Origin of the sequence: Sulfurimonas hongkongensis, assembly GCF_000445475.1 — a bacterium.
Classification (GTDB): domain Bacteria; phylum Campylobacterota; class Campylobacteria; order Campylobacterales; family Sulfurimonadaceae; genus Sulfurimonas; species Sulfurimonas hongkongensis.
The window spans coordinates 173,015-230,685 of sequence record NZ_AUPZ01000013.1 but is presented as its reverse complement, the minus strand read 5'-3'; the positions used below and the strand labels follow the sequence as shown (position 1 = coordinate 230,685).

Sequence of the window (57,671 nt, the reverse complement as noted above, 5' to 3'; positions counted from 1 at the left end):
AAGAAAAAGAATGATGGCAGAAGTTCCAAACGCTGATGTGGTCATTACAAACCCAACTCACTATGCAGTGGCATTAAAATATGAAGAGTCAAAAAGAGCACCTTTTGTAGTAGCAAAAGGCATGGACAATATCGCCCAACAAATCAAAAAAATAGCGAGAGAAAATGGTGTGCATGTATATCAAAATCCTCCATTAGCTAGGGCTTTGTATAAAGATGTAGAGATAGACAAACAGATACCAGATGAACTTTTTGCAGCAGTAGCTGAAGTTTTAGCCTTTGTTTATAAAATGAATAAGAAATAGTGTACAATCTCAAATGTACAATATAGTAAGTATTTTAGAAAAAATTGAAGAAGCTAAAAGTGTTATGATAGTTACTGATGCTAAACACTTAGCATTATCGAGTGCTTTATACACACTTGTACTCATAAAGCACAAAAAAATCACTCTTGTTTGTGAAGATGAAAACTTAGATCAAAGGTTCTCATTTTTGCCGTGGTTTGATAAGATTAAAACAAAAAAAATCTTAAGTGCAGATTTAGTAATAGAGATAGACTTTAGCTCTTTGGATTTTTTTACACAGTTGAAAAAAAAGTCTCTTAAAATCAATAAAAAAATGGCTACAGCACTCTATGGAGGACTTCTTCAAGAGAGTGATGGCTTCTTAAATCCTGATGCAAATGGCATGATTTTTGCTGCGGCAAAGGAGCTAATAGATCTCAAAGCTGAGTATGAACTTTGCACTAAAGGCTTACTTCAAACTAAGAGTCTTGCACTTCTTAGACTAAAGTCTTTGATGTTTAAGTCTATGATATTGCAAAACAATGCAAAAGAGGCAATCTTTAGAATATGTGAAGATGATTTGAAATCAAGTGGTGCTAGTATTAGGGATTGTGATGAGATTTTAAAAGAAGCACTGCATCTGCCTTATGTAGAGATAGTAGCTCTAAAAAATAGTAAAGATGAAATTATAAAAGTTAAGGAAAAATAGTTGTCAAAAAGAAATTCTTCACTGGGTATTAAGCTGATATTGGCTTTGATGGTAGTAGCGGGCATTTATGTCTATACATCTTCTATGTTTGAGAGAGAGTCTCCAATCATAACAATGCAAACTAACGGTTACTGGAACTTAAAAAAACCACTGAGTATAGAGATAGATGATACTAGTGGTGTAAAGTCATACAGCGTGATTTTAAAAACAAAAGATGAACAAAACACTCTTTATCATGAAAAACTAATAGTTCCCAAAAAACAGGTTCAACTAGAGGTTGAACCCCCAAGAAGTGCTTATGGCATGAAAGACAGGAGTATCAAAGTAATAGTTGAAGCAAATGATGCTAGTAAGTGGAGTTTTTTTAAAGGAAATAAAGCTATAAAAGAGTTTGAGTTAAAAGTTGATAAAAAAAGACCAGAACTCTCCATAATAAGTAACTCATACAAGATAAATAAGGGAGGTTCTGCTCTTGTGATATTTAAAGTTAATGATGAGAACTTGAAAGATTTTTACATAGAGACAAGCTTTAACAAAAAGTTTATACCACAACCTTTTTATAAAGAGGGCTATTATATCTCACTACTTGCATGGCCTGTAACAGAACAAAGTTTTAAAGCAACTATAGTAGCACGAGATTTCGCTTCTAATGAGAGTAAATCTTACATACCACTATATATAAAAGACAAAAAATATAGAGTCTCAAATATAAATCTAAGTGATAATTTTTTAAAAGGAAAAATTGCAGAGCTAGCTGAGGAGTATGTAGAAACTCAGGGTGTTAGCGATCCAATAGCTCAGTTTAAACTTATCAATGAAGATGTAAGGTTCAAAAATGAGAAGTTAATAAAAGAGATAACTTCTAAAGTCTCAAAAGAGATGATAAGTGATTTTAAGATAAATGAGATGTATCCATTAAAAAATGCACAAGTTGTTGCTTCGTTTGGAGATCATAGAAAATACTCATATAAAAATGAATATATAAGTGAGTCATACCATCTAGGCTTAGACATGGCGAGTAACGCTCATGCAGAGATAAAACCGCAAAATGGTGGAGATGTGGTTTTTGCTGATTATAATGGCATCTATGGACATATGCCAATCATTTCTCATGGTTTAGGACTATACACACTTTATGGGCACTGTTCTAGTGTAAAAGTAGGTGTTGGAGATATAACTAAAGTAAAACAAAACATAGCAAATACAGGCAAAAGTGGTTACGCTATGGGAGATCACCTTCATTTTGGTGTTTTAGTTCAGGGCATAGAAGTTCGCCCCGCTGAGTGGATGGACAAAGAGTGGATGAAGTTAAATATACAAGATGTAATAAAGACAGCAAAAAGTGTTATAGATAGAAGTTAAAATTTAATATAGGACAGACAATGAAATTATTCTTGCCGCTAGGAGTAACTTTTTTAAAAAAAGATAAGTCTTTAGTGAGAGGAATTGAATCTGGACTTGTTCGGATTCAAGGAGACAGAAAAAAAAGAAGACTCTCGCCGATAGGCGTAGCTTTAGTGAGAGGAATTGAATCTGGACTTGTTCGGATTCAAGGAGACAGAAAAAAAAGAAGACTCTCGCCGATAGGCGTAGCTTTAGTGAGAGGAATTGAATCTGGACTTGTTCGGATTCAAGGAGACAAATAATATGTACCAAACTACTATAAAAAAACCCGTTGAATTAGTTGGAATTGGTTTGCATAAAGGAACGCCTGTTCGCTTAAGACTAGAACCACTGGAATCAAACAGCGGAATCATATTTTATAGAAGTGATGTTGATGTAGCTATCGCGCTGATCCCAGAGAATGTAGTAGACACTAAAATGGCTACAGTTATTGGTAAAGATGGAGTTGTTATCTCCACCATAGAGCATATGCTCTCAGCAGTTTACGCTTATGGGCTTGATAACTTAAAAATCATAGTTGATGCAGATGAGATTCCAGTTATGGATGGAAGTAGCGCTAGTTTTTGTATGCTTTTAGATGAAGCGGGTATACAGGAGTTGGACAAGCCAAAAAAAGTGATGCGAATCAAAAAAGAAGTTATAGTTCAAGAGGGCGAAAAGTATGTAAAACTATCCCCCTCAACTGATCTTAAATATGATTTTACTATTAAGTTTCCTCATCCTGTTATCAACAAACAAGAGTATGTTTTAGAATTTACTAAAGAGAGTTATAAAAAAGAGATAGCACGAGCTAGAACTTTTGGTTTTTTGCAGGAAGTCCAATATTTGCGCTCAAAAGGTTTAGCTCTTGGTGGAACACTTGAAAATGCAATAGTTTTAGATGATAAAAAGATATTAAATCCTGAGGGTTTGAGGTTCTCTGATGAGTTTGTAAGACATAAGATTCTTGATGCTATTGGAGATATGTCTTTGATTGGGATGAATTTCGTAGGAAACTATGAAGCGATGGCTGGCAGTCATGACTTAAACCATAAGTTGACCATAGAGCTACTCAGCAGTCCTGAAAATTATGAAGTTATAGAGTTAGTTGGAGAAAAAACAGCTGAGCTTGAGAAGGCATACGCTTGAGAGAAGTAGATGTTGTCTTAGTCGCTCTATCTTCGCCCATAAAAATTGGCATCTATGAAGATGCAAAGCTTATAGAGACTATAGAGAGTAAACAGATGAGTTCAGAAGTTTTACCAAAAATATATCAAGATATTTTTAAAAGATTTCAAATAAATAAACTCTTTTATGCAAATGGACCTGGTAGTTTTATGGCTATAAAAGTAGCATATATTTTTCTAAAATCGCTTAGTATCTTAAAAAACATTCCACTTTTTGCTACAGATGCTTTTTATTTTAATAAAAATGCACCTATAAAAGCGATTGGAAAGCTATTTTTTGTTAGAGTTTCATCACAAATTACTACTCGTAAATTAGAAACAGCACCAGCGATGGAGTTTTGGCTCCCAGATGTGCTTGATTATAAAGAGTTTAGCACAACAGCAACACCGCTTTATGGCATCGGTGCTGTTGGATAGGAAAATAATTGATAATAAGCGTACCAGGAACAAGTGCCAACTTAGGACCAGGATTTGACTCTTTAGGTTTAGCAGTTGAGTTGAGGAATAAAGTGGAGTTTCATCCATCAAAGTTTTTCAGCGTTAGCATAAAAGGTGAGGGAGAAAACAACCCTAGATTAAAGGGAAACAATCTCTTTGTTGGAATCTTTAACGACCACTACAGCAGACTAACTCAAAAAAAGCAAAATTTTAAGTTTACTTTTTATAACCAGATTCCAATGTCTAGAGGTTTAGGAAGCTCCTCTGCTGTAATAGTTAGTGCTATTGCTAGTGCACATGAGGCAGCTGGGATTAGAGTCTCAAAAAGAAGGATTTTAAATCATGCTCTTGTTTATGAGTCTCATCCTGATAATATTACTCCTGCTGTTATGGGTGGGTTTAATGTTGCAGCAGTTGAGAAAAACAAGGTGTTTTCACAAAAAAAACATCTTCCATCATATATAAAAGCTATAGTTACTATTCCAAATAAACCCATAAATACATCAAAAGCTAGAACACTTTTGCCAAAATCTTACTCAAAAGAGAATGCAATATTTAATCTATCTCATACAGCATTGACTGTTGGAGCTTTTTTTAATGAAGATTGGGAGATGTTAAAACTTGCCACCCAAGATAGATTTCATCAAAAAGCTAGAATGAAAATTTTACCAGAACTCTTTTCGGTTCAAAAAACAGCTTATGAGAGTGGAGCTTTGATGAGTACGCTCTCAGGGAGTGGTTCAACATTTTTTTCTATGGCTTATGATGAAGATGCAGCTATGATAGCGAACAAACTAAGCCAAAAATTTCCAGATTTTATTGTAAAAATTTTGGATTTTGACAATGATGGATTGATAATAGAGAGATAATCTCTGTTAATTCAAGTAAGATTTAGATATAATGGCGAAAAAATTTCATCAACCCCTTCGAATGTGTGTCTCTTGTAGAGCTAGAGATGCACAAAGTAAGATGCTGAGACTTCAATGCACTGATGGTTCATTAGAGAGATTTAAAGGTTATGGAAGAAGTTTTTATTTATGCAATGAATGTATCTTATCTGAAAAAAAAGTCACCAAAGCACTTATGCGCGAATGCAAAAGTCCAGATAGAGATAGATTGATAAACAAACTAAAGGAGATCATCACTGATGATAGAAAAAGTTAGAGTACACGAAATTGCCAAAGAGCTTGGTATTGCTTCTAAAGATGTTTTAGAAAAAGCAAAAAAAATGGGTCTTGAAGTAAAATCGGCACAAAGCGTTGTTACTATGGAGCAAGCTGAGGGATTGGCAAATTTTATAATGAATGGCGAACCGATTCAAGAGATCCAAAAAGAAAAAGAATCTCCAAAAGCAAAAAATGATACTCCAAAAAAAGAAGAAGCTCCTCAGGTAGAAAAAAAACTACAGGAGACAGAACCTTCAACAAAAGAGACTAAAGAAATACTCAAAGAAGAACCCTCTAAAAGTGAGGTCTCTCAAACAGATTTGAAAAAAGATGAAACTACAAAAGAAGAGAGTGTAAAAGATAAGGCTCAAATCAAATCAGAGAAAAATACTAGCTCTATTAAGGTAGTTGAGCCAGTAGCTGCTCGTCAGATTAAAAAAACTGGGTTAAAGATCGTTAAAAAGAAAAAACCAAAGCAAGAAGAGGTCTATGAAGCTCCTAAGAAACAAGCACCTGTATCATCTTATGGTAAGGTCAGTGCTGAGGTTTTAGAAGAGTTAGCGCAAAAGAAAAAATCAAAACAAAGTAGTGCACCCACTAGAAAAAAAGAGACTGGAACTAAGATAGATATATTTGGTGGATCTATGAGCGAAGTATCTATGGATATGGATGATCAGGTAACTCTGCTTGATTTAAATTCAACAGAGAGAGCACCTCTTCCTGCAGAAGAACCTAGAAAACCACGTACTCCAAAACCAATAGGGCGAAATGCTAACAAAAGACAAGCACCTCGTGGCAGAAGAGTCTCTCGTGATAAGAGAAAAAAATATATAAAACCAAATCAAGAAGAAGAGATAGTAACTCATGTAGAGATTCCTGAGGATATTCGTGTTTATGAGTTTGCAGAGGCTATAAAGAGACCTATGTCAGAGGTTATAAAGGTTCTTTTTGATTTAGGTCTTATGATGACTAAAAATGACTTTTTAGGAAATGATGAGATTGAGATTTTAAGCGAAGAATTTGATGTTGAAGTCACGATAGTTGATCCAAAAGATGCATTTAACTATGAAGAAGATTTAGCACAAGATATAGAGAAAGATCCAGATGCTACTAAAAGACCTCCTGTTATTACTATTATGGGACATGTTGACCACGGTAAAACTTCACTTCTTGATGCTATTCGTAAAGCAAAAGTATCTGAGGGTGAAGCTGGTGGCATCACGCAGCACATTGGAGCTTATACAGTACAACAAAACGGCGAAGCTATAACATTTTTAGATACCCCAGGTCACGCTGCGTTTTCACATATGCGTCAACGCGGTACAGATGTAACTGATATTATTGTAATCGTTGTAGCTGCTGATGATGGTGTTAAGCCTCAAACTTTAGAAGTTATAAAGATAGCAAAAGAGTCGGGTGCGCCTGTTATCGTAGCACTAAACAAGATGGATAAAGAGACAGCTCAACCAGATATGGTTAAGGGTCAAATGGCAGAACATGGCATAAGCCCAGTTGATTGGGGCGGAGATGTAGAATTTATCCCAGTATCTGCAAAAAGTGGAATGGGAATAGATGACCTTCTTGAAAACATCCTTATAACTGCTGAAGTGCTAGAGCTTCGCGCAAATGAAAATGCTATGGCTAAGGCTACAGTTGTTGAGTCTTCACTAGAGAAAGGTCGTGGTCCAGTTGCTACTGTAATCGTTCAAAATGGTACTTTAAAGGTCGGAGACTATGTGGTTTGTGGAAGTTCTTATGGTCGCATTAAAGCTCTAATAGATGAGAATAATAAGCAGATAAAATCCCTACTTCCAAGTTATACTGCAGTTGTTGTAGGTCTTAATGAAGTCCCTGCATCAGGCGAAGTTATGATGGCAATGGAGAGTGATAAAGAAGCTAAAGAGTACGCTCAAAAGCGTCATGAGTATGATAGACATATAGAACTTTCACACTCTACAAAATCAACTCTTGAAGATATGACTTCTATGATAGCTGAGGGTAAATTAAAATCACTTAAAGTTGTTTTAAAGACTGATGTTCATGGAACTCTTGAAGCACTTAAAGAGTCACTAAGTGAGCTAAGAAATGATGAAGTAAAAATCAATATTATCTCAAGTGGTGTTGGTGGGATAACTGAAAATGATGTTGAACTCGTTTCAAATTCTGAAAATTGTGTACTTTTAGGTTTTAATGTTCGCCCAACTGGTAGTGTAAAAGCACTTGCTAAGCAGAAAAATGTAGATATTAGAACTTACTCTATTATCTATAAACTACTTGATGATATTACTATGATGTTAACAGGCATGATGGCTCCGAAATTCACTGAAGAAAACACAGGTCAAGCAGAAGTTAGAGATACATTTAAGATACCTAAGGGAATGGTTGCTGGATGTGTTGTCGTAGATGGCAAGCTTGTTCGTGGTGGAATGGTTCGTGTAATCCGTGATGGTGTGGTCATTTATGAAGGCGAGTTGACTTCACTAAAACGCTTTAAAGATGATGTTGAAGAAGTTGGTAATGGTTATGAGTGTGGTGTAGTTATTAGTGGATACGATGATGTAATTGTAGGTGATACGATAGAGACATTTAAAAAGATAGAACAAAAAATCTCACTATAGAATTTTTGAAAAAAAAGGATAAGTTTAGTTTATGAATGAAGCTGAGATAAAACTTAAAAGAATGGAGTCAATCTTAGTAGAGCTGATTCCAGAAGCTTTGGGACATTTAAATGATAAAAGACTTCATGATTTAGAAATCTTAGAAGTAAAATGCTCTCGTGGAAGGAGTGATGCTAAGGTTTATATAAATCCTAGTAACTTTAAAGAGAGCGAAAAAATTGCATACTTAAAACAACTAAACAAAGCCAGACCTATAGTAGAAGACTTTTGTCTTAAAGACCAAGGTTGGTACAGATGCCCAAAGTTAACATTTGAGTTTGATACGCAGTTTGAAAAATCTCAAAACCTAGAAGAGCTGTTTAAAAAGATAGAAAAGGAAGAGTCATGAGCTTACATAGTGATATAGAGTCTTTAGTCTCTTCGCTTGATCTTGAACTCTACGACAGTGCAGTTGTGAGTGAAAATGATGAGGCAATTTACCGTGTTAGCGTAATCTCTAAAAAAATAGTTGACGGCAAGAGAGCTGGCGTTAGTCTTGATGATTGTGTAGAACTTACTCATCTCATTTCTCCTCTTCTTGATGTCTCACCTCCTGTTTCAGGCGAGTATAGACTTGAAGTTGGGAGTCCTGGGATTGAGAGAAAACTCACTACTATAGATCACTTTAAAAAGTCAGTTGGCGAAAATATCTCTTTTGGGCTACAAAAAGATAAAATCAAAGGGCTTTTACAAAAAGTAGAGGGCTCAAAACTCTTTGTTATCGTTGATAATGAGCCAGTAGAATTTGAATTTAGTGACATAAAAAAAGCTAGAACCTACTTTGAGTGGTAGAGAAAATCATTAAGATACTATTATGCTAATAGATGATGATTTTTTTATGTCTCTTGCCATAGATGAAGCCTGGAAATATCAAGGATTAACATATCCAAATCCAGCTGTAGGATGTACTATAGTTGGGGAAAATAAAGAGCTCTTAGCGATAGAGGCTCATAAATGTGCTGGTATGCCTCATGCAGAAGTTTTAGCACTTCAAAGTGCTTACTTCAAACTTACAAATGATGCTAAAATTTTAGACCTTGTAGACTCAAGTGAAATTCACAACTATTTACTCCTCCATCATAACAACTGCTTTAAAAATATCTCACTATATAGCACCCTTGAACCATGTTCACATATTGGTAAAACCCCTTCTTGCGCATCTCTTATCTGCTCTCTTGGCATTAAAGAGGTTTTTGTTGGAGTAAGAGATGCAAATATAGTTGCATCTGATGGAGCTTCTATGATGCTTGAAAATAAGGTTGATGTAAAATATACAACTCTGCAAAAAAGAGCTAAAGACTTAATTTTGCCATTTGAGAGATTTAACAAAGATCAGTTTGTCTTTTTTAAATGGGCACAAAGACTAAATGCAACTACAGATACAGGAGTTATTAGCTCGCAAAGTTCAAGGCAAAAAGTCCACGCTATGAGAGATGTTTGTGACTTGCTTATTATCGGTGGCAACACAGTAAGAGAAGATAGACCAACTCTTGATGCAAGACTTGTAGATGGAAAAGCCCCAGATGTTTTGATACTCTCAAGGGGTGTTGAGTTTGATAGAGAGATACCACTATTTAGTGTACCATCGCGAGAGGTCTATATAGAAGATAGCCTTAAACGGATAAAAAACTATAAAAACATTATGATAGAGGGCAGTTTTAATATGTTTGAACTTACTAAAGATATAGTAGATATATATCTATGTTTTTTAGCACCTACTATGGGTGGCGTAAGTGGATTTGAAGATGCAAAGGCCGGCTTTGAGATTTTATATACAAACCAAGAAGACAAAGATATAATGCTGTGGATGAAAAGGGAAATATAATATGCAAGATGTACAAAAAGAAGAAAAACAGACAAAAATAGTATCGATGTTTGATAATATCGCGCCAACCTATGACACTGCAAATCGTGTTATGAGTATGGGCGTAGATAAGAGCTGGAGACGCAAGGCTTGTGACTTGGCCTATGAATTTTACGCAAAAGATTCTATAGACAGGATAGTTGATGTAGCTTGTGGAACTGGCGATATGATGGACTTTTGGAAGTCTCGTTCAGAGGTCGCTGGCATTGCAGTTGGCGAGATTGTCGGAGTTGATCCATCAGTTGGAATGGTAGATGTTGCAAGAGAGAAGTTTCCAAAATTTAACTATCACATCTCAAAAGCGACAGAGATTCCACTACAAGAAAAGAGTGCGGATTTTCTAAGCATTACTTATGGCATTAGAAATGTTGTCCAAAGAGGAGAGGCTCTAGTTGAGTTTAACAGAGTTTTAAAAGATGATGGGCTTGTGATTATCTTAGAGTTTATGAAAAATGAAAACCCATCACTACTAGGGCGTATAAGAGACTTTTATATGAATAAAATTCTACCAAAAGTAGGTGGGTTTATCTCTAAAAACTTAGAAGCCTATGAGTACTTACCAAACTCTATAGGAGATTTCTCAACTGTAGAGAACATGCAAAATGAACTAAAAGATGCTAAATTTGAGGTACTCTACACTAAGAGTTTTTCTATGGATATCTCAACACTTATAATAGCGAGAAAGATTAAAGTTTAAAGTGATGAATATACTATCAGTCTCAAATCTAAATGAACAAATCAAGACTCTTTTAGAGACTAGTTTTAGTCATGTTATAGTTGAGGGAGAACTCTCTCGCATCACACATCATAACTCCGGACATATCTACTTTAGCATCAAAGATAAAGACTCTACTATCAGTGCTGTGATGTTTAGAGGAAATGCTTCAAAGCTAAAGTTTCGACTTGAAGAGGGCATGAAAGTCATTATAAATGCAGCTTTAACTCTTTATAAACCTCGTGGAGCTTACCAGTTAAACTGTTTTAGCGTTGAGCCATCAGGTCAAGGAGCACTAGCCCTTGCTTATGAGCAGTTAAAGCAAAAGCTCTCATCTAAGGGTTATTTTGAGCCAAGTATAAAAAAAACTCTTCCAAAGTTTCCTAAAAAAATAGCCTTTATAACATCAGCAACGGGTGCTGCCTTGCAAGATATGTTAAGGGTTGCAAATAAAAGATATAAAGCTTTGTCTATAGATGTTTATGATGTTTTAGTTCAGGGTGAGAGTGCAGCAGCATCTATTGTAAATGCCATAACTTTAGCTGACATAAAAGAGTATGACTTTATCATTGTTGGTCGTGGTGGTGGAAGTATTGAAGACTTGTGGGCTTTTAATGAAGAGATAGTAGCAGATGCTATCTTTTTGGCAAAGACTCCTATAGTCTCAGCGGTGGGTCATGAGATAGACTGGGTTATTAGTGATTTTGTGAGTGACTTAAGAGCTCCTACTCCTAGTGCTGCTATGGAGATGACGCTGCCAGATATAAATGAGCTTTATCAAACGCTTGACTCCCTATCCTTACAACACACTCAACTTATCATGCAAAAGATACAAAACTTAAAACAAGAGTTGTCACACCTTAGCAAGCTCTATAATGCAAACTCTGTAGATAAAAAGTTGCTTCAAAAGATAGAAGAAGTTAAGCTACTAAGAGATTCTTTTATAAGCAGAATAAAACACAAAGTGAGTGTTGCTCAAAGTCAAGTTCAAAATCTTCAAAAGATGCTAGAATCAAACCATCCAAAATACAAAAATAAAAAAGGCTTTGCACAGATATCTTTTAAATCCAAGCCTATAGATATAAACGAGCTTGAAATTGGGGATGAGTTTTTAGCACAGACTCACGAGATAAGTATAAGTGCCAAAGTTATAAAAAAGGAAAAAATTATATGAGTTATCCAGATTTTTTTAATAGTGTAGAGACTATAAAAGTTAAAGATCCACTCTCGGGGATTCTAGGCGCATTTGACAAGGGCGAGTATGAGTTTTGTTATCTTGATGTTGTAAAGTCAGCAGGGCATAGTTGTCCTACAGTTGCAGGGGCTTACCTTATAACAAAAGAGGCATTAAAAGCTCTATACACAGATGAGTTAGCAGTTCGTGGAGAGGTAAAAGTAGAGTTTAAAGAGGCTCTTGAAGAGGGTGTTGCTGGTGTTATAAGCAGTGTTATCTCTCAAATTACAGGTGCAACAGACGTGAGTGGTTTTAAAGGGCTTGCAGGAAAGTTTGCAAGACACTCTTTGATGGATTTTAACTCCAAGATAGACTCATCAGCTCGTTTTACAAGAGTAGATAGTGGTAAATGTGTAGATGTTTACTATAACCCATCTTCCATTGCACCAGATGCTAAGATGCAAGAACTTATGCAAAAGATGATGAGTGGGCAAGCCGAGCCACAAGAGATAAAAGAGTTTGGTGAACTTTGGCAAGATAGAGTTAGAAGAATCTTTGAAAATAGTAGTAGTGTTATAGAGGTTGTGGAGGTTTAGAATAAACAGCATCAACTATATATGTGTCACACCTCAGGTGAGGTGTGACGAGAGTTAGACTCTTTTTGTCACTTTGGATTTTAGCTTTTTTGATCGAGTGGAGTCGTTAAGAAAATGCAACTGTTTGAGCGAAGTGAGTTTTGCATTTTTAGACGAAACGACCGAAAAAAAGCGTTAAGAAATCCAACTCGTGACATGGTTTTTGCTTACTTTTTTAAAAAAGTAAGATGTAGAATTTCATTGAAAACTAAAGAAAGCGAGGTTTTGAGAAACGCTAACCAATGGCGTTCTCCACGATGAGTCCCGCAAAATAGGCGAGGCTAAAGCCTCACTTCCAAAAGCCCTGTCAGCTTTAAAATCTCACTTTTATTTCAAAACTATAGATGGAAAGTAAGTGTGAAGAACGACTGCTGTAGATGCAGTTAGTTTTTTCATAAACTTATCAAACTTATCCTCTTTGTTCCAGATAGGGTTTTTTACACCGCTAAGTTCTATGACTCTCATCTTTGCATCATAACTAACTCCTAACGAGTCTATCAAACCTACTTCTTTTGCTTGAGATGCTGTAAAGATGTGCGCGTTTGCAAACGAGTCTCTTTTTTTGATGTCTAAGCCTCTCGCATCTGCTACATCCCCAGTAAACATATCGTAAGTTCCTTGTATAACCTTGTTTAACTCATTTACCTCGTAAGTTTCCCACTCTCTGTTTGGAGTCCCAATTTGTTTATATTTTCCAGCTTGAACACTTTGAGTTTTTATGCCAACTTTATCCATAAGTTCACTAAGGTTTGCCCCTTGCATAATAACACCAATGCTACCAACCATAGAGCCTGGGTTTGCGATGATTTCATCTGCCCAGATGCTAGCGTAGTAGCTACCACTAGCTAGTGTGCCACTCGCATAGACTATTACTGGTTTTTTCTTTTTTAGCCTCTTTAGAGCATAAGCTATCTCTATAGATGGAGAGACTGCGCCACCTGGGGAGTCAACTACAAGTAAAACCCCTTTTATATTATTATTTGATTCTGCTTTTTCAATCTGCGCTAAAACCTCTGATACTTCCATAATAGGTCCACTTAGGTTTATCTGCTCTAAATTGTTTGGAATTAGATTCTCCTGACTTGCTGGTGCGAAAATCAAAAAGAGAATAAGAACAAAAATCATAGCCTTGAAATGTTCTTGAATGAACTTGAGAGTGGCACCTATGGGAGAAAATATCTTTTTTAAAAACTGCATTATCTAACCTTTTATCGCTTTACCGTTTATATAAATTTTAGAGATATTATATCTATGTAAGATTAAATGAATTGCTAACTCTTCATTTGGCTTTTTTTCTAAGTCAAGCACAAGCATATCTGCATTTTTACCTTCTTTTATCTCGCCAGTATTAAGTCCTAAAGCAGTTGCTGCATTTTTTGTAACACTTAAGATAAGTTTTTTTGCAAGTTCTAAAAGTGGTATCTTATGGTGCATAAAAAGCGCTACTTTCATCTCTTCAAACAAGTCAAGTTTATAGTTAGAGCTAAGTCCATCAGTTGCACAAACCCAGTTTATATTTTTTGCTTCTAATGCTTCTAGGTCAAGGGCACCATTTCCTAAAAGTCTATTTGAAATGGGGCAGTGGATAATTGTATGAGCATTAGTTGCAATACTATTTAACTCATCTTCATTTGCCTTTACAGCGTGAGTTAAGAGCGTGCTATGAGCGGTAAAGTGCTCTAAAAATTCACTAGCGTCACTGACATTTGCATTTTGCTTTAAAAGTTTGCTAAAAAAATTTTTAAAATCTCCGCTACTATCATCAAGCCAATCTCTCTCTGCATCGCTCTCCATAAAGTGAGCAGTGAGTTTTAACTTTTCACTCTTTACAATTTCAAGAGCTTTTTTTATAAGAACTGGATGAACAGAGTAGGGCGAATGAATAGCTACAGCTGGGTAAAACCCCTCTCTTTTAATCGCTTTTGATGCATCTAGTCTTGAGATAAAGTCACCAAAAAGTGCATCTGCCATAGTAGCTTGAGAGCCGATTAACTCATTAAAATATACAACATTTTGAGCAGATGTGGCACAAGCATCCAAATCCATCCCATGCGAACTAATAGCTCCAAATGTTGTGATGCCACCATCAAGCATAGACTCAAGCGCCTTGCTCATACAAGCACTATCGCATTCACCAACAAGCTCTTCTCGGTTCTCTATAACGCTATAGAGCCAGTTCATAAAGTCCCCATAGCTTAGAGTGGTTTTGTTTGCACTAAACTCTATATGAACATGGGAGTTTATGAGTCCTGGCATGATAAGTGAATTTTCTTGAAGCTGGGTTACTTTTGCATCTGGATATAGCTCTTTTAGCTGATGGAGTGGTGCTATTTTGTGTATGGTTTTATCATACGCAATGGCTTGATTTTTTAGTAGTTTATCTGGTGTTAAAATATAATTTGGAGAGATTATTTGCATTTTTTATCTTAGTTTTAAAGTTAGGCTGATTATATTTAATAAGCTTTAAAAAGCTTATTAAAGTGATTCTAGTTTTTCGTAGAGTTCTTTTGCCATTATTTGGTAGTTTCGTTTGTGATGGAGTAGTTTTTCTTGTCCAGCGTGTCCCATCTTTGCTATATCTGCTTGGCTCATCTCTATAATGGAGTTTAGCTTTTTAGCAATTTCATCACTTTTAAACTCACAAAAAAGTGCATCTTCATCACAAAAAAGCGTGCGGTTTTTTAGGTTATCAGTTAGAAGTGTAGGGATTGCACACGTGTAGTAATCCATAGTCTTAGCAGGGATGGCAGTTGAGTAGATTGGGATGTTTGGAAGTAGAGCAATACCCACATCACAAGCATCTATATGCTCTCTTAATTCATCTAGCGTGTCAGCTTTTAAAAGGCTTATTTTATCACTGATAGTAGGATATTTTGCTATAACAGCTCTTGCAAATTCTGAATCACGTGTAGAGATATTTAGATGCCACATTTTTGACTTTAGGTTACTAAAGGCGACCAAGACTTTTTCAAAATCTCTAAGAGAATCAAGAGTTCCTACATAGATAAAGTGTCTCTCATCTCCACTTGATTCTTTATGTGGTTTTATCTTAGCTGGGTCTAGTCCTGCAGGAAGTGGAAAGCTCAGAACTCCACTATTTGCATAAAAAGTATCTTCCATATCTTTAGAAGTTGGCATAAAGATATCACACTGTGCTAAGAGATTTTTCTTGCTTTGTGCAGTAAAGTAATTTTTTACACTATCAATAAAAGTGACACTATTTTTTGCTTTTTTTGTCTCATAATACTCCTCTTTTTTAGGAAAGGAGAGTCTATACCCAACTTTGTAACCATATTTTTGCCTGTTTGCTAAGATATTTTTTAGAATATCAGGTTTGTTACGAACAAAAACATAATCATATAAAGATAAATCAACTCCCTTAGAGTCAAGATAACAACTTATCTCTTTTTTATACTGAATGGGAACTACAAAATCATTACCCTTTTCTTGAAAACTATTTTTAAACTTTGTAAAATAGACAATATTTACGTCTAAATACTCTTTTAAGTAGCCATTAAAGAGTGGTCCGATTGTGCCATGTTCAGAATACTCTTGTTGGTCAGTAATATATAAAAGCTTCTTTTTACTCTTCATGTCCATCTCCTTGTTTGTCATCTTCTACTAACTCATCATAGAAGAGTTTTTTGTTAAACTCATAACCCAAATACTCACAAATATGCTCTACATCACGAAGTGCATTACCTAAACAAGAAGTAGCTCCCGGCGATGGTGTCATGTTAAAGATGATTCCTTCGCCTGTATTTATAGAGGCCTCTCCAAGCATAAGTTTTTGGTTTTTTTTATCAAGAATCTGGGGTCTTATCCCACCAAAACCTTTAGCATAAGAGATGTCATTCTCACTTAGAGATGGGACTATCTTCTTTGCATCTTGGAGGAAGAGTTTTTTGTTAATATATGGAACTTCAAACATAAAGTTTTTAAGCACATAGTTTCTTATATCTGAGTCTTTTAGTAGGTCATAAAAGATTTTAACAACATTAGTATCAAGTCTTAGTGTTTTAAAAAAGTCAAGATAAGTTCCAGACTTAAACCTCTCTAGTTTTGGTAGCATCAAAGCAGTTGGACCAAATCTTGTAAAACCACTTACTAAGATATCAGGATCACCGTGTAGGGCAGCAAATGGGAGTTTTGGATTTTGCACCATATAAACTTTTCCATTTAGAATTTTACGGTTTGCCATGTAAAAACTCCCAGCCATCGGAAGACAACCAAAATCAAGTCCATGACCCATTTTGTGAGCAAGAAAGAGTGAATGAGCACCTGCATCAACAACAACGAAGTCAGCGGTAAACTGACTCATTGTCGTTTGTATATGATAGACGCTACCTATCTTTTGAATCTCCTTTACTTCGTTGTTAAAAAATATATCAGTTACCTTGTCTTTTATCTTTAGAGTATTGTCTATAAAAGAATCACTCAAAGCTTTGAAGTCAACTGTTGTATATTCGCCTCTTGCACCCATGGCAACTATATCCTCAGGTCTCTCATTGTGATCTTCATCAAAAATAACGGCAGGCTCAATCAGGGCTAAATCCTCTTTTGTGTAGAGCTCTAAGTAGGGGTAGAGAGACTTAAACTCTTTGTAGCGGTTTTTGATGTAAGTGACCTCTTCATAACCAACGCCTAGCGCCATCTTTTGGTGCGAAAATATTACTTTGCCTTCATAACCATGGTTTAGACAATATTTCTCAACCATCTTGGCAGTTCTCTTAACTTTTTTGGCTTTTTCTAAGGTGTAGTTCGTCTCGATATCTCCACAGTGGATAGTTTGTGAGTTTGCGGAGCCGTTAGAGTTTAGTGATGAGAGTGAGCCATATTTTTCAAGCAGACAGATACTCTTTATATCTGTGTAGCGGCCAAGCTCGTAAAATAGGGCAGATCCAGATACACCACCTCCTACTACTATTACGTTGTAATGGTTTTGTGTCATAATCTCTCTTTATATGATTGAATTATTAGTTGTTGTTATTAAGATACTACGATAAAAATCGTTTAAAAAAACTTAAAGCTTGAGATACAAAGTATAGAATGTGATATAATCTAAGAAATATTTGAAAATTATGTAAAAGGAGATTTTTATGAGAGAGTTTGTAAAGTTTGAAAACTTAGAAGAAGTGTTTAGTGATTTATCTGATGTGTTAAAAAATAGCTTACAAAGAGATATTTTATCTATAAAAAAACTTGTGAAGGATTCTAAAAAATTCAAAAGCTTATCTTCAGAGTTTCCTAAGCTTAAAGATGCTGAGTATGTTATATTTTCAGAGCATATGAAAGGAGAGTTTCATGAGTCAGAATCATATATTTTTGTAGATGCTAAAGGCAGAGATGTTTGCAATATCTCTGGAAGAGAGATGGATCTATACGAGATGATTACTGATTGCAAAAATCTAATAGAAAAAAAACATCACAACTCAAGAGTGTAACTCTTTTTAATAATAGTTTTGTTAAAATGGGCTCTTGAAATTTAAGATTTACAAAAAGGTAGAAAATGAAAATAGTAGTCATCCAAGGTCCAAACTTAAATATGCTTGGCATTAGAGAACAACAAATATATGGTCCTATGAAATTAGAACAAATTCATGCACAAATGAAGGAGTTTGCTAGCCAAAATAGCATGGAGGTTGAGTTTTTTCAAAGTAACTTAGAAGGCGAGATAGTAGATAAGATTCAAGAGTGTTATGGAGATGCAGATGGTATCATCATAAATGCGGCAGCATATACTCATACGTCTATTGCTATAAGAGACGCTATTTCTGCTGTTAATCTTCCAACTATTGAAGTTCATATCAGCAATATCCATCGTCGTGAAGAGTTTAGAAAAGATAGCATGATAGCTCCAGTTTGTACTTCATCTGTTGTAGGTTTTGGCCCTTTTGGATACCACTTAGCGATGGTTGGAATGTTACAAATCATGAATGAGATAAAAGCAGCTCAAGAGATGCAAAAGCAACAACAAGCCGGGCAATCAGCTAAGTAAAAATGTATATAAAGCGTAAGCTAAATGAGAGTCTAATCACTTTTAAGGGCTTGCGTTTTGGCGTGAAGCTAAGAGAGAAATCTTCTCATAGATATAGAGTGACTGTAGGTATTGGTGGAAATGTTGGGGATGTAAAGCGCCGCTTTGAGCATCTCTATATGTTTTTAAAAAGAGATAAAAGAGTAGAACTCTTAGAAACTTCATTGATTTTGAAAAATCCTCCCTTTGGTTTTGTGGCTCAAGATGATTTTTTAAACTCAATAATTGTACTTAAAGTAAGTATGCAGCCTTTGGCTTTTTTAGAGTACTTACATAGAGTAGAGAAAAAATTTGCACGCAAACGAAGTTTTGCAAACGCTCCAAGGACATTAGATTTGGATATTATCTTTTTTGAAAATAGGGTCATAAAAACTCCAAGGCTCACTATTCCACATGAGAGTTGGTCCAAGCGAGAGAGTGTAACTATTCCACTTATGGACATAAAAAGATGAAAATACTTACATTTACAGGTCGCTCTCCATCAGAGGCTCTAAAAAAAGCAAAGTTAGAGATTGGCAATGATGGAATGCTAATAGAGACGCGTGAAATACAGAAAAAGGCACTAGGTAGAGAGCCTCTTTATGAGATAGTAATAGGTATTGAGGAAGATGATATACATCCCACTTATCCTAAAAAACCGACTAAACCTCTAAATCAGCAAAGACCTATAAAAGAAGAGAGTCAAGATGTTCTTTATGATATCTCAAGTGCAGCAGCTCAGATATCTGAAATTGCAAATGTGCGAGATCCTCTGTATGAGTATTCGCCTCAAAAAATATCGCCAAACTCTTATGAGCCAAAAGAGTTAAAAGAGATAAAGAGCGAGATAAATAAACTAGGCGATAAAGTAAAGCTTATTCAAAATATGTTTTGGGATGAAAAAGCACCAACTCTGCAAAGCCAAATCCCTCCAGAGTTTGCCGAGATATATAGACTCGCATCTCAAAGTGGAATGGATAGAGACCATCTAGATGCCATCATGCAGATGACGCTAGAACATATGCCATCAAAGATGAAAGAGAACTCCTCGACGGTAAAGAGATACTTCCAAACTTTACTAAGAAAAATGATACCAATTAGGCGTGAATCTCTTCCAACTGTAGGTACAAAAAAAGTCATTATGCTAGTAGGTCCAACAGGAGCTGGAAAAACAACTTCTATAGCAAAACTAGCGGCTCGTTACTCTTACTTGATGCAAAAAAAATATAAAGTGGGGTTAGTTGTTTTAGATACTTACCGTATCGGTGCGGTTGAGCAGTTGATGCAGTATGCAAGAATGATGAAGCTAGGCATTGAGACTGTAGTTGATCCTCCAGAGTTTTCAACTGCCTTAAACTCCCTAAGGTATTGTGACTATATTCTTATAGATACGATGGGCTCTAGTCCTTATGATAAAGGCAAAATCTCTAAGATTTATGAGTGTCTTGAAGCCAACGATACAGAATATAGCATAGATGTGGTTCTTGTGATGCCAAGTTCCATCAAGTATGATGACCTTAAAGTTACTTATGAAAATTTCTCTAGCTTAAATATAGATACAGTGATGTTTACAAAACTTGATGAGACTAGAGGATTTGGTAATATTTTCTCACTTGCTTATGAGACAAAGAGCCCTATTAGCTATTTCTCAGTTGGACAAGAAGTTCCAGAAGATTTAGTTTGTGCTAGTAGTGACTTTTTAGTCGAGTGTCTCTTAAACGGTTTTAACAGGAGTAAAGCATGATGGGCAATCAAGCTCAAAAGCTACAAGAACTAGTAGCAACTAACTCAGCTAAAAAGTCTAAAAAGACGAGATTTATCGCTATTACGAGTGGAAAAGGTGGAGTTGGGAAGAGTACGATAAGCTCTAACTTAGCCTATGTTTTGTCCCAAAGTGGACTCAATGTTGGAATATTTGATGCAGATATTGGCTTAGCTAACCTTGATGTTATGTTTAATGTAAAGATCAAAAAAAACATCTTGCATGTGTTAAAAGGTGAAGCAAGTGTAAGTGATATCCTCATACCCATAACAAGAAACTTGATACTAATCCCTGGAGAGAGTGGAGATGAGATACTAAAATACTCAGATGCAGCACTTTTTGAGAGGTTTATGCAAGAGGCTCAGGTTCTTGATAAACTTGATGTCATGATAATAGACACTGGTGCAGGAATTGGTGATCATATTCAGATGTTTTTAAATGCTGCGGATGATGTAATAGTTGTAACTGTTCCAGATCCAGCAGCTATAACCGATGCTTATGCAACTATAAAAACAGTAGCACTTTTAAGAAACGATATAGGCTTGATAATGAATCAAGTAAAAGGCGAAAAAGAAGCAGAGGGTGTGTTTGAGAAAATCAAAAAAGTTGCAAAAGCAAATATAGGTGGAGAACTGGATTTGCAGTACTTAGGAAAGATAAATAGCGATATAAAAGTAAGTTCATCTATCAAAAAAAGAGAGCTATTTAGTGCAGTCCATCCAAACTCTCAGCCGCATACTGATATAACAGCAATTGCAAGTAAGATAGCTGCTAGATTGGAACGAAATATGCTGGTAAGTCCTAATGAAAGTGGGTTGAGTGGCTTATTAAAACGCTTAATACAACATTTTTAGTCTATTTTTTGGGGTATATAGATGCTAGGTGAAAATTTTGTATATTTTTTTACAGTTCAAGGCTTTTTTGTAGGAATAATCTTTGGAATATTAAAATCTTTTGATGCAGAGGGGCTTCTTTTATATACATTTTTCATCACAATATTTTTCTATCTTTTTTCTCATGTTATAATAGCTCTGTACTTTAAAACACTCACTGCAAAATCTTACTTTTTTCCTAAAGAGACACATGAGAAAGAGTTAGATTTTTTTGTGGCTGAGATAAACAAGAGAGAAAAACTTATAGACTCTGTATATAAAATAACAGATGCAGCTATGAAGATAAACTCACAAGATTTGCCAGGACAAAAGACATGATCTCCGCCTATACACAAGATATCAAGCATAAAGAAGATGAGCTAGCCATACAGTACTTACCTGCTGTAAAAGCTATGGCTTTTAGACTCAAAGAGAGACTACCAAGCTCTATTGACTATATGGATCTCTTTGCTATAGCAACTGAAGAGTTGATAAAACTAGCAAGAAGATATGATGAGAGTTTAAATGACTCTTTTTGGGGATATGCAAAAAAGAGAGTTTATGGTTCTATGCTTGATTACTTAAGAAGCTTAGATGTTTTGTCCCGCGCTAGCAGAAAACTTGTAAAAGCGATAGACTATGCCATAGAAGAGCATAGACTAACAAATGAAGAAGAGCCAACAGATGAAGAGCTCTCAGAGATGCTAGGAGAGACGGTGGAGAAAATTCATGAGGCGAGAATAGCATCTACTATATACACAGTTATGCCTCTGCATGACCAACTAAATGTTGGAGATGAGGGAGCAGCTCTGGCTCTCATAGAAAAAGAAGAACTTATAGAGATGATAAAGAGTGTTTTGTCTGGTTATAATGAGCGAGAACAGATGATAATACAGCTTTACTATTTTGAGGAGCTTACCCTAAAAGAGATAAGTGAGATTTTAAATATTACTGAGTCTAGAATATCTCAGATTCATAAGTCTGTTATCCATAAAATCAAAGAGAGTGTAGGGGCGTAAAATGGCAGATATACTTTCACAAGAAGAGATAGATGCACTACTAGATGTCGTTGATGATGAAGGTGATGATGTCTTAGAAGACTCAGAAAGTAGCTCTTTTGTACAAAACCAACAAGTAACACTCTATGATTTTAAGAGACCAAATAGAGTCTCAAAAGAGCAGCTTCGTGCATTTCGTGGTGTACATGATAAAATGGCTCGCTCACTAGCATCTCAAATCTCTTCCATCATGCGTTCTATAGTTGAGATTCAACTTCACTCAGTTGATCAGATGACTTATGGCGAGTTTTTGATGTCCTTGCCAAGTCCGACTAGTTTTAATGTGTTTTCAATAAAACCACTAGAGGGAAGCGGTATTATAGAGATAAATCCATCTATCGCTTTTCCAATGCTTGACCGACTTCTTGGTGGAAAAGGTGAACCTTTTGATGCAAATCGAGAGTTCTCAGATATAGAACTAAGCCTTTTTGAGACGATTTTACGTGTTATGATGAGCACATTAAAAGAGGCATGGGGACCTGTTATGGAGGTTTTTCCTGCCATTGAGTCTAAAGAGTCAAGTCCAAATGTTGTCCAGATTGTTGCTCAAAATGAGATAGTTGTGATGGTGGTTATGGAGATAATCATTGGGCATTCCTCTGGAATGATGAATATCTGTTATCCAGTTATTGCACTAGAACCAGTCTTGCCAAAACTCGCAAGCCGTGACTTGATGCTAAATGAGACAAGCTCTAAAAAGAGTAGAAATACAGAGCTTCAAGTTCTCTTAGGTGGTGCTAAAGTAAATGTAGAAGCAAATCTAGGGGATGCAGAACTTACTATGAGGGATGTTTTAGATCTTCAAGTTGGAGATGTTGTAAGGCTCTCAAGTCCAGCTGATGATGTTGTAACTGTGAGCATCGATGGAAAAGATAGATTTAGAGGCGAGATAGGACTTAGAAGATTTAGAAAATCGATTCAAATTACACAGATGATAGATACAGAAAAAGATGCAGTAAAACGTGCACTAGAGAATTTTGAAAATTTAAGACATGAGAAGATTTCTGGAGTTAGAGATATAGTAGATGATGAAGAAAAAACAAAAGAGGAAAGAATAGATGAATGATTTTATGAAACTATTTGAGGACGAGACTGTTGGAACAGTAGAAGCTCTAATTGGTCAAGCACCAACTTTAGAGATAAAAGAGCAACAGGATTTAAGCATAATCTCAAGTATAATTCCTCCTATAGTTCTTGTAAAGTTAAGTGTTAGCGGAGATATAGATGCTAAAGCAATGGTAGCACTTACTCCAAACTTAGCAGCATCACTCTCTGATATGATGATGGGTGAAGATGCAAGTGATAGAGAAGATGTAGGCGATGATGAACTAGATGCTTCAAAAGAGATAGTCTCAAATATTTTTGGTGCCATTGCAAATACTCTCTCAGCACAAAAAGATATACCAGTACTCTCATTTAAGATAGATGATATTGAATTTGTCTCAGACAATAGTGAGATAACTCTGGAAGATTACAGCAAAATGTATGTTTATAAGTTCAATATAGGTGATTTAAATTCTTTGTTTATGTTTATAATAGATGAGAAACTTCGTAATTCTCTTGATGGGAAAAAAGATGAACCAGAAGTAGATTCAAGTCAGTCTGAAGACACTTCTATGCAAAACTGTAACCCTTCTGGAGTAAAACTTACTTCTGAAGAGATGAGCAATATTTCTTTGATAATGGATGTTAAACTTCCTGTACGTGTAAGGATTGGAAAGAAAAAGATGCTACTCAAAGATGTCTTAAATATGGACATAGGCTCAGTTATAGAGCTTAATCAATTAGCAAATGATCCACTAGATATTTTAGTTGATAACCATGTAATAGCTCAAGGCGAAGTTGTAATCATAGATGGAAACTTTGGAGTTCAGATTAAAACTATAGGTTCAAAAAGAGACAGATTGAACAAGTTGAAGGCGTAAATTGAAATCAGAAAAAAAAATATTAACAAAAAAATATGTAAAAGATATAAAATCAGCCAATACTTGGAGTGCTTTTAGAATATTGGCTGACTTTGTAAAAGGCTATAATGAGCTTGGTGAGTTAGGTGAGCTAGGACCAACTGTTACAATCTTTGGTAGTGCTAGAACAAAAAAGAATGATAAATATTACAAACAAACACAAAAGCTAGCATCTATGCTAGCCTCAAGAGGCTTTAACATTATAACAGGTGGCGGACCTGGGATTATGGAAGCAGCAAATAGAGGCGCTTATAAGCATAAAGAGATAGAATCTATAGGTTTAAATATCGATTTGCCTTTTGAACAAGTTGCAAATCCATATACTACGACAGAACTAAGTTTTGACTACTTTTTCTCAAGAAAAGTGATGCTTGTAAAGTACTCTATGGCTTATGTTATTTTTCCTGGAGGATACGGGACTCTTGATGAGCTTTTTGAGGCACTCACACTTATACAAACTGGAAAAGTAACAGGTGTTAGAATCTTTGTCGTTGGGGTTGATTTTTTCCAGCCGCTGATGGAGTTTATAGAAGAGAAACTTGTCGGTAGTGGAATGATTGATAGAGAAGATTTTGAGATTATAACATTTACAGACGACCTAAAGGTTGTTAAAAATGAGATAGAGCAATCACTCTTAAAGCAGATGGAAATGCTTAAAGAAGTTGGGCTTGAAGACTCTTCATACTACAAAGCTCTGCGTGATTTCTGTTCTCTTAAAAAAATAAAATTAAATAAGAAAAAGAAATGAAAAAAAAAGTATTAGTTGGTATGAGTGGGGGAGTTGACTCTACGGTCTCAGCTCTCTTACTAAAGCGAGATGGTTATGAAGTTGAGGGACTTTATATGAAGCTTCACTCAAAGCCAAACTATCATGAAATCCACCTTGAGCGTGCAAAAAAAGCTGCCAAATTTGTTGGTATGAAACTTCATGTCCTAGACCTGCAAGATACTTTTAATGAGAAGGTTTTTCAGCCCTTTATAGATACTTACGCAAAAGGTGAAACTCCAAATCCGTGTGCATTGTGCAACAGAGGGCTAAAGTTTGGAGAGATGGTAAAGTTTGCAGATAGAGTAGGGGCTCGCTATGTTGCTACTGGGCACTACATCAAGACTGATGGAGAATACTTTTACCAAGCTGATGATGATACAAAAGATCAGAGCTACTTTCTGTTTTATGTAAAAAAAGAGATTTTACCAAGGTTGATATTTCCTCTAGGAGAGCGTAAAAAGAGTGATATAAAAGAGTTTGCAGCTTCCATAAAAGGACTAGAATCTTTTGCATCTCAAGGTGAATCAAGTGAGATTTGTTTTGTTGAGACTACTTATACTGACTTGCTAAAAGATTACGTACAAGTAGACAATGTTGGAGAAGTCTTGGATAGAGATGGAAATGTAGTTGGCGAGCATAAGGGCTATATGCACTACACCATAGGAAAAAGAAAAGGCTTTACAGTTTTAGGCGCACATGAACCTCACTATGTCTTAAGCATAGATGCCACTAAAAACCAAATCACAGTTGGAAAAAAAGAAGAACTAGCATGCAATAGTTTAACCATAAACAATCTAAATATGTTTAATGACAAGCAAGAGTTTGATACAAGCGTGAAGCTAAGATACAGAACAAAAGCAGTCGCGTGTCATGTAAAGATAGAGCAAGATAGAGCATCTATAACTTTAAAAGAGAGCGTTTTTGGAGTAGCTATAGGTCAAGCCGCCGTTTTTTATGATGATGATAAGCTTATTGGTGGTGGATGGATTTGTGGGGTTTAGAAGTAAATTTTTAAATGGAATGCTTTGAATAATTATTAAGCTAGATCCTGAATCAAGTTCAGGATGACGGTTTGCTTGTTTAGAATGACGAGTGTCCTGTAGAGTTCATGATGACGCGTGTCCCGTCATTCCGTGCTTGACACGGAATCTAGTCTATAGATTAGCCAGAGGGTTCAATTATATATTATACATATGCTTAAAGTAGAAATGTTGCTTATATTTTAGGAGTTAAAATTGGAAAACTTAACAGACTTAAAAGCTATCTTACACTCAAAAAGAGCAAATATATACTATCTTGAGTATTGCCGTGTAATGCAAAAAGATGGAAGAGTTCTTTATCTTAGTGAAGTTAAAAAAGAGTATCAGTACTGGAATATTCCTATTGCTAACACTACTTGTTTACTTCTAGGAACTGGAACTTCGATAACGCAAGCTGCTATGAGAATGTTAGCACAAGCTGGAGTTCTTGTAGGTTTTTGTGGAGGTGGGGCAACACCTTTGTTTATGGCAAATGAGATAGAGTGGTTTACTCCACAGAGTGAGTATAGACCAACAGAGTACATACAAGGCTGGATGCAGTTTTGGTTTGATGATGCCAAGCGACTTGAAACTGCTAAAAGGTTTCAAATAGCAAGAATCGAGTTTATACAAAAAGTTTGGACTAAAGATCGTGAGCTAAAGTTAGAAGGTTTTGATGCAAAAGATCCTGAGTTAGAGCGTATGTTTTCTAGCATTTCAACAAGTATTGCCAATGCGTATAATGTTGGAAAGCTTCTTCAACTTGAAGCAGATTTTACTAAAAGACTCTACAAATATGCAGCTCAAAAGACAAACTTATCAGGTTTTACTAGAGAACACAAGAGTGCTGACTTAGCCAATGATTTTTTAAACCACGGAAATTATTTAGCATATGGTTTAGCTGCGACTACTCTTTGGGTTTTAGGAATTCCTCACGGTTTTGCAGTGATGCATGGTAAAACTAGAAGAGGTGCCTTAGTCTTTGATGTGGCTGATCTTATAAAAGATGCTCTTGTTTTACCATGGGCATTTATCTGTGCTAAAGAGAAGATGAGTGAAAAAGAGTTTCGCTCACAATGTTTACAAAATTTTGTAGAGCATAAAGCATTAGACTTTATGTTTACGCAAGTCAAAGAAGCCTCAGCTTACTACTTACCCAAAGATAAAAAATCATGATGGTTATTTTTGTCTCACAATGTGAGAAAAATGCCCTTAAAAAATCAAGAAGAATTTTAGATAGTTTCGCCAATCGCATCGGAGACAATACTTGGCAGACTATCATTACTGGGGAGGGGTTAGGAGCTGTTTTTAAACTACTTAGAAAAACCGCTTCAAAAAGTACTGCTGTAAGTTGCCACTGGATACGCAGTCGCAGTCGTAGCGACTTTTTATGGGTTGTAGGGAATAAGGATAGATTTAATGAAGCTGGAGTTGTTCCTGTTCACTGGACAGCTAAAACTATTTTAGATAACTATAAAGAGAGTGAGTGGAAATATATGCCTCTCATTAAAGCTCTAACAGCACTCTCTGCTCTTTTTCATGACTGGGGAAAATCAACAAAACTCTTTCAAGATAAGCTAAAACCAAATAGTAAAATCAAAGCTGACCCCATTCGTCATGAGTGGATAAGTTGTCTTTTGCTTAACGCTTTTATCTCTCAAAACAAAGAGAACTGGTTGCATCGTTTGAGTAATGGCGAGATTGATGAGACTTTACTTATGGCTAATGCTAAAGATGTAAATGAAAAAGCATTACAAAATCTTCCATCCTCAGCACAACTTGTAATGTGGTTGATAGTTTCTCATCATAAGTTACCAAGTACAGCTACTTCTAAATCAATTATTGCTAATAAATACAATGGCGTAGCTTCTTTTTCTATAGAGGACACACTCCAATACATTCAACAATCGTGGGGATATGAAAATAAAATGGATGAAAAAGAGTATCAAAAACACTTAGAACAATGTTTTATATTTCCTCATGGGCTTTTGAGTAACTCTTCTAAATGGCTAACTCTTGTCAAACGCTGGGCAAATAAACTACTTGCACAGCAATCCCTTTTAGATGAAGCCATTAGTGATGGCAGTTATAGAGCTGTTTTGCATCATAGTAGGCTTTGTTTGATGCTAGGTGATCATAACTACTCTTCACAAGAAAAAGACCCTAACTGGAGAGACACAACAGGGCTTTACGCAAATACTCATTCTAAAACCAAAGAGTTAAAACAAAAACTTGATGAACATTTATGTGGTGTTTATGAAAGTGCTACAGCTGTCGTTCATTATCTGCCTATGTTTGAACACAAATCTCCTTTTGTACAAAATAACAAAGTCTTAAAAAAAGCAAGTCCAAAAGAGTTTTCTTGGCAAGATAAAGCGGTTACAAAAATAAGAGAAGTGATGCAAGAAGAATCTAAAAAAAGAGGATTTTTTGCTGTTAATATGGCAAGTACAGGATGTGGAAAAACTTTTGCAAACGCTAAAGTGATGCAAGCCATCTCTAGTGATGGTAATTCTATGCGGTATGTTTTAGCTTTGGGGCTAAGAACTTTGACCTTACAAACAGGGGATGAATATAGAGAGAGGATGAAGTTAGACAAAGAGGAACTAGCTGTTTTGATAGGCTCAAAAGCAATTATGGAACTTCATGAAAATCAAAAAAAAGAAAATGAGAATGAACAAAAGAGTGATTTTGGTTCTGAGTCTTTAGAGAGTTTGCTTGATGAAGAAGTTATCTATGAGTTTGATATTCCAGATGATGCACTCAAAACAGTTTTAAAATATGAGCGAGACAAAAAGTTTTTGTATGCTCCAGTTTTAGTTTGTACAATAGACCATCTTATGGGAGCGGTAATTACAAAAAAAGGTGGGCGTTATATATTGCCAAGTTTGAGGATGCTCTCCTCTGACTTAGTTATAGATGAGATAGATGATTTTAGTGGCTCTGACCTTATCGCCATCGGTAGATTGGTTCATTTAGCAGGAATGTTAGGGCGTGGTGTGATGATTTCATCGGCTACAATTCCTCCTGATTTGGCAAAAGGGTATTTCAACGCCTATAAAAAAGGCTGGCGACTCTATGTAAAAAGCCATGAAGCAAAAAATAAAATAGTGTGTGCATGGATAGATGAGTTTAAAACAGATGTAAAAGAGATAGATAGCTTTGAGAGTAAAAAAGCATTGGATACGTATGAAGAAAATCACAATCATTTTATAGATAAACGAATAGAAAATCTACAAAAAGAGCCTGTAAAAAGAAAAGTAGAGATAGTAGAGTGTCATGAAGAGTTAGAAGATAATGAGTTTGAAGAGGATGAGACAAAAACAGATGTTTATTTCTCTAAAATAAAAGATGCAATTATACAAAAACACAAAGAGCATCATACTATTGATAAAAAAAGTAATAAACGCATCTCTTTTGGAGTAGTAAGAGTTGCTAACACACCTCCTTGTGTAGCTTTGAGTAGATATTTGGCGATGGCTGATTATGATGATGTAGAGCTAAAGGTTATGGCTTATCACTCAAATCAAGTGTTGCTTTTGCGTCATGAACAAGAAAAGCATCTTGATGCTGTATTGAAGAGAAAAGAGAAAGAAGATGAAGAGCCAGAAGCGTTTAAAGACGAAATAATTCGCTCTCATATAGATGCAAGTCAAACGCAGGATGTTATATTTGTTTTGGTTGCTACGCCCGTAGAAGAGGTTGGGCGAGACCATGATTTTGACTGGGCTATTATAGAGCCATCTTCTTTTCGTTCTATCATTCAGCTAGCAGGGCGAGTGCGAAGACATAGAGTAGGCGAAGTAGTTGCGCCAAATATTGGCTTGATGCAATACAATTATAAGGCTTTTAAGGCTAGTGATGCAGAGGGGAAATATTTTAACCGACCTGGATATGAGGAAAATAAGCAACTTAATACTCATAATATTTCAAAACTAATAGATGCAAATGAAATATCTAAAAGACTAGATGCACGAGCGAGGATTAAAAAACCTCAAAAGCTAGATGAAAAAAATTCTTTGATAGATTTAGAGCATTACATGACACAAAAAGATTTAACCTCTTTTGATAAAATAGGGGCTAATACTTTTGAGGGCTACCTAAATGAGAGTTGGTTTTTAACAGCACATCCTCTTTATTTTCACCCTTTTAGAGAGAGTTTAAAAAATACAAACATTTTTTTAGTTTATAGCAAAAAAAATGACAACTACTATTTTGCAGAGTTAGATGAGTATAAAAATCTGATAAATAGAGAAGAGATATTACAAATTAGTAGAGTGGAGGATAATATAGATGCAACTAGATTGTGGTTACATCGAGATTATGATGCACTAGTAAAAGAGTATGCGACAAAAAACAATCAAACAAAAGAGGAGGTGTCTCTCAGATATGGAGAATTGAACTTTATAGTATATGAAGAGAGTTCTGAGTTTGAATATAGTGACCAGTTTGGGTTGGTAAGATTATAAGGAGTAAATATTGTGATAGAAGAAGTATTATCTAAATTTTTTGACGAAAGAAAAGAGATTTGGATGAAAAAGAATCAGAAAAGTTCTATGTCTGATGAAGAGGTAATAAAACTTCAAGCCGATTGTGAGGAAGCACTATCACTAGAAAAATGGCTTCCTGATGCTGCAAAAAGAGCAGGGCAGATTTCTATATCTACACACCCTTGTACTTTTTCTCATCCAAGTTCAAGAAAAAATAAAAATGGCTATGTAACACCAATCATTGCAGATGCAAAGAGACAAAATGATGGACTACTTAGAAGTGGAAATGTAGAAGTTGAGAGTGATGCCTTAGGAAATGCAGCTGCCTTAGATGTTCATAAGTTTTTAAACCTTGTTATGAGTGATGGAAAAAAACTAATATCTCATATAGAGCTAGAGAGCCAGTTAGCAAAATCAATTTTGACTATTAAAAATCATACCTATGAGAGCTTAAGAGATGGTTTTTTAAAGATGATAAATTCATCAAATGATTTAGTTACAAGTGAGAAAATTAAGCAAGTCTATTTTCCTGTTAATCAAGACTACCACCAGCTCTCTATATTAAGTAATTCTGGGATTATGTATCATTTAAAAGAGCGTATTAATATTATGCGTTTTGGCGATGAGGTCAAAGAGAAGCGAGACAAAAGAAAAAAAGCAGAGTATTGTGAGAGCGGATATAGTGAAATTTATGGTTTAACCACTATAGGTTTTGGAGGAACAAAACCCCAAAATATTTCTGTTTTAAACTCTAAAAATGGAGGCAAGGCTTATTTACTACTCTCAATACCACCAGTACTAAAAAAGAGAAATATCTACTTTCCAAAAAGTAATTTCTTTCAAGATTCTATAAGAGCTTGGGAAGTTTCAGAAATTTTTGATGCATTGCATCGATTAGCTAGTACAGATTATAACAATGTTGATATTCGTAATGGTCGTATTCGTAGATATGGACAGTTAATGGATAAAATTATTGAGAAGATGTGGACTATTCGCTTTGTTTCTATAGAACAATATTATGAAAAAAACTCTAAATTAAAATCTCATCAAAAAATCTGGCTTTCGCATCTCTATGAAGAAGAACGAGACAGTGAAGATGCATGGCTAGATAAACTAGAAAAAGAGATAACTCGCTGGATATTTCAAAGCTATGAAAAAAGAACCAATAAAAAGTTTGGAATTGAAGAGAAAAAAGATATAGCAAACTTAGTACATGAACATAGGGAGGCACTACGATGATACGACAATTATTATTATTGCCTCATATAAAGGTACACAACGCAAATGCACTCTCAAGCCCATTTACTATAGGTTTTCCAGCTATGACTGCATGGTTAGGTGCTACTCACGCCTTACAAAGAAAGTTAAATGTTGATGGCTTTAAGGAGCTGAAGTTTAAAGCAACTGGAGTGCTAAGTCATAAAGCAGATTTACAAACTTTCAAAGGTGTTGGAGATTATGTTCATTCTATTGTGGGAACAGGTAATCCTTTGGACAAAGATGGTAACCGCCCCTCATTTATAGAAGAAGCTCGAATACATCTTGATGTAAGTTTGGTTATTGAGCTTGATGGCTTAGAAAAAATGGAAGAAGAGCGATTTTTAGAGAGAGTACATCATCATTTACTAGGTCGTATGAAAATGGCAGGTGGAGATGTTTTATCATGTAAAAAACCTACATTGTCAAGGTTAGATGATGAAGAGGAAGATGAACTAGTCCGCTTTAGAAAAAAACTTATGCCGAGCTATGCTATTGTAGAGCGAAAAGATTTGATGATAGAAGCTATGGAGAGTGGAGTAGATGCAGTTGATGCTATATTAGATTATCTTTCATTACACCATAATTGCGAAGAAGAAAATGAAAAAATAGTTTGGAGTAGTAAGCGAAAAGTCTCAGGTTGGTTAGTTCCAATCGCTGTAGGTTTTCAAGGAATCTCGCCTATTGGAAAAGCTAAAAACCAAAGAGATGCAAATACTCCTCACCGTTTTGCAGAGAGTGTTGTAACTCTTGGAGAGTTTAAAATGCCATATAAAATGACATCAATAGATGAGATACTATGGCGTTATAGTTATGATGAAGAGAACTCTCTTTATCTTTGTGAACAAAAAAAGTAATAAAAATAATTAAAACATAAAAGGAAAAACAAATGGCAAAAGTAAAAAATGCAATCGCATCTGTTTTATCGTTTGAGAAAAAGTTAGTACCATCTGATGGTTATATGTATGGAACAACTTGGGAGAACAGAGATAAAGAAACCCCTTTAAAATTGGTTGAAAAATCAGTAAGAGGAACAATAAGTAACCGCTTAAAAGATGCAGTGAAAAATGACCCTTTAAAGCTTAATGCTGAGGTAGAAAAAGCAAACCTGCAAACGGTAGATAGTTGTGCACTAGGAGAGGAACAAGATACGCTCAAGCTTCACTTTACTCTTAAAGTTTTAGGTGGCATCAAAGAGCCATCAGCGTGTAATGATGCTACTTTTTTAGAGACTTATAAAAATGCTGTAGGTGCGTATATTGAACAAGAAAAGTTTAGTGAACTAGGTCGTAGATATGCTCTAAATCTAGCTAATGCTCGCTTTTTATGGCGTAACCGTGTCGGAGCAGAGCAGATAGAAGTTCAAGTTAAAGATTTAAAAAGTCAGCAAGTATGGACATTTGATGCAAAAGAGTTTAGTATCCGCTCTATAGAGAGTAGCCATAAAGGTGTCATCTCATTAGGCGAGAAAATAGCCAGTGCATTAGCTAGTGAAGATGACTTTTTGATGTTAGACATAAACTGTTATGCACAAGTTGGAAAAGCACAAGAAGTTTATCCTAGTGAAGAGTTGGTTCTAGATAAGGGTCAAAGTAAAAAAAGTAAGGTTCTTTATACTGTTGATGAGGTAGCATCAATGCACTCCCAAAAACTAGGTAATGCTCTTAGAAGTATAGATACTTGGTATAGTGAGTACGCTACTGAAAATAGACCAATAGCCATAGAACCTTACGGAGCTGTTACTAATCTAGGTCGTGCTTTTAGAACACCAAAAGAGAAGCAAGACTTTTTCACTTTTTTTGATAAATTTGCTACAGGCACAACACTAGATAGTAAAGATGAAGAGCACTATGTCATGGCTGTTTTAGTTCGTGGTGGTGTTTTTGGCGAGAGTTCAAAGTCGTAATCATGAAATACTACATAGATATAAAACTACTAGGCGATACTGAGATATCACTCGGGTTTATTTGGCAAAAAGTTTATGCACAGATGCATTTAGCATTGGTCGAGCATAAAGATAGTGATGGTATGTGTAGAGTAGGTTTTGCTTTTCCTCACTATAAAGAAGTTTTTCCACTTGGAGATACACTTAGATTATTCTCAGATGCAAAAGAAGAATTGTCATCTTTAAATACACATGAGAGGTTAAAAAATCTTTTAGACTATGTAACAATAAGTGAGATTAAAAAAGTTCCACTTAACATTGGTGAATATGCAACCTTTAGCAGAAAACAGTTTAAATCAAATCCTATAAGATTAGCAAGAAGATATGCTAAAAGGCATGAAAAAACGCTAGAAGAGGCTCTAGATGTTTATAGCGGTATGAGTGCACAAGAGACTAAATTACCATTTGTAATGATGAAAAGTAACTCTTCAAACCAGCAGATGAAGATATTTATAGAAAAAAATATTTGTTTGAAAGAACAAAAAGGTTTATTTAATCCTTATGGCTTAAGCAAAACTTCAACTGTACCATGTTTTTAGTATAAAAACACCTAAATTTTTTCATAGCTTTAAGAACCCCTAAAACAAGTGCTTTGAAGATGCTATGAAAAATAAAGGTTATTTAAGTAAATATATCTCAAATACTCGATATAGTAATGTTTTGAGATATCATTTTGCTGTAAACTGCCGAATAGGCAGCTTAGAAACTTAGTCGCTTTTTAACACCCTCCAAGACGCTGTAAACTGCCGAATAGGCAGCTTAGAAAACTAACTCACATGTCAACAGGTTCGCGGCTAAGTAAACTGCCGAATAGGCAGCTTAGAAATCAATTCAGATATGTCCGTAAATGGTTGGCTGGTAAACTGCCGAATAGGCAGCTTAGAAAGTGGTGCCTAATCAGAGCGTCATTGACGACTTGTAAACTGCCGAATAGGCAGCTTAGAAAGCTTAATACCAACCTCCGCAGAATCAGTCCTAGTAAACTGCCGAATAGGCAGCTTAGAAAACTCTTGTGTGCTTCATCCCATAAGATAGTATGTAAACTGCCGAATAGGCAGCTTAGAAAAAAAGCTCAATTAGTGATAGCGGATATTCCATGTAAACTGCCGAATAGGCAGCTTAGAAAACTCGGAGTGTTAGACTAAGAGATATAATGGGGTAAACTGCCGAATAGGCAGCTTAGAAAATTCAGGAATACCCATTTGGTGTAAGTAACTAGTAAACTGCCGAATAGGCAGCTTAGAAATACACCTCACACATTTCGCTAATTAGAGCTTTGTAAACTGCCGAATAGGCAGCTTAGAAAACTCATAAAGCTCTCTTATACTCATAGTGTTTGTAAACTGCCGAATAGGCAGCTTAGAAAAACAAATAAACCTCCTTGACCGTAATTTTTTAGTAAACTGCCGAATAGGCAGCTTAGAAACCGCAAATTTACCTGCCGTAGCAGTAACTACAGTAAACTGCCGAATAGGCAGCTTAGAAAATTCTCAAAGATAAAATAAGGGGTTACTATGGGTAAACTGCCGAATAGGCAGCTTAGAAAATTACTGCGTTGTTGCCAGAAACTCCTAAGTTGTAAACTGCCGAATAGGCAGCTTAGAAAACCTGCAATTCATTTTAAACATTATTGCATTTGTAAACTGCCGAATAGGCAGCTTAGAAATACAAACTCTTTTAGGTGTGATTTTAGTGTAGGTAAACTGCCGAATAGGCAGCTTAGAAATATAGTGAACTGTTGGAAAAACTAGACGATGAGTAAACTGCCGAATAGGCAGCTTAGAAAACAAAACCGCTACTTTTAAAGTCGATGCCTACGTAAACTGCCGAATAGGCAGCTTAGAAATACTACAATATCTGCGGATATGTTTTTATCAAGTAAACTGCCGAATAGGCAGCTTAGAAATGGTGTATCTACGAAGATGTATTCATAATCTTGTAAACTGCCGAATAGGCAGCTTAGAAAAAACCAAACAATAGCACAAGCCAAAGACCATGGTAAACTGCCGAATAGGCAGCTTAGAAAATTATATAAGGCTTCATTTTGAGAATCTTCAAGTAAACTGCCGAATAGGCAGCTTAGAAACATCCTTGGTGCAGTTCGTGGCAAGTTCTTTAGTAAACTGCCGAATAGGCAGCTTAGAAACAACAGCCACAAGAGTCAACGATGATGATACAGTAAACTGCCGAATAGGCAGCTTAGAAATTTAATTTCAGGACAAAATTCAAACGAAGTTAGTAAACTGCCGAATAGGCAGCTTAGAAATATATTAAGTATTCTGAATATTTTTCTCTACAGTAAACTGCCGAATAGGCAGCTTAGAAATGGCCAGCCGGGCTTGTCGTGTTGGAATGGGAGTAAACTGCCGAATAGGCAGCTTAGAAATTATTTTGATAGTGGGTATGTCTCAACTACCCGTAAACTGCCGAATAGGCAGCTTAGAAAAATATGATGAAGTTTATGTAGCTGTTAAATCAGTAAACTGCCGAATAGGCAGCTTAGAAAATTACAAACTGAATAGCTGGTGTAGCAACATCGTAAACTGCCGAATAGGCAGCTTAGAAAAATAATATCTGAGCCTTTGATACCCTCATTAAGTAAACTGCCGAATAGGCAGCTTAGAAATGAGTATGCATTTGTCTCTTTGTCATAAGTTTGTAAACTGCCGAATAGGCAGCTTAGAAATTTTTCTACATACAAGACATACGAGCTTAATAGTAAACTGCCGAATAGGCAGCTTAGAAAACTAGCTTTTCAAAAGCACTGCTCCAGTTTCCGTAAACTGCCGAATAGGCAGCTTAGAAATCTATCGCTTCGCCGTTTGCTAGCGTGACAATGTAAACTGCCGAATAGGCAGCTTAGAAATGAATATTCAGCAGATGTTGAAGTTGCAGCAAGTAAACTGCCGAATAGGCAGCTTAGAAAAATTTCCTCACAACGACTCAGTTCTTCTCCAAGTAAACTGCCGAATAGGCAGCTTAGAAATATAGAGATACTTCAAAAGAAAGACAATCTTCGTAAACTGCCGAATAGGCAGCTTAGAAATTGAGTATGTAATGGTAACGCAGGGAGAGGATGTAAACTGCCGAATAGGCAGCTTAGAAAATTTCACAATTCGCACTCTATCCATAGCATATGTAAACTGCCGAATAGGCAGCTTAGAAATAACCACAATAGCCCAAGCTGTCAAGCGCAATCCAAAAATGTACCAAAACGCAGTGCAAAAGTGCACCACTTCGTAACACTTATTTAACTGAAATATCTAAAAATTTTAATAGTAAACATTATAAATGAAATAAAATACCAAAGAGGGATACTAGATGGTATGACAAAGCTTTTTTAATGAAGATGATATTAGAAAAATCAAAATCGATGCACTTACTGATGAGTCTGTAAATAGATATTTAACAGAGGGTGAGATTTTTAAACGAGAGAGTATTCGTTCATATTTTAGACAAGGTGGAAGTTGTATCTGTTGCAATTGGGTTTGAGAAAGTACGCTATAAATCGGTGCCAGTCTCAAACATAGATAAAGACATTGTAAACTTTTTAGACTACTGTAATAACAGTGATGAAAATATTTATATAAAATGTGCAATAGCCCATCTTTGGTTTGTATCTATCTATTCCTATGATGAAGGAAATGGAAGAATAGCAAGAGCTATTACAGCCTACATACTTTTAAAACACGCTTCAGGCAGTGAGTTTAAACTCTATTTTGTATCTACCACTATAAACAACAATAGAAAAGCATATTATACTACTCTAGACAAAACTACAAATCTCTTTTATAATAGAACTTTTGATATTACTTCTTGGCTTATTTAGCATCTTAGTGTGTTAAAAGATGCAGTGCAATGTGCACTTAAAAATATAGAGCATCTTATAGAAAAAACAAAGTTTTGGGATATACATAGGAATCAACCACTCAATGAGGGGCAGATAAAAGTTTTAAATAAGATTTTTGATTCGGAGTTGGTGGGGGGGGTGGATGTATAAAACACAAAGAGGGTACATCTGGAAGAAATGTAAGTTATGTTGTTGATATTTAACTAATAAGTTGAGTGAAATATCTATAAAAAGGAAAAAACTAACATGGCAAAAGTAGTGATTTTAAGTGGCGCTGGGATAAGTGCTGAGTCTGGTATAAGTACTTTTAGAGATAGTGAAGGACTTTGGGAGCACTATGATATAAAAGATATCTGCACGGCTGGGTGTCTTGAGACAAACAGAGAGACGACTATAGAGTTTTATGATAAGAGAAGATTAGATTTAGCAGATAAAGAGCCAAACAGAGCACATAGAGTTATAGCAAGATTAAAGGCTAAATACAAAGATGATATAGCTATCATCACTCAAAATGTAGATGATCTTTTTGAAAAGGCGGGCATTGCACATGAAGATATAGTGCATCTGCATGGATATTTGACAAAAGTTGAGTGTGAGAAGTGTGGGTTGGTTTATGATATAGGTTATAAAAAAACACAAGATAGTTTTAATGGTAAATGCCCAACTTGTGCAAGTGGGAAAATCCGACCTTTTATTGTAATGTTTGGCGAAGCTGCTCCTATGTATGCCAAGATAAATCAAGAGATAGATGACTGTGAACTTTTGGTCGTCATAGGCACAAGTGGAAATGTTATAGCGGTAGATATTCTTAGCTCCTATGTGGATAGGACAATTTTAAACAATCTTGAGCCAAGTATTACTATAAATGATGAGTTATATACAAAAGTGCTATATAAAAAAGCAACAGAGGCAATAGATGAGATAGCTAGTGAGATAGAGATATTTTTAGAAAAAAGAGTTTAAAATGTTAACACTATATTTTAAATAGGCTTTTGATAAACTCTATAAGAAAATAAAATTTTTATAAAAAGCTCTTAGTCCCTCTTACATCATACATATCTTTATACCTAAAAGTAATAAGATTTTGCATGATGGCAAAGAGAATCATGAAGTTTATAAAACTACTTCCTCCATAGCTAAACATAGGCAGAGGAACTCCAACAACTGGGGCGTAACCTATTGTCATAGAGATATTTACTCCCATATATATAAAGATCATAAAAGAGATGGAGATGCTAACTACTTTTATGAAATAGTCCGTATTGTAGATACTAAGACTCATAAGATGAAGAATTAAGACAACATATATAAGTATGATAGCTAAAGCACCTAAAAAGCCACTTCTCTCGACTAAAAAAGCAAAAATAAAATCGCTTGTAGAGATGGGAAGAAATCTCATCTGAGTCTGCGTTGCATCATCTTTTGACTTTCCTGTTAATCCTCCTGAACCTATGGCTATGATGGACTGTTGTACATGATATGATGGCTTTTCACTTAAAAAGTCTGTTATTCTTGTTTTTTGATAATCATGAAGAGCAAACTTAAAAACAAGAGGCGAAACTAGTAAGATAGTAGCAAGAATTGTTATCCAAATCTTCCAATAGACTCCAATGTAAAAAAGTACGCCATATCCGATGAGCATTAAAACAAGGGCGGTTCCTAGGTCGGGCTCTTTAACTATAAGAGTAAATGGTAGCAAAATATAAAAACTTATCTTTAAAAAATCTTTTAGTCTATATCCATCTGGGGGGGGTGGGTTTTTGTGGATAAGGTAGGCTAACATAAGGATAAGAGCTGGTTTTACAAACTCTGATGGCTGTATGGTTGCATCTATAAAAGGGATATTTATCCATCTCTTTGCACCTAGTCTTGAGTGTCCAAAAAATTCAACTGCAAACAAAAGAGCAATATTTGCCCAGTAGATAAGAGGAATAAGCCAGCTCATTCTACGGATAGGGAGTAAAAAAACAAATAAAAACGCGATCACTGCAACTCCAACATAAGCACTCTGTTTTTGTGCAAGAGCCGGCACTACTTCTCCTATAAGCCAGTTTGAAGTTACTACAAGAGGTATGATAAGGATAATAGAAAAAAAATCAAATTGTGCTAAAATACGCTTATCAAATCTCCACAAGTTTGTAACTCCATAAAAAATTTATAAATTGTATCACAAAAGAGTTAAAGAGCTTTTTTGTAGAGGTACTAAGTTTATCCACAAAGGCACAAGATGAGCGAGACAAAGAGCTTTGTTTGTAATGAACCACAAAGACTAGATGCATTTCTTGCATCACAACTAGAAGATACCCGCTCACAAATAGCAGCTTTGATAAAGAGCGGATTTGTAAAAGTAGATGATAAGTCTACTATAAAAACTGGACTAAAATTAAAAGAGGGACAGAGTGTTCTTATAGAGCTTGTAGAGGCAAAACACACCAAACCTCAAGAGATTGACTTTGATGTAGAGATACTCTATGAAGATGATGATATCTTAGTTATTAACAAACCAAGCGGAGTTACAGTCCATCCAGCGCCGAGTGTAAAAGAGCCTACTTTAGTTGACTGGCTAAAACACAAAGGTATAAGACTCTCTACTATCAGTGGGCAAGAGAGACATGGAATAGTTCACAGACTAGATAAAGGAACAAGTGGCGCTATGGTTGTGGCTAAAAATAATGAAGCCCATGAGTTTTTATCTCTTCAACTCCAAGACAAAAGTATGGGAAGATACTATCTCGCAGTTATAAACCCACCTCTAAAAGAAGAGTTGACTATTATAGAGAAAAATATCTCAAGAAGCCATCACAACAGACTTAAGATGGCTTGTAGTAATGATGGAAAATCAAAAACTGCAAAGACTATGTTTAAGGTTTTAGCACACTCTAGCGATGAAAAATTTCAACTTATCGCATGTAAACTCTTTACTGGAAGAACGCATCAGATAAGGGTTCATTTAGAGAGTATAAATCGTCATATCTTGGGTGATCACATCTATGCACAGAGTCCAAAAATGGACAAATCGGAACGCATATTGCTTCACGCTTATATAATATATTTTACTCATCCAAAAAGTAAAGAAAAACTTTTTTTTAGTGCGTCTTTAGATAATGCAACAAAAGAGTTTATAGATAAAAAATTTGATATGGAGCAGATTAATGAAGTTACAAACACTAGCACTATTTTGCGCAGTTTCTCTACTACTATTTAGTGGTTGTGGTGGTATTTCACCAAAGCCAAGTGATGAAACTAAGATAGATAAAACACTACCCATAGTAAAGCTTACCCAAAATGGCGTAGTTGAAGATATGAACTCAATAGCTTTTGAGTGGAATGCTATAACAGATGAGAGAGTAAAAGGTATTTATGTTTATAAGCAAAGAAACAACCTAGAAGGTAGTGAACTTCGTCATTATAAAACTCTTGAAAATCGTTTTACAACTCACTTTTTAGACAATGATGTTATTCCAAACACAAGCTACACATATAGTTTTAAAACATTTTCTAAAAATGCAGAGTCGCAAATGAGCGAGATGAAGATTGTAAGCTCGCTTCCAGTTTTACAATCAGTTGTTTGGATAAAAAGTATAGAAAATATGCCAAGAGCTGCAAAAATAATCTGGAGACCACATGCAAACCAAAAGGTAAAATCATACATTATTGAGAGAAAAACCTTAGAAGAAGAGAGTTGGAAAAGAATTGCTACTATAGATGGAAGACTCAATGCTGAGTACATAGACACAGGACTAAAAGATGACTATGTTTATAAGTATCGTGTAAAAGTTGTGACATTTGATAATATCACATCAACACCTAGTGAGATAGTCCAAGTTGTGACAAAACCACTTCCAAACCCTGTTAAACACATCGTAGCTACTACTGATTTGCCAAGAAAGATAGAGATAAACTGGGAAAAATCTGAGGCAAAAGATTTTGCTAGATATCATCTTTATCGTTCAACGAGTTCAAATGGAAGTTATGAGCTTATTGCAAAACTTTATAACCCTACATTTACAGATATTGTAGAAGAAGATGCAAAAGAGTATTTTTATCGCGTGAGTGTAGTTGAAAAAAATGGACTTGAGAGTATTCATAATAAGATATCAATCCAAGGCATAACTCTTATGAAGCCTCAAACTCCATCTCTATTAGAAGCGAAGTTAGTGAACAACAAGATAGAAATAAATTGGAAAAACAAAGATAGCAGAGTTGTGAAATATAGCGTGGTTAAAAAATCTAAAACTGGTTGGTTTGATGCTAAAGAAGAGGAGTTTGTAGATATAAAAGGTTTAAAGTTTACTGACCCTGAGATAGGACCAAATACTACTTACTACTACAAAGTTTACGCCATAGATGCTTATGGAATTAAATCAAAACCTAGCATAGAAGTTCAAGTTAAAACACCAGCTGGTGTTAGAGATAACTCTAAAAAAGAAGAGATAACACAAGATAAACCTTCTAGACCTGTTAACAAAGAAGTAGAGGTAATTGTACCTACTCAAGATTTTAACTAAATGAGAGCTGATGCCACACCTTCATATAAAAGAGTTTAAAGAGATAGAGTTTAAAAAAAGTCATGATGGAGTCTCTTTTAATTTTGCCGCAAAAAATATTATGCACGAAGATGAGACTCTTATCTCAGTAAGTGTTGAAGGTGATGACTTTTTTTTGCTAAGAAAAGAAGAAGAGTCCAAAAATCTTTTAAAAACAGACAAGCTTACAAGGCCAGCTTCCATTCACAATGTGCATAAAGCACTTTTGGCTTATGCAGACTTTGCAAAGCTAGAAGTTATATCTTCAAACGTTCCTCTAAAACAGAAAAATATCCACTTGCAAACTTCAAATGCATTAAGAGATATTAGCTTTTTTACAGATGGCTTTTTAGATGATAAACGCATAAGCATAGAGGTGGGTTTTGGCTCTGGCAGACATCTTTTGCATCAGGCTAAAGAAAATAGAGATATTTTGTTTATAGGCATTGAGATTCATAGACCCTCCATCGAGCAGGTTTTAAAGCAAGTTAGTATCCAAAATATTGATAATTTGTTTGTGCTTGATTATGATGCAAGACTTTTTTTGGAACTCGTTCCATCAAACATAGTAGAGAAGATCTTTGTTCACTTTCCAGTTCCGTGGGATAAAAAACCACATCGTAGAGTAATCTCCACCTCTTTTATAGAAGAGGCTAGGAGAGTTTTAAGAGTTGATGGAAGATTAGAGCTTCGAACAGATAGTGAAAATTACTATGCTTACTCGTATAAGACTTTTATTGCGTTTGATAAAATCATACTTCATATAAACAAAAATAGAGATATCGCCATCAGCTCTAAGTATGAAGATAGATGGAAAAAAATGCAAAAGAACATTTATGATGTGACAATGATAAATGAAGAAGAATCAGATGCACTACTTATTGAGGGAAGTTTTGACTTTAGTGATGTGAGTATAAGTGATGATACGCTTTTTGCTCTTCATGGAGTTACAAAAAAGTTTGATGGCGGATTTATCCATTTTGAGAGAGTTTATAGACTTGATGGTGGTGTTATGTTTAGAGTCTCTCTTGGTAGTTTTGATAGACCTGAGCATCTCTACATAATCGTAAGAGACAGGGTGGCATCCTACTATCCATCACTTCCACTAAGCTCCAAGAGTAATCTTTTAGCACACAAATGTCTAGAAGAGGTTTTTCATGGATAAGGTAATAATAGCACAAGATTTATCTCTCTCATACTCAAACAATGAGACGATTATAAACAAGGCAAACTTCTCCATTGACTCTGGTAGTTTTATCTTTATAACTGGAGCTAGTGGAAGTGGAAAGTCAACTCTACTTAAATCTCTTTATGGCTCTCTAAAGGCCAAACAAGGGAGTTTGATAGTTGGTGGAGTAGAGCTTCGTGGTGTTACAACTTCTAAACTTAACTTCCTAAGAAGACATATTGGTATAGTTTTTCAAGACTATAAGCTTGTAAAAGAGTGGACAATTGAGAAAAACATTATGCTTCCTCTCATTATAAATGGATATGAAAAAGGTGTAACTAAAAGTCAAGTTGATTCACTTCTAAAGCATGTTAGACTCAAACATCAAGCAGGAAAATATCCACTAGAACTTAGTGGTGGAGAGCAACAAAGAGTTGCTATGGCTAGAGCACTAGCACACAACCCGATACTCATCTTAGCAGATGAGCCAACTGGTAACTTAGATGACTACTCATCTCAGCTTATATGGAACCTTTTAGAGGGTGCAAATGAGCAGTTAAACACTACCGTTATAGTTGTAACTCATAACATTCCAAGAAATTTAAATGTTGATTATAAGCACTACAACATAGAGTATGGGAGCATACATGAAGTCATTTAAAAATCACTTCTCTTTAGTTATTGCACTTGTTAGCATACTTTTTTCTATACAAATTTTTACAATTGTAGATAGAACTATGGAGGCTTATAAACAAAACTTAGCAAACAACTACTCCATCATTGTCATAAGTCAAAAAAAATTACAAGATAGAGAGATAATGGATGTAAGTGAGCTTATATATAGTGTAAGTGAACTCTCAGCAGACAGTGTTATAGAGAGGTTAAATAGTGGTATAACTAAGAAGAATAAGGAACTTTTAAAACTAACTCTTCCAAAGTTTTATAAGCTCAGCCTAACTCAATATCCAAGTCCCCATCAGATAAAGAAACTAAGAGAAAACCTTTTGAAGATAAAATCGATAACCAAAATAGAGGATTTCTCTCATAACCATGACACTACATATAAACTTTTAGTGCTATTTAAAACAGTTGTATTTGTTTTTGCCATCGTTGTTTTTGTGGTAACTACTCTTCTTATCTTTAAAGAGCTTCGTATTTGGCAGTTTAAACATAATGAAAGAATGAGTATCATGGCACTCTTTGGTGCACCCATCTGGCTTCGCTCAGCTGTTTTGTTCAGACTTGCCATTGTAGATGCCATCATTGCTGGGATTATTACTTTTGGTCTCTTTGTTTATATATCATCAGCACCTTTGATACAAGACCAGTTTGAAAATCTTAGCATCAATATAGTTATTTTTGATGTTGTAAATGATGCAATTACTCTTTTTGGTGCATCAATGACACTATCTATAATTTTAGCATTTATGATAGTTATCGGGCATAAAGAAGAGGTATGATTCATCTATTTTTAGTGATTATCTTAGCAACAAGCGTAGTTTTTGCAAAAACCAGTGTAGATGCTGATATAAAAAAAACCAGTTCAAAACTTAGTACATATACAAAAAGCTCCTCAACTCTAACTGAGAAGATGGCACAGACTGCAAAGGCAATACTAAAGCAAAAAAAAGAGATAGAAACACAAGAGAGACATATAAAAAACCTAAAAGAAGAGCTCTCAAAAAAAGAGACGACTTATGAGTCAAGTACAAAGCAGTTAGAAGAACTAAGAAGCAGTCAAAAAAGCCTAAAAGCTACTCAAGAAAAGTTAGAAGAAGAGCTTGTCTTTACTATAGCTCAAAGTGTTTCACTCTCTGTCATTTTAGAAGAGGAGATGGATGCAAGTGAGAAATCACTTATGGAGTTTGAAGTTTTAAAAGTGATGTTAGAGGAGTCAAAGCAAAAGGTAAAAAAATTAAATGCCAAATTTTATAAAAACTCAAAAAATATAGATACTTTAAATAAGCATGCAAGCTCTCTTGAAGTTGAGATAGCAAATATTGATGCAAAAAGAAAAGATTTAATAGCGACCAACAAAAAAAATATAAAAGACTTGAAAAAGCTTGAGATTGCTAAAAACTCTTATAAAAAAGAGTTGAAAAAAGTTCTTAAAAAGCAAGATCAACTAAAAAATACGCTTGCAAAACTAAACATCATAAAGATTGATGAGATAAGAAAGGCCAAAGAAGCAGAACAAAGAAGAAAGGCTTTTAGCTCTAAAACTCCAGATGAGAATCTTCCAAAGGTTAAAAAACATGGAAGTAGCTACCAAAGAGTAAAAACAAAAAAATATGTAGGGTCTAAAACTATAGCTCCATTTAGCCCATACACAATTACTAAAAAATATGGAACATATACAGATCCAATCTACGGTATAAAGGTTTTTAATGAGTCTATTTCGCTTAAACCAAAACAAAACAATGCAAAGGTGAAAACTGTTTTTAATGGTAGGATTATTTATGCTGATAAAACAGCGGTACTAAAAAATATTGTTATTATTGAACATGACAATCAACTTCACACTATCTATGCAAATCTTTCTCAAATTTCGCCAAATATAAAAAAGGGCAAGAAGATAAAAAAAGGCTACACAATAGGACGAGTTGATGATGAGCTCATTTTTGAAGTAACTCAGAAGTCTTACCATATAGACCCAGAAAGTCTTTTTTAGATATAATTTCAAAAATAATTTTAAGTAGAGAAAAATATGAACTTTAAAGAAACTCGTGGGTGTGATGGAAGCAGAGCATCAAGTGTAACATTTTCCCAAGCAATACTAAGTCCTATCGCCTCTTATGGCGGTTTATATGTCCCAGAGAGCCTTCCAGAGCTAGGTTTAGAATTTTTAAACAAACATTTAAACTCTTCATATAAAACTCTTGCGTCTGACTTACTAAGTAAGTTTGAGATAGATATAGAACGCAGTGTTATAGATGAGGCACTGAGTCTTTATGATAAGTTTGATGATGCAACTAATCCTGTTCCAGTTGTAAAGCTAAAAGAAAATCTATATGTAAGTGAACTCTATCACGGTCCAACTCGTGCGTTTAAAGATATGGCACTTCAACCATTTGGTAGTATCCTCTCAAGCGTTGCACAAAAAAGAGGTGAAAATTATCTTATCTTAGCTGCTACAAGTGGAGATACTGGACCAGCTGCCCTAGAGACTTTTAAAAACAAAAAAAACATAAAAGTCGCTTGTATGTATCCTGCAAATGGAACTTCTGATGTTCAAAGATTGCAGATGGTAACAGAAGATGCGCCTAACCTTAAAGTAATAGGCATAAAAGGAAATTTTGATGATGCACAAAGTGCTTTGAAAAATCTTTTAGCATCTAAGAGTTTTGATGAGGCACTAAAGGCTAAAGATATATCACTCTCAGCTGCAAACTCTGTAAACTTTGGGCGAATCATATTTCAAATCATCTATCACATCCATAACTACTTAGAGCTTGTAAGACAAGATGTTGTAAAAGTTGGAGATAAGGTTTATCTAAATGTTCCAAGTGGAAACTTTGGAAATGTTTTAGGAGCTTACTATGCAAGGCTTATGGGCTTGCCAGTTGAAAAACTAATCATCTCATCAAACCAAAACAATATCTTAACGCGTCTTATTAAAACAGGTATCTATGATATGCGCAACCAAGAGCTGATCCTCACAACTTCGCCTGCTATGGATATACTAAAGTCTTCAAATGTTGAGAGAGTTTTGTATGACCTCTTTGGAGCAAATAGAACAAGAGAGCTAATGAGTGACTTAGATGAGAAGAAAATCTATACACTAACATCAGATGAACTCTCTAAACTTCAAGAGATTTTTGTAGCTGATTTTTGTAGTGATGAAGAGGGAAAAGAGTATATCAAAAAGAGTTTTGATGAGGGTTACTTGATGGACCCACACACTGCAACTTGTTTTAAAGCACATGAGACTTGTGCTGTAAAAGATATTCCAAGCATCATCTACTCAACTGCTGAGTGGACAAAATTTTCTCCAGTTATAGCAAATGCACTAACAGGTGAGAGCGATGCAAAAGATATAGTAGCTCTAAAGTCCATCTCAAAAACGGCAAATGTAAAGATTCCAGAAATGATAAATGAGCTTTTTACAAAAGAGATAATACACGATACTATAATAGAAAAAGAAGATATAGAAAAAGAGATATTGAAGTTTTTATAAGTGAGGCTGATTGAGCTGAACTAGTTCCAATGCTCCGCGTTGGAATTCATACATCTTCTTGCGTGTTGCATATATATAAACTCCCACGCAGAGCATGGGAGCCAGAGAGTATGCCATACCTTCGGAAGTGGGACTTTTGGGAATGCTAACCAATGGCATTCTCCACTATGTGTCCCGCACTGTACAGCTTCAAAGTATCTCTGCGAGGCTGAAGCCTCACTTCCTAGATATTAATGTGATTTTTGGAACCCCGAACTTGTTCGGGGTTCCGTGATGTGACACAAAAATTTATTTTATAACTCTTTTGCTCTTTTATAAGCTTTTGCAATAGCATCCATACAGGCACTTCTTACATTTCCATCTTCTAGTGCTCCATAACCAGCGGCTGTTGTTCCGCCAGGACTCATCACTCCATCTTTTAAAAGTGCAGGATGGATATCTTGTATAAGCTCTCCAAATCCACCAAAGAGACCTCTCATAACAACCATGGCATCTTCTCTTTTTAAACCTTGCTTTACTGCACCATCAGCTAGAGCTTCTGAGATTAGAGCTAGATAAGCAGGACCACTTCCAGCAAGGGCTGTAGCAATATCGAGCTCTTTTTGGCTACTAAGCCATAGAGTTTTGCCAATAGAGCCTAAAATCTCCTCTGCTTCTTCTTTAAACTCTATATCTCCTGTTAGTGTTGTCATAGACTTTCTTACACTTGCAGCTAAGTTTGGCATCGTTCTTACAACTGCGCCAGAGTTTAGAGATGACTTTAGTTTCTCAATGCTAGTACCCGCTAAAACTGAGTAGATAACTCTTGCTTTTCCTTTTAGTTTTTTAGAAATTTCATCAACATTTGCAGGTTTAACGCAGAGCAAAACTGTTTTATCCTCCATATTAAAGCCTTCTAAAAGTCGCTTCTCTACGCTCACTCCTACCTCTATTTCAAAATCTTGAAGCTTTTTAGCATCTCTGCCTACAACTTCGATGTTATAATTATCTCTTAATCCCTTTGCGATGCTTAGTGCCATATTTCCATTACCAATGAATGTAATTGTTCTCATAATAGTCCCTTAAAGTTTTTATGCTAGTATAACATACATTACAATTGTGCAAAGAGCATAGTTTATAAAAGGCGATAAATGAACAGGTTAGTAATAAAAGTAGGGAGTGCCGTGCTTACGGACAAAAATAAGATAGCAAAAGAGAGGATGCTAAATCTTGTAACTCTTATAGTGAAGCTAAGGGCGAGGTATGATGTTTTATTAGTAACTTCTGGTGCAGTTGCTGCTGGATACTCAGCACTGCAGTTAGATAAGAATAAACAGATTGGCAAAAAGGCGATAGCATCTGCTGGTCAGCCAATACTCATGGCTAGCTATAAGAAAAAATTTGATATCTACAATATAAATACAGCTCAAATACTTCTCACTGAAGATGATTTTGATTCAAGAAAAAGAACAAAAATGTTTCAAGATATCATAGATGCACATCTTAACAATAATATATTACCAATCATAAATGAAAATGATATAACATCTACTCCTGAGCAACTATTTGGGGATAATGACCAACTCTCAGCAAGTGTTGCACACGCAGTAAAAGCTGATTTGTTAGTTATTTTAAGTGATATTGATGGCTATTATGATAAAAACCCGCAAGAGCATAATGATGCTAAGATATATAAGGTTTTACATGAACTGCCAAAAGGCTCCCTAAAAGATGCTGCAACTCCAAATGACCCTTTTGCGACAGGTGGAATAGTTACTAAACTAAAAGCTGCAGACTTTATGCTTAAAAATGGAAGAAAAATGTTCTTAACAAATGGTTTTGACTTGACTGCAGCAGAGCAATTTTTACTACATGACACACATACATTAGGTACACTCTTTATACCAAAAGAAGAGACTAAAGACAAAAAATAGACTCAAAGGATTAAGCAATGGAAAGATTTTTAAAAGAAGCAAAAGATGGAAGTAGAGTTCTCTCTACCATCAGTGGCAGCAAAAAAAATTCGATACTTCGAGAGATGGCAAACGAGCTAAGAGCAAAAACAAAAGAGATAGTTCAAGCAAATACACTAGATATGGCAGATGCAGATAAAAATAATCTCTCTAGTGCACTTAAAGATAGACTTCTGCTTGATGAGAGTCGAGTTGAAGCGATGGCTGTAGCTATAGAAGAGATAGCAGCTCTTAAAGAGCCAGTTGGTCGCGTTCTTGATGGTTGGATAACAGAAGAGGGGCTAAAGATTGAAAAAACAAGTATTCCAATCGGTGTGATTGGCATCATCTATGAGTCTCGTCCAAATGTAACAAGTGATACAGCAGCGCTATGTTTTAAAAGCTCAAATGTTTGTGTACTAAAAGGTGGAAAAGAAGCCCAGCACTCAAACAAAGCTATAGCAAAAGTTCTTCAAAGCGTGCTAACAAAAAATAATCTTCCAACAGCCCTAATTTCACTACTAGAGGATTCTTCAAGAGAGGGTGTTGCAAAGCTTATAAAGATGGATAAGTATGTAGATCTCATTATTCCTCGCGGTGGAGCAGGTCTTATCAGTTATGTAAGCCAAAACGCAACTGTAAGTGTGGTAAAGCACGATAAAGGTCAATGTCACATATATATAGATAAAGATGCAAAGCTTGACAATGCTATTGCAATCGCAATAAACGCAAAGACTCAAAGACCGGGTGTTTGTAACGCAATGGAGACGCTTTTAGTTGATAAGGTTATAGCAGACAATGCACTGCCAAAAATTAAAGCAGAGTTTGATAAAGCTCATACAGAGTTAAAAGGTTGCTCAAAAACTAGAGCCATTATCGATGTCAAAGAGGCTACCGAAGAGGATTTTGATACTGAATACTTGGCAAATATCTTAAATATAAAAGTGGTAGATGGTGTTGATGGTGCGATAGAGCATATCGTTAGATTTGGTTCAGGTCACTCAGAGTCCATCATTAGTGAAGATATAACAACTGCTGAGAAGTTTTTAGGTGCAATAGATGCAGCAGCTGTTTATGTAAATGCTTCAACCCGTTTTACAGATGGTGGATCTTTTGGTTTTGGTGCTGAGGTTGGTATCAGTACAAATAAACTTCATGCTCGTGGTCCTATGGGGATAGAAGGGCTTACAACTTACAAGTTTAAGATCTACGGAAGTGGGCAGACTAGATAACTAAGTAGCCTTTAAAAGTATTGTTTTTCTTAGCTTTAGAATGGGTCTTGAGGTAGATGTAGTACAAGTTGACACATATCAATGTCATATGCAAAAATCTTTATTACAATAAACTTATTATTAAAATAAAGGATTTACATGACATTGATACCAAACGAAGCAAAAAAAATTGAAGTCGCAGGAGCAACTGTTGACTTTTTTGAACTTGTAAAAGATGGGGTGAGTACTTACTACTTTGACACATCTAAGTGTGGACCACCAGACCCTATGGTAAATGCGATGAGCGGTTTAAGACTTATCAAAAACAATAACAATGTTTTAGTTATGATAAACCATAAAGCACCAGGTGGACTTTTTGGTAAGCTTGAATCTGATATTGCTTACAGTATTGAAGAGGTAGAAGGTGGCTTGGTTAAAGTTACATTTACAAGTGTAGATGCGGGAGTTGACTCTGATCTAACTCAGACAGCTTGTCACTAAGTTTATGTTTTCCATCTCACAAGATTTTGCACCTCCTTTTAAGCTAATCTCTCCGTTTTTTATACTCGGAGGTGTCTTTTATCTCTTAGCATCTATATACATTTTCTTCTTTACAGCTGACAATCTTTTTGTTCAAGATACAAAAGTTTTAAGTTTTGTACATCTATATTTGCTTGGATTTGTGATGATGGTTATATTTGGAGCTATGGCACAGTTAGTTCCAGTTGTGCTTGAAGTTGGGCACTCTGCAGTTGAGCTTTTTTATGCTATCTGGCCACTCCTTGGTATCGGCACACTTTTGATGGCAGTTGGATTTTTAGGATATCCTGCTCTTTTGCCATATGGTGGAACCGTTGTTTTAATCTCTATGATGATATTTGTTATGGAGATATTTTCAACCATAAAAAAAGTAAAAAAGTTTAGTTTAGTGATAAGTAGCGTACTCATCTCAAACACTTTTTTGTTTTTTGGCATCATCTTTGGGCTTACTATGGCACTTGGATATGCTGGAGTTATTGAAGTTGATATCATTTCACTACTTCGTAGTCACGTTTATTTAGTTATTGGCGGTTATATTATAGTGACTCTGATGGGACTCTCTGTTGTTTTGCTTCCGATGTTTGGCTTGTCTCATGGTTTTTCAATGAGACCGCTTGAGATCTCCATAACTTTGATGAGCATTTCTGTTGTTTTGGTTGTGATATCTTCATTTGTACAATACTTTTTCATAGAGTACACAGCTTATGCACTAGCGGTTATATCTATGTTTATCTACTTCTATATGACCTATACTATCTTTAAAACAAGAGCTAGAAAAGAGATAGATATCTATGTTATGTCACTTTTTTTTGGATATATCTCAATGGTAGTTGCTGTGACCTTTGGAGTACTTTATCTCTTTATATCGTATGAACCATTACTGCTAGCTAGTGGTTGGCTTATGTTTTTTGGCTTTTTTGGTTTTGTAATAACTGGGCATATGTATAAAATAATCCCATTTCTTGTCTGGTTTGAGAGATTCTCGCCACTAGTTGGAAAACAAAAAGTACCAATGTTAGCAGACATGCTACCAAAAAAAAGTTCACATGCACAGTTTGTCTTTGGTGCAATAGGAGTGAGTATTATAGCACTCGCAATACTTATGCAAAATGACACAATGATAAAAGCGGGCGCCTCATTTTTGGTTGTAGGTGCGTTTGCACTTTTTAGAAATGTTTTTTTTATGATTAACTATAAATAACACAAAATGAAATTAAGGAATTAAATATGTATTCAAAAGAAGAATTACTTTTAGCGATATCAACGGTTATTGACCCTGAGGTTGGATTTAACCTTGTGGAGATGGGGCTTATTTATGATGCTTCGTGTGATGATGAGGGCAATGTTAAAGTTACAATGACTCTCTCAACAAAAGCTTGTCCTATGCACCAGATGATAGTTCAGTGGGTAAGAGAATCAGTTGAGAAGATGGCAAACATTAAAAGCGTTGATGTAGAAGTTGTTTGGGAGCCAGCGTGGAATATTACTATGGCTGATGAAAATGTTAAAAAAGCTTTAGGGGCTTAAGAGATATTAAAAACCTTTTTTATCAAAGTAGATTTTTTATTGAAATGAAAATTTACATTATTTATGTATAATTGCCCCAATATAATTAAAGGTTTTTTTTGCAAGACATCCCACATATTCCCGTACTATACAAAGAGGTAATCGACTCATTTAAAGATATAAAAGAGGGGATTATTATCGACTGTACTATGGGATATGGCGGACACTCTTCCATGCTACTAGAGGCAAACCCTCATATAAAACTCATAGCCATAGACCAAGACCAAACTGCCATAGATTTCTCTACAAAAAGACTTCAACCATACGCAGATAGAGTAGTCATAAAAAGAGGTCGCTTCTCAAACATAATAGATGAGATAATTTCAGAATATGGAACTAGTAATATTAGGGGAATCTTAGCAGATATAGGTGTTTCCTCTTTGCAGCTAGACCAAAGAGATAGAGGCTTCTCATATGAGAGCGATACTTTAGATATGAGAATGGATAAGAGTGCAGCACTTAGTGCCAAAGAAGTTGTAAATGAGTACTCAAAAGAGGAGCTAGAGAGGATTTTACTAGAATACGGTGAGCTAAGAAACTACAAGAAAATAGCTTCTGCCATAGTTTCATCTAGACCTTTTGTATCTGCAAAAGAGCTAAGTGATGCTACCAAACATCTTCTTCCTCATGGCAAAAAAATCCATCCTGCTACACTTTTGATGCAGGCTATCCGCATAGAAGTAAATGATGAGCTTGGTGAGCTAAAATCACTTTTAAAAAGTATAGAATATGCAAACTTTAGTGATGCCATCATCGCTATCATATCCTTTCACTCACTTGAAGATAGAATAGTAAAGCATACTTATTCAAAGTGGACAAAAAACTGTATCTGCCTTGATGATGCCTTTAGATGCACTTGCTCAAGAGACAACTCATTAGGAAAAGTACTAAGTAAAAAACCAATAACTGCCTGTGAAGATGAACTAAAAGCAAATCCTAGAAGCAGAAGTGCTAAGATGAGAGTTTTTCACTATGCAAGATAGAGATGAACTTTTAAATGAAGTCGACGAGGTTTTAAATGAAAAAAAGAGACTTGATTTTAAGTACCTTGTTTTCATGCTTTTGATTATAAGTTTTATATCTTTAGCACTCTTTCCTAAAATCTACATACAGCAACGTATATACTTCAAAAGCAGAGATATCTCAAAACTAAAAGGTGAATATGACACGCTTGTAGAGGAGAACAAACTTATAAACGCTTCTGTTGAGTCCATCAGATATAAAAACCAGATATTAGACACACTTTTTTAAGATTCTCCCCAAGGAAGAAAATGATTCGTCGCTTTATTGAGTTTGCCATTGACAAACCACTCTTAAACCATATATTTTTAGCCTTTATCCTTTCACTCTCTATCTTTGCATATATAAACATTCCAAAAGAGATTTTTCCACCTATGAATATGGACAAAGTAATTGTAAGCGGAGGATATGCAGGAACTTCGGCTAATGTGCTTGATAAGATGGTTGTAAAGACCATAGAAGATGGACTACAAAATGTTGATGAGTTAAAAAAGATAGAAACAACCATAAAAAATGGCTCTTTTTCCATCATAAGTGATATCAAAACAGGATCAGAAAACAGTACTGTTTTAAGTGATGTAAAGGATGTTATTAGTAGTGTAAGAAAAGATTTGCCAGCCGATATGGCTGAACCAATTGCTAAGATACAACTACATAACTTTCCTCTTGTTCTCATCGCTTTAGCTGGAGATAAAAGTAAAAAAGAGCTTCTACTTTTAGCAGAAGAGTTAAAAACAGAACTAAGCCGCATAAAAGACTTAAATGAGGTTACTATTCGTGGTGATGCTGATGATGAGATGGTTATCACTCTAAAAGAACAAAAGATTTTAGCCTATGGGTTAAACCCCTCTTTAGTCGTTGCATCTCTAAAAAAAATAAGCTCAATCTTTCCCATAGGAACTATAAAAGAGAGAGGCAAACATCTATATATCTCAACTTTTAATGGAGAAAAAACGAAAAAAAGTGTTGAAGATACCATCATAAGTGTAGGCTCTTCTCGTGTTCGCATCGGAGATATTGCAGATATAGAGTTTAAGCTTAGTGATGAGTCTGAACTCTCTCACTATAATGGTGTGAGAAACGTATCTATCAATGTTACAAAGTCTGAAAATGGAAATGCTATAGCACTAGTTAAGCAGATAAGAGAGATACTAAAAGAGAAGTCGCAAAATAGTGTTGGGGTCAGTTATGATATATATACAGACACTTCTATTTGGATTAAAAATCGTCTAAACACTGTTTTTACAAATATCTCTTTTGGTTTAATGTTAGTCTTTGTAGCTATGCTTATCTTTATAAACCGTGGGATTGCAGTTGTTGTGGCTATCGGGATTCCTGTAAGTTTTATGATAGGGCTAATCGCTACAAACATCATGGGAGACTCCATAAATATGCTCTCCCTTCTAGGTGCTCTAATAGCTCTAGGAATGTTAGTCGATGAAGCGATAATTGTAGCGGAGAACATCTACAGACACTTAGAAGAGGGTATGGAGAGGCGAGAGGCTGCTATAGTTGGATCTATTGAGATGTTTCCAGCAGTACTTACTGCTACGCTAACTACTATTTTTGCATTTTTACCTATGTTGCTTCTTAGTGGAGAGATGGGAATGTTTATAAAAATCATCCCTATTATGATAACAGTGCTTCTGCTCTCATCTTTGTTTGAAGCATTTTACTTTTTGCCACTTCATGCATATGACTTTTTAAAAGTTTCAAAAAAGGAGAGTTTTACTTCAAGACTTTGGAAAAATGCAAACAGATGGCACTCAAATATTTTGCATTTTTTCTTCAGACAAAAATGGCTCTCACTAATAGTTATAGTCTCTTCTATCTTACTTTTAACCTTTGTTTTTATCAAAAGCTCAAAGTTTCAACTCTTTCCCGATTTTGACAATACTCAGGTCTATATCTATGGAAAAGTTGATGTAAATAGTGAGCTAGAGGATACAGAAAAGATAATAACAGAGCTAGAGAGTGAACTTTTAGCTAACACTAATGAAGCAGACTTCTCTTCCATCACCTCAGTCATCGGTTTTAAGATGGATGCTAAAAATATGGTTGAAACAGGAGATAATTACTTTCAAATATTTATAGATTTAAAAGAGAGAGCACCTTCAAATATTTTTGATACCTATATCAGTCCATACTTATCATTGGAATATGATGCAGATGCACTAACAAGACAAAAATCAGCACAAGATATTGCTAAAGATATAGAAAAAATAGTAGAGCCATTTAGAGAGATGAAACAAGGCAACAATCCTCTCTATGAAGAGCTAGTTGTAAAAGTCCCAGATGCTGGAGTTGTTGCATCTGACATCGAGATAAGCCTTAGTGGTAAGAGCGAAGATGAAATTTTAAAGGGTGTAAAGTATCTCTCAAATGCACTGCAAAATATAAAAGGCGTTAATAATATCTCAGATGATGCAAATCCTGGAGAAAAGGAGTTAAAGCTTAGAGTTAATGAGTATGGGCAAGAGTTGGGATTTAACGAGGAACTTATATCTCAAGAACTTCGTGCTTACTACCTAAAAGGTGAGTATGCAAAGATGTTTAATGATGAGGGACTTGTTCGCATAAGAATAGAGAGTGGAATCAACCAAGAGATAGACTCCATACAAAACTTAGAGGTGCAGATACCATCAACTGACAAGTTTATAGCCCTGCATGAAGTTTGTGAGTTTATTATGATTCAAGGCTTTGTAGCACTTAAAAAAGAAGATGGCATAAGAATAAGAACGGTTATGGCAAGTTTGGATAAAAAACTGCTCACTTCATCTGAGGCGATGAAAGAGTTAGAACCAACATTTACCAAACTAAAAGAAGATGGTTATAAGATAGATATAAAAGGGGAAGAGAAAGAAAATACTAAAAATATAAAAGAGTTACTTCAATCTGCTGTTATAGCTATATTTTTAATTTTTATAACTCTTGTTTGGCTCTTTGACTCTATAAAAAAATCACTCATTGTTTTAAGCACTATACCACTTGTTTTATTAGGAGTCTTTTTTGGCCACTGGGTTATGGGCATAAATTTAACAATGCCGGGGCTTATAGGAATAGTAGGGCTTGCAGGAGTTGTTGTAAATGATGGACTTATAGTTGTAAGTTTTATCACAAAATCAGACAACACCGAAGAGCTGATGAGGAGAGCTGCAACAAGACTAAGACCAATCCTTTTAACATCCCTAACAACAGTTTTAGGACTCTCAACGCTAATCTTTTTTGCTTCAGGGCAAGCTACCATACTTCAACCAATGGCGATTTCCCTTGGCTTTGGTATAGCGTGGGCAACGGTGTTAAACCTTATATATCTACCACTTTTATATGCAGTTGTGTTTAAAATAAAAGATAAAGCACAGTAAAAGAATAATATAAGGATATATTGACTATAATTTCGCCCTACAAAGCAAAGCTTTGTACTACAGGTGGGTCTTTAGCTCAGTTGGTTAGAGCCCTCCGCTCATAACGGAGTGGTCGCGTGTTCGAGTCACGCAGGACCCACCACCTACACACCGCACTTTCAAGCCTCAAACAATTTTTCAGATTTATAAAGTTGCACTTGATATTAGAATTGGTGAATTAATAGATGTTTTTCGAGATTTAGAAAGTTTTTAAGGTTGTATAAAATGTGGCTCCGGATACTGGATTCGAACCAGTGACCAAGTGATTAACAGTCACCTACTCTACCGCTGAGCTAATCCGGAATTTAAATGTAAGTTTCAATAAGTGGCTCCGGATACTGGATTCGAACCAGTGACCAAGTGATTAACAGTCACCTACTCTACCGCTGAGCTAATCCGGATTGATATTGAGCCGAAATTATACTTTAGGCAAGAGGAAAAGTCAAGGTTTTTGGGCTATTTTGTTCTTTTTCTTCTTGCATTTGTGGCAGGGAGTAAAAATTCTAAATTCCCCACTCTTTTTTTGATGATTTTTTGCTCTTTTATAAGATTTTTTAGTCTCTCTTTACTTGGCTTGTCAAATAAAATATCTATATCATCCATAGTAAGAGGCCTTTTATCTAGCGTATTTAGTATCTCTTCTTCGTTGTACTTAGCATAGTTTGGTTCTGCATGGATTCTTGATGCGATGTGGATAGGTAACTCTCTATCAAATAAGAGTGCAGCCTCATGAAGCTCTTTGTAGCTAATCCCAGCAACGTTATAGGCTGGCGGTCTATCTATCGTTCCTAAGTCTATTCTAGTGGCGTTTATACCTAGTAGTGCATGGTTGAGTTTTGCTATCTCTTCTTTGGTGTCATTTAAGCCATGAACAAAGAGTATCTCAATAAATAGCTTTCCTGTAAATATTTTGCT

At 35.4% G+C, this 57,671-nt stretch carries 57 protein-coding genes, 3 tRNA genes and 1 CRISPR repeat array (2 of these 61 running past the window's edge); of the genes, 51 read left to right on the top strand and 9 right to left on the bottom strand.

From position 1 onward, the window contains the following. The 15 genes in view from flhB to M947_RS21425 are tightly spaced (at most 31 nt apart) and all read left to right on the top strand, a layout consistent with a single transcriptional unit that may run on beyond the window. Nucleotides 1-304: the 3' portion of a flagellar biosynthesis protein FlhB gene (flhB, locus tag M947_RS21495; protein ID WP_021288219.1), read on the top strand. Its footprint begins 746 nt before the window's first position; only the last 304 of its 1,050 coding nucleotides appear in the window; its start codon lies beyond the left edge, outside the window; it ends in the stop codon at nucleotides 302-304. Nucleotides 305-317: 13 nt separating this feature from the next. Further along, the gene (locus M947_RS21490; RefSeq protein ID WP_021288218.1) at nucleotides 318-992 is read left to right on the top strand and encodes a DHH family phosphoesterase; all 675 of its coding nucleotides are present in this window, start codon (nucleotides 318-320) and stop codon (nucleotides 990-992) included. Continuing rightward, nucleotides 993-2,354, top strand: a complete 1,362-nt coding sequence (pgp6, locus tag M947_RS21485; RefSeq protein WP_021288217.1) for a peptidoglycan metallopeptidase Pgp6 — start codon at nucleotides 993-995, stop codon at nucleotides 2,352-2,354. 20 nt (nucleotides 2,355-2,374) lie between these two features. Then, complete coding sequence (locus tag M947_RS21480; RefSeq protein WP_021288216.1) at nucleotides 2,375-2,638, top strand: hypothetical protein; 264 nt, start codon at nucleotides 2,375-2,377, stop codon at nucleotides 2,636-2,638. A 1-nt stretch (nucleotide 2,639) separates the two neighbouring features. Then, a complete protein-coding gene (gene lpxC / locus M947_RS21475; protein WP_021288215.1) occupies nucleotides 2,640-3,524 on the top strand; it encodes a UDP-3-O-acyl-N-acetylglucosamine deacetylase in 885 nt (294 codons plus the stop codon). Continuing rightward, entirely contained in the window at nucleotides 3,521-3,979 is a 459-nt protein-coding gene (locus M947_RS21470; protein WP_021288214.1) for a hypothetical protein, read from the top strand. The genes lpxC and M947_RS21470 overlap by 4 nt, the downstream gene beginning before the upstream one ends. A gap of 8 nt (nucleotides 3,980-3,987) precedes the next feature. Further along, the gene (gene thrB, locus M947_RS21465) at nucleotides 3,988-4,869 is read left to right on the top strand and encodes a homoserine kinase (protein ID WP_021288213.1); all 882 of its coding nucleotides are present in this window, start codon (nucleotides 3,988-3,990) and stop codon (nucleotides 4,867-4,869) included. A 31-nt stretch (nucleotides 4,870-4,900) separates the two neighbouring features. Further along, the gene (locus tag M947_RS21460; RefSeq protein ID WP_031348112.1) at nucleotides 4,901-5,164 is read left to right on the top strand and encodes a DUF448 domain-containing protein; all 264 of its coding nucleotides are present in this window, start codon (nucleotides 4,901-4,903) and stop codon (nucleotides 5,162-5,164) included. Next, nucleotides 5,148-7,784 carry a translation initiation factor IF-2 gene (infB, locus tag M947_RS21455; protein WP_021288211.1) on the top strand — a complete coding sequence of 879 codons (2,637 nt, stop codon included), beginning with the start codon at nucleotides 5,148-5,150 and terminating at the stop codon, nucleotides 7,782-7,784. The genes M947_RS21460 and infB overlap by 17 nt, the downstream gene beginning before the upstream one ends. 31 nt (nucleotides 7,785-7,815) lie before the next feature. After that, entirely contained in the window at nucleotides 7,816-8,172 is a 357-nt protein-coding gene (rbfA, locus tag M947_RS21450) for a 30S ribosome-binding factor RbfA (protein WP_021288210.1), read from the top strand. After that, on the top strand, nucleotides 8,169-8,615 hold the full coding sequence (locus M947_RS21445; protein ID WP_021288209.1) for an LSm family protein: 447 nt from the start codon (nucleotides 8,169-8,171) through the stop codon (nucleotides 8,613-8,615). The genes rbfA and M947_RS21445 overlap by 4 nt, the downstream gene beginning before the upstream one ends. Before the next feature lie 22 nt (nucleotides 8,616-8,637). Continuing rightward, nucleotides 8,638-9,648, top strand: a complete 1,011-nt coding sequence (gene ribD / locus M947_RS21440) for a bifunctional diaminohydroxyphosphoribosylaminopyrimidine deaminase/5-amino-6-(5-phosphoribosylamino)uracil reductase RibD (protein ID WP_021288208.1) — start codon at nucleotides 8,638-8,640, stop codon at nucleotides 9,646-9,648. Nucleotide 9,649: 1 nt separating this feature from the next. Then, nucleotides 9,650-10,384 (top strand): bifunctional demethylmenaquinone methyltransferase/2-methoxy-6-polyprenyl-1,4-benzoquinol methylase UbiE, encoded by a 735-nt coding sequence (gene ubiE / locus M947_RS21435; RefSeq protein ID WP_021288207.1) that lies wholly within the window; start codon nucleotides 9,650-9,652, stop codon nucleotides 10,382-10,384. A 4-nt stretch (nucleotides 10,385-10,388) separates the two neighbouring features. Next, nucleotides 10,389-11,576: an exodeoxyribonuclease VII large subunit gene (gene xseA / locus M947_RS21430; protein WP_021288206.1), complete on the top strand. Its 1,188-nt coding sequence runs from the start codon at nucleotides 10,389-10,391 to the stop codon at nucleotides 11,574-11,576. After that, on the top strand, nucleotides 11,573-12,172 hold the full coding sequence (locus M947_RS21425; protein WP_021288205.1) for an FmdE family protein: 600 nt from the start codon (nucleotides 11,573-11,575) through the stop codon (nucleotides 12,170-12,172). The genes xseA and M947_RS21425 overlap by 4 nt, the downstream gene beginning before the upstream one ends. Nucleotides 12,173-12,538: 366 nt before the next feature. On the opposite strand, the gene sppA is transcribed toward M947_RS21425, so the two are convergent. Genes sppA through M947_RS21405 form a run of 4 tightly spaced genes read right to left on the bottom strand, consistent with a single transcriptional unit; the run spans nucleotide 12,539 to nucleotide 17,162 of the window. Then, nucleotides 12,539-13,408 carry a signal peptide peptidase SppA gene (gene sppA, locus M947_RS21420; RefSeq protein WP_021288204.1) on the bottom strand — a complete coding sequence of 290 codons (870 nt, stop codon included), beginning with the start codon at nucleotides 13,406-13,408 and terminating at the stop codon, nucleotides 12,539-12,541. 3 nt (nucleotides 13,409-13,411) lie between these two features. Beyond that, nucleotides 13,412-14,629, bottom strand: a complete 1,218-nt coding sequence (gene mqnF / locus M947_RS21415) for an aminofutalosine deaminase family hydrolase (protein WP_021288203.1) — start codon at nucleotides 14,627-14,629, stop codon at nucleotides 13,412-13,414. A gap of 57 nt (nucleotides 14,630-14,686) precedes the next feature. Next, entirely contained in the window at nucleotides 14,687-15,805 is a 1,119-nt protein-coding gene (locus tag M947_RS21410) for a glycosyltransferase family protein (RefSeq protein WP_021288202.1), read from the bottom strand. Further along, the gene (locus M947_RS21405; RefSeq protein WP_021288201.1) at nucleotides 15,795-17,162 is read right to left on the bottom strand and encodes an FAD-dependent oxidoreductase; all 1,368 of its coding nucleotides are present in this window, start codon (nucleotides 17,160-17,162) and stop codon (nucleotides 15,795-15,797) included. Before M947_RS21405 ends, M947_RS21410 begins: the two co-directional genes overlap by 11 nt. A 148-nt stretch (nucleotides 17,163-17,310) precedes the next feature. Between M947_RS21405 and M947_RS21400 the strand changes: the two genes are divergently transcribed. From M947_RS21400 to M947_RS21310, 20 genes are all read left to right on the top strand, one after another. Beyond that, nucleotides 17,311-17,655 (top strand): hypothetical protein, encoded by a 345-nt coding sequence (locus M947_RS21400; RefSeq protein ID WP_021288200.1) that lies wholly within the window; start codon nucleotides 17,311-17,313, stop codon nucleotides 17,653-17,655. Nucleotides 17,656-17,720: 65 nt separating this feature from the next. After that, the gene (gene aroQ / locus M947_RS21395) at nucleotides 17,721-18,209 is read left to right on the top strand and encodes a type II 3-dehydroquinate dehydratase (protein ID WP_021288199.1); all 489 of its coding nucleotides are present in this window, start codon (nucleotides 17,721-17,723) and stop codon (nucleotides 18,207-18,209) included. Nucleotides 18,210-18,211: 2 nt separating this feature from the next. Beyond that, nucleotides 18,212-18,700, top strand: a complete 489-nt coding sequence (gene folK, locus M947_RS21390) for a 2-amino-4-hydroxy-6-hydroxymethyldihydropteridine diphosphokinase (RefSeq protein WP_021288198.1) — start codon at nucleotides 18,212-18,214, stop codon at nucleotides 18,698-18,700. Next, nucleotides 18,697-19,971, top strand: a complete 1,275-nt coding sequence (gene flhF / locus M947_RS21385) for a flagellar biosynthesis GTPase FlhF (RefSeq protein WP_021288197.1) — start codon at nucleotides 18,697-18,699, stop codon at nucleotides 19,969-19,971. The genes folK and flhF overlap by 4 nt, the downstream gene beginning before the upstream one ends. Continuing rightward, nucleotides 19,968-20,843: a MinD/ParA family protein gene (locus M947_RS21380; protein ID WP_021288196.1), complete on the top strand. Its 876-nt coding sequence runs from the start codon at nucleotides 19,968-19,970 to the stop codon at nucleotides 20,841-20,843. The genes flhF and M947_RS21380 overlap by 4 nt, the downstream gene beginning before the upstream one ends. A 21-nt stretch (nucleotides 20,844-20,864) precedes the next feature. Then, nucleotides 20,865-21,200 (top strand): hypothetical protein, encoded by a 336-nt coding sequence (locus tag M947_RS21375; protein ID WP_021288195.1) that lies wholly within the window; start codon nucleotides 20,865-20,867, stop codon nucleotides 21,198-21,200. Further along, nucleotides 21,197-21,880, top strand: coding sequence for an RNA polymerase sigma factor FliA (locus tag M947_RS21370; RefSeq protein WP_021288194.1), 684 nt, complete (start codon nucleotides 21,197-21,199; stop codon nucleotides 21,878-21,880). Before M947_RS21375 ends, M947_RS21370 begins: the two co-directional genes overlap by 4 nt. 1 nt (nucleotide 21,881) lies before the next feature. Beyond that, the gene (gene fliM, locus M947_RS21365) at nucleotides 21,882-22,985 is read left to right on the top strand and encodes a flagellar motor switch protein FliM (RefSeq protein ID WP_021288193.1); all 1,104 of its coding nucleotides are present in this window, start codon (nucleotides 21,882-21,884) and stop codon (nucleotides 22,983-22,985) included. Beyond that, on the top strand, nucleotides 22,978-23,844 hold the full coding sequence (gene fliY, locus M947_RS21360) for a flagellar motor switch protein FliY (protein WP_021288192.1): 867 nt from the start codon (nucleotides 22,978-22,980) through the stop codon (nucleotides 23,842-23,844). The genes fliM and fliY overlap by 8 nt, the downstream gene beginning before the upstream one ends. Before the next feature lies 1 nt (nucleotide 23,845). Continuing rightward, a complete protein-coding gene (locus M947_RS21355; RefSeq protein WP_021288191.1) occupies nucleotides 23,846-24,631 on the top strand; it encodes an LOG family protein in 786 nt (261 codons plus the stop codon). Beyond that, the gene (gene mnmA, locus M947_RS21350) at nucleotides 24,628-25,653 is read left to right on the top strand and encodes a tRNA 2-thiouridine(34) synthase MnmA (RefSeq protein ID WP_021288190.1); all 1,026 of its coding nucleotides are present in this window, start codon (nucleotides 24,628-24,630) and stop codon (nucleotides 25,651-25,653) included. The genes M947_RS21355 and mnmA overlap by 4 nt, the downstream gene beginning before the upstream one ends. Nucleotides 25,654-25,887: 234 nt before the next feature. Further along, nucleotides 25,888-26,847: a type I-F CRISPR-associated endonuclease Cas1f gene (cas1f, locus tag M947_RS21345; protein WP_021288189.1), complete on the top strand. Its 960-nt coding sequence runs from the start codon at nucleotides 25,888-25,890 to the stop codon at nucleotides 26,845-26,847. After that, a complete protein-coding gene (gene cas3f, locus M947_RS21340) occupies nucleotides 26,844-30,140 on the top strand; it encodes a type I-F CRISPR-associated helicase Cas3f (protein WP_021288188.1) in 3,297 nt (1,098 codons plus the stop codon). The genes cas1f and cas3f overlap by 4 nt, the downstream gene beginning before the upstream one ends. Before the next feature lie 12 nt (nucleotides 30,141-30,152). Next, the gene (csy1, locus tag M947_RS21335; RefSeq protein WP_021288187.1) at nucleotides 30,153-31,400 is read left to right on the top strand and encodes a type I-F CRISPR-associated protein Csy1; all 1,248 of its coding nucleotides are present in this window, start codon (nucleotides 30,153-30,155) and stop codon (nucleotides 31,398-31,400) included. Continuing rightward, nucleotides 31,397-32,275 (top strand): type I-F CRISPR-associated protein Csy2, encoded by an 879-nt coding sequence (gene csy2 / locus M947_RS21330; protein WP_031348110.1) that lies wholly within the window; start codon nucleotides 31,397-31,399, stop codon nucleotides 32,273-32,275. Before csy1 ends, csy2 begins: the two co-directional genes overlap by 4 nt. Nucleotides 32,276-32,307: 32 nt before the next feature. Next, on the top strand, nucleotides 32,308-33,324 hold the full coding sequence (gene csy3, locus M947_RS21325; protein WP_021288185.1) for a type I-F CRISPR-associated protein Csy3: 1,017 nt from the start codon (nucleotides 32,308-32,310) through the stop codon (nucleotides 33,322-33,324). A gap of 2 nt (nucleotides 33,325-33,326) precedes the next feature. Beyond that, a complete protein-coding gene (cas6f, locus tag M947_RS21320) occupies nucleotides 33,327-33,902 on the top strand; it encodes a type I-F CRISPR-associated endoribonuclease Cas6/Csy4 (RefSeq protein ID WP_021288184.1) in 576 nt (191 codons plus the stop codon). Between the two features lie 139 nt (nucleotides 33,903-34,041). Next, nucleotides 34,042-36,529: a CRISPR direct-repeat array (repeat unit 28 nt; unit sequence GTAAACTGCCGAATAGGCAGCTTAGAAA). Nucleotides 36,530-36,778: 249 nt separating this feature from the next. Beyond that, complete coding sequence (locus M947_RS21315) at nucleotides 36,779-37,192, top strand: Fic family protein (RefSeq protein ID WP_081666493.1); 414 nt, start codon at nucleotides 36,779-36,781, stop codon at nucleotides 37,190-37,192. 9 nt (nucleotides 37,193-37,201) lie between these two features. After that, nucleotides 37,202-37,363 (top strand): hypothetical protein, encoded by a 162-nt coding sequence (locus M947_RS23540; RefSeq protein WP_021288182.1) that lies wholly within the window; start codon nucleotides 37,202-37,204, stop codon nucleotides 37,361-37,363. Nucleotides 37,364-37,459: 96 nt separating this feature from the next. Continuing rightward, nucleotides 37,460-38,176, top strand: a complete 717-nt coding sequence (locus M947_RS21310) for an SIR2 family NAD-dependent protein deacylase (protein WP_021288181.1) — start codon at nucleotides 37,460-37,462, stop codon at nucleotides 38,174-38,176. Between the two features lie 58 nt (nucleotides 38,177-38,234). Here the strand turns inward: M947_RS21310 and M947_RS21305 are convergent, their stop codons facing one another. Continuing rightward, a complete protein-coding gene (locus tag M947_RS21305) occupies nucleotides 38,235-39,347 on the bottom strand; it encodes an FtsW/RodA/SpoVE family cell cycle protein (RefSeq protein ID WP_021288180.1) in 1,113 nt (370 codons plus the stop codon). A 93-nt stretch (nucleotides 39,348-39,440) separates the two neighbouring features. On the opposite strand from M947_RS21305, the gene M947_RS21300 reads away from it, so the two are divergent. Genes M947_RS21300 through thrC form a run of 7 tightly spaced genes read left to right on the top strand, consistent with a single transcriptional unit; the run spans nucleotide 39,441 to nucleotide 47,084 of the window. Next, nucleotides 39,441-40,418, top strand: a complete 978-nt coding sequence (locus M947_RS21300; RefSeq protein WP_021288179.1) for an RluA family pseudouridine synthase — start codon at nucleotides 39,441-39,443, stop codon at nucleotides 40,416-40,418. Then, on the top strand, nucleotides 40,366-41,721 hold the full coding sequence (locus M947_RS21295) for a fibronectin type III domain-containing protein (protein ID WP_021288178.1): 1,356 nt from the start codon (nucleotides 40,366-40,368) through the stop codon (nucleotides 41,719-41,721). The genes M947_RS21300 and M947_RS21295 overlap by 53 nt, the downstream gene beginning before the upstream one ends. A gap of 10 nt (nucleotides 41,722-41,731) precedes the next feature. Continuing rightward, nucleotides 41,732-42,904, top strand: coding sequence for a tRNA (guanosine(46)-N7)-methyltransferase TrmB (gene trmB / locus M947_RS21290; RefSeq protein ID WP_021288177.1), 1,173 nt, complete (start codon nucleotides 41,732-41,734; stop codon nucleotides 42,902-42,904). Then, on the top strand, nucleotides 42,897-43,568 hold the full coding sequence (locus M947_RS21285; protein ID WP_021288176.1) for a cell division ATP-binding protein FtsE: 672 nt from the start codon (nucleotides 42,897-42,899) through the stop codon (nucleotides 43,566-43,568). The genes trmB and M947_RS21285 overlap by 8 nt, the downstream gene beginning before the upstream one ends. Next, the gene (locus M947_RS21280) at nucleotides 43,555-44,367 is read left to right on the top strand and encodes a hypothetical protein (protein ID WP_021288175.1); all 813 of its coding nucleotides are present in this window, start codon (nucleotides 43,555-43,557) and stop codon (nucleotides 44,365-44,367) included. Before M947_RS21285 ends, M947_RS21280 begins: the two co-directional genes overlap by 14 nt. Then, nucleotides 44,364-45,578, top strand: a complete 1,215-nt coding sequence (locus M947_RS21275) for a murein hydrolase activator EnvC family protein (RefSeq protein WP_021288174.1) — start codon at nucleotides 44,364-44,366, stop codon at nucleotides 45,576-45,578. Before M947_RS21280 ends, M947_RS21275 begins: the two co-directional genes overlap by 4 nt. 36 nt (nucleotides 45,579-45,614) lie before the next feature. Continuing rightward, nucleotides 45,615-47,084 (top strand): threonine synthase, encoded by a 1,470-nt coding sequence (gene thrC, locus M947_RS21270; protein ID WP_021288173.1) that lies wholly within the window; start codon nucleotides 45,615-45,617, stop codon nucleotides 47,082-47,084. A gap of 293 nt (nucleotides 47,085-47,377) precedes the next feature. Here the strand turns inward: thrC and M947_RS21265 are convergent, their stop codons facing one another. Further along, nucleotides 47,378-48,136 carry a pyrroline-5-carboxylate reductase gene (locus M947_RS21265; protein ID WP_021288171.1) on the bottom strand — a complete coding sequence of 253 codons (759 nt, stop codon included), beginning with the start codon at nucleotides 48,134-48,136 and terminating at the stop codon, nucleotides 47,378-47,380. Nucleotides 48,137-48,214: 78 nt separating this feature from the next. Between M947_RS21265 and proB the strand changes: the two genes are divergently transcribed. From proB to M947_RS21220, 9 genes are all read left to right on the top strand, one after another. Continuing rightward, the gene (gene proB, locus M947_RS21260) at nucleotides 48,215-48,997 is read left to right on the top strand and encodes a glutamate 5-kinase (RefSeq protein WP_021288170.1); all 783 of its coding nucleotides are present in this window, start codon (nucleotides 48,215-48,217) and stop codon (nucleotides 48,995-48,997) included. 17 nt (nucleotides 48,998-49,014) lie between these two features. Next, nucleotides 49,015-50,247 (top strand): glutamate-5-semialdehyde dehydrogenase, encoded by a 1,233-nt coding sequence (locus M947_RS21255; protein ID WP_021288169.1) that lies wholly within the window; start codon nucleotides 49,015-49,017, stop codon nucleotides 50,245-50,247. A gap of 138 nt (nucleotides 50,248-50,385) precedes the next feature. Further along, on the top strand, nucleotides 50,386-50,727 hold the full coding sequence (locus tag M947_RS21250) for a hypothetical protein (protein ID WP_021288168.1): 342 nt from the start codon (nucleotides 50,386-50,388) through the stop codon (nucleotides 50,725-50,727). Nucleotides 50,728-50,731: 4 nt separating this feature from the next. After that, entirely contained in the window at nucleotides 50,732-51,967 is a 1,236-nt protein-coding gene (locus M947_RS21245) for a hypothetical protein (protein WP_021288167.1), read from the top strand. Nucleotides 51,968-51,993: 26 nt separating this feature from the next. After that, nucleotides 51,994-52,293: a metal-sulfur cluster assembly factor gene (locus M947_RS21240; protein WP_021288166.1), complete on the top strand. Its 300-nt coding sequence runs from the start codon at nucleotides 51,994-51,996 to the stop codon at nucleotides 52,291-52,293. Between the two features lie 98 nt (nucleotides 52,294-52,391). Further along, the gene (rsmH, locus tag M947_RS21235; RefSeq protein ID WP_021288165.1) at nucleotides 52,392-53,315 is read left to right on the top strand and encodes a 16S rRNA (cytosine(1402)-N(4))-methyltransferase RsmH; all 924 of its coding nucleotides are present in this window, start codon (nucleotides 52,392-52,394) and stop codon (nucleotides 53,313-53,315) included. Further along, nucleotides 53,305-53,583, top strand: a complete 279-nt coding sequence (locus M947_RS21230; protein ID WP_021288164.1) for a hypothetical protein — start codon at nucleotides 53,305-53,307, stop codon at nucleotides 53,581-53,583. The genes rsmH and M947_RS21230 overlap by 11 nt, the downstream gene beginning before the upstream one ends. Before the next feature lie 20 nt (nucleotides 53,584-53,603). Continuing rightward, a complete protein-coding gene (locus M947_RS21225) occupies nucleotides 53,604-56,717 on the top strand; it encodes an efflux RND transporter permease subunit (RefSeq protein WP_021288163.1) in 3,114 nt (1,037 codons plus the stop codon). Nucleotides 56,718-56,782: 65 nt separating this feature from the next. Beyond that, nucleotides 56,783-56,859: transfer RNA gene (locus M947_RS21220), tRNA-Ile, on the top strand. 125 nt (nucleotides 56,860-56,984) lie between these two features. Here the strand turns inward: M947_RS21220 and M947_RS21215 are convergent. From M947_RS21215 to M947_RS21205, 3 genes are all read right to left on the bottom strand, one after another. Beyond that, nucleotides 56,985-57,059: transfer RNA gene (locus M947_RS21215), tRNA-Asn, on the bottom strand. Nucleotides 57,060-57,082: 23 nt separating this feature from the next. Next, nucleotides 57,083-57,157: transfer RNA gene (locus M947_RS21210), tRNA-Asn, on the bottom strand. Nucleotides 57,158-57,212: 55 nt separating this feature from the next. Next, on the bottom strand, nucleotides 57,213-57,671 hold the final stretch of the coding sequence (locus M947_RS21205) for a radical SAM protein (protein WP_021288162.1). The gene runs 474 nt beyond the window's last position; only the last 459 of its 933 coding nucleotides appear in the window; its start codon lies off the right edge, out of view — the gene reads right to left on this strand; its stop codon occupies nucleotides 57,213-57,215.

Bases quoted from the DNA above. Each gene is read 5' to 3' on its own strand.
- M947_RS21460 (WP_031348112.1), top strand. From the start codon at position 4,901: ATGGCGAAAAAATTTCATCAACCCCTTCGAATGTGTGTCTCTTGTAGA.
- M947_RS21250 (WP_021288168.1), top strand. From the start codon at position 50,386: ATGACATTGATACCAAACGAAGCAAAAAAAATTGAAGTCGCAGGAGCA.
- M947_RS21240 (WP_021288166.1), top strand. From the start codon at position 51,994: ATGTATTCAAAAGAAGAATTACTTTTAGCGATATCAACGGTTATTGAC.
- M947_RS21375 (WP_021288195.1), top strand. From the start codon at position 20,865: ATGCTAGGTGAAAATTTTGTATATTTTTTTACAGTTCAAGGCTTTTTT.
- rbfA (WP_021288210.1), top strand. From the start codon at position 7,816: ATGAATGAAGCTGAGATAAAACTTAAAAGAATGGAGTCAATCTTAGTA.
- M947_RS21295 (WP_021288178.1), top strand. From the start codon at position 40,366: ATGAAGTTACAAACACTAGCACTATTTTGCGCAGTTTCTCTACTACTA.
- M947_RS21265 (WP_021288171.1), bottom strand. From the start codon at position 48,136: ATGAGAACAATTACATTCATTGGTAATGGAAATATGGCACTAAGCATC.
- trmB (WP_021288177.1), top strand. From the start codon at position 41,732: ATGCCACACCTTCATATAAAAGAGTTTAAAGAGATAGAGTTTAAAAAA.
- M947_RS21405 (WP_021288201.1), bottom strand. From the start codon at position 17,162: ATGACACAAAACCATTACAACGTAATAGTAGTAGGAGGTGGTGTATCT.
- M947_RS21490 (WP_021288218.1), top strand. From the start codon at position 318: ATGTACAATATAGTAAGTATTTTAGAAAAAATTGAAGAAGCTAAAAGT.
- flhF (WP_021288197.1), top strand. From the start codon at position 18,697: ATGAAAATACTTACATTTACAGGTCGCTCTCCATCAGAGGCTCTAAAA.
- M947_RS21245 (WP_021288167.1), top strand. From the start codon at position 50,732: ATGTTTTCCATCTCACAAGATTTTGCACCTCCTTTTAAGCTAATCTCT.
- M947_RS21300 (WP_021288179.1), top strand. From the start codon at position 39,441: ATGAGCGAGACAAAGAGCTTTGTTTGTAATGAACCACAAAGACTAGAT.
- ribD (WP_021288208.1), top strand. From the start codon at position 8,638: ATGCTAATAGATGATGATTTTTTTATGTCTCTTGCCATAGATGAAGCC.
- fliM (WP_021288193.1), top strand. From the start codon at position 21,882: ATGGCAGATATACTTTCACAAGAAGAGATAGATGCACTACTAGATGTC.
- fliY (WP_021288192.1), top strand. From the start codon at position 22,978: ATGAATGATTTTATGAAACTATTTGAGGACGAGACTGTTGGAACAGTA.
- M947_RS21310 (WP_021288181.1), top strand. From the start codon at position 37,460: ATGGCAAAAGTAGTGATTTTAAGTGGCGCTGGGATAAGTGCTGAGTCT.
- proB (WP_021288170.1), top strand. From the start codon at position 48,215: ATGAACAGGTTAGTAATAAAAGTAGGGAGTGCCGTGCTTACGGACAAA.
- cas3f (WP_021288188.1), top strand. From the start codon at position 26,844: ATGATGGTTATTTTTGTCTCACAATGTGAGAAAAATGCCCTTAAAAAA.
- M947_RS21285 (WP_021288176.1), top strand. From the start codon at position 42,897: ATGGATAAGGTAATAATAGCACAAGATTTATCTCTCTCATACTCAAAC.
- M947_RS21425 (WP_021288205.1), top strand. From the start codon at position 11,573: ATGAGTTATCCAGATTTTTTTAATAGTGTAGAGACTATAAAAGTTAAA.
- mqnF (WP_021288203.1), bottom strand. From the start codon at position 14,629: ATGCAAATAATCTCTCCAAATTATATTTTAACACCAGATAAACTACTA.
- mnmA (WP_021288190.1), top strand. From the start codon at position 24,628: ATGAAAAAAAAAGTATTAGTTGGTATGAGTGGGGGAGTTGACTCTACG.
- M947_RS21255 (WP_021288169.1), top strand. From the start codon at position 49,015: ATGGAAAGATTTTTAAAAGAAGCAAAAGATGGAAGTAGAGTTCTCTCT.
- M947_RS21230 (WP_021288164.1), top strand. From the start codon at position 53,305: ATGCAAGATAGAGATGAACTTTTAAATGAAGTCGACGAGGTTTTAAAT.
- csy3 (WP_021288185.1), top strand. From the start codon at position 32,308: ATGGCAAAAGTAAAAAATGCAATCGCATCTGTTTTATCGTTTGAGAAA.
- M947_RS21225 (WP_021288163.1), top strand. From the start codon at position 53,604: ATGATTCGTCGCTTTATTGAGTTTGCCATTGACAAACCACTCTTAAAC.
- ubiE (WP_021288207.1), top strand. From the start codon at position 9,650: ATGCAAGATGTACAAAAAGAAGAAAAACAGACAAAAATAGTATCGATG.
- sppA (WP_021288204.1), bottom strand. From the start codon at position 13,408: ATGCAGTTTTTAAAAAAGATATTTTCTCCCATAGGTGCCACTCTCAAG.
- M947_RS21480 (WP_021288216.1), top strand. From the start codon at position 2,375: ATGAAATTATTCTTGCCGCTAGGAGTAACTTTTTTAAAAAAAGATAAG.
- M947_RS21280 (WP_021288175.1), top strand. From the start codon at position 43,555: ATGAAGTCATTTAAAAATCACTTCTCTTTAGTTATTGCACTTGTTAGC.
- M947_RS21400 (WP_021288200.1), top strand. From the start codon at position 17,311: ATGAGAGAGTTTGTAAAGTTTGAAAACTTAGAAGAAGTGTTTAGTGAT.
- folK (WP_021288198.1), top strand. From the start codon at position 18,212: ATGTATATAAAGCGTAAGCTAAATGAGAGTCTAATCACTTTTAAGGGC.
- lpxC (WP_021288215.1), top strand. From the start codon at position 2,640: ATGTACCAAACTACTATAAAAAAACCCGTTGAATTAGTTGGAATTGGT.
- thrC (WP_021288173.1), top strand. From the start codon at position 45,615: ATGAACTTTAAAGAAACTCGTGGGTGTGATGGAAGCAGAGCATCAAGT.
- csy2 (WP_031348110.1), top strand. From the start codon at position 31,397: ATGATACGACAATTATTATTATTGCCTCATATAAAGGTACACAACGCA.
- aroQ (WP_021288199.1), top strand. From the start codon at position 17,721: ATGAAAATAGTAGTCATCCAAGGTCCAAACTTAAATATGCTTGGCATT.
- cas6f (WP_021288184.1), top strand. From the start codon at position 33,327: ATGAAATACTACATAGATATAAAACTACTAGGCGATACTGAGATATCA.
- M947_RS21370 (WP_021288194.1), top strand. From the start codon at position 21,197: ATGATCTCCGCCTATACACAAGATATCAAGCATAAAGAAGATGAGCTA.
- M947_RS21445 (WP_021288209.1), top strand. From the start codon at position 8,169: ATGAGCTTACATAGTGATATAGAGTCTTTAGTCTCTTCGCTTGATCTT.
- M947_RS21380 (WP_021288196.1), top strand. From the start codon at position 19,968: ATGATGGGCAATCAAGCTCAAAAGCTACAAGAACTAGTAGCAACTAAC.
- M947_RS21410 (WP_021288202.1), bottom strand. From the start codon at position 15,805: ATGAAGAGTAAAAAGAAGCTTTTATATATTACTGACCAACAAGAGTAT.
- infB (WP_021288211.1), top strand. From the start codon at position 5,148: ATGATAGAAAAAGTTAGAGTACACGAAATTGCCAAAGAGCTTGGTATT.
- M947_RS21275 (WP_021288174.1), top strand. From the start codon at position 44,364: ATGATTCATCTATTTTTAGTGATTATCTTAGCAACAAGCGTAGTTTTT.
- xseA (WP_021288206.1), top strand. From the start codon at position 10,389: ATGAATATACTATCAGTCTCAAATCTAAATGAACAAATCAAGACTCTT.